Genomic DNA, 57,671 nt, shown 5'->3' on the forward strand with positions numbered 1-57,671 from the left:
GTGTTGGTGGCAGGTTATCCGGGTCGTACAAGCCGCTATAAACTAGCAGACGAAGTAAATTATTCAGCGAGTTGGTATTACCCGACACTGCTTAATACTTACAACATGACCCTTGATGTGATTGCCAAGCAGAGTGAAGGCGATGAGCAAGCACAGGTAAAATATGCCTCTCGTGTAAAAAGCACCAACAACCGTTTAAAGAAACTCGAAGGTTTACAAGACGGTTTTAAAGTAACGGATATTCCGGGAATTAAAGCTGCGCAAGAGCAAGAATACCTAGCTTGGTTTGCACAAAGTGCTGAACGTAAAGCCTATGCAGATTCATATCACGCATTAAAGTCATTATTAGTTGAAGCACATGCTCAGCAACAAAGTCACTTTTACTTTGATTATGCAAAACGAGCAGACTTACTAAGCACTGCAATTCGTTTATACCGCTTAGCAAAAGAGAGCGAAAAACCTAATGCAGAGCGCGAAATGGGTTACCAAGAGCGCGATCTTCCTATGCTTAAAGCCCGTTTAGAGCGCTTGCAAAAGCAATTTACACCTGAGGTCGATAAAGCTTTATGGTTAAGCTACTTAGGTAACTATTTAGCACAAGACAAAGCTGCGCAAGTAGCGGCATTAAACAATGGCTTAGGTATCACAGACACTACAACACAAGCCGAACTTGATGCGATTGTAGCTTCTTTTTACGCTAAAACAGAACTTACAGATACAGCAACGCGTGTTAGCTGGATAGGTAAATCAGTAGCCGAATTTGAAGCATCAAATGACCCATTCATTAAATTAGCTGTTGCGCTATACGATACCAATATGGCACAAGAGGCTGACGAAAAAGAAATGGCCGGTCGTTTAGCTGAAATTCGTCCGCAATATATGCAAGCAGTCATCGCCTTTAATAATGCTAAAGGTAAGCCAGTTTACCCAGATGCAAATGGCACTTTACGCGTAAGCTATGCACAAGTTGATGGTTACCCAGCAGCAGATGCTGTGTATAAAACACCTTTTACATCACTACGTGGTTTAGTAGCTAAACACACAGGTGAAAAACCATTTGTTGTTACAGATAAAGTACTTGAAGCATATAAAAAGCAAGCGTTTGGTGCGTACTACCGCGGTGACTTAGGTTTACCAGGTGTCAGCTGTAGTTTATTCAGCTTTGGTTGTGAGCCACAAGCGGCTAAACCACTTGAAGTAAACTCAGTTCCTGTAAACTTTTTAAGTAGCGCTGATACCACTGGAGGTAACTCAGGTTCGCCAGTAATGAATGGTAAAGGTGAATTAGTAGGCCTTAATTTTGACTCGACTTATGAATCAATCACCAAAGATTGGTACTTTAATGCGAAGATCACCCGTGCGATCCACGTTGATATTCGATACATGCTTTGGTTAATGGAAGAAGTTGATAACGCAGGTTACCTACTTGATGAAATGACCCTAGTTAAATAGCCCCGCTATTTTGAAAATAACCGCAGCAATCGCTGCGGTTTTTTTATGTCTTTAATTTATGCCAATCTAACGTTTTTAATTTGTTTATTTTCAATACTTTTGTAATGTACAAAATAGATACTTTTATTTGGGAAACATAATGAGCGCCAAACAAATAATAAAAGCCATTTCAGTGAGTGTTGTGGCAATAACGGCAAGCTTTAATGCCAGTGCAACGAATACTGAAGCAATGTGGCCGGGCACAGCTTACGAAAAGCAAATACCGACATTTAAACAAGTACTAGGGTACGACGTAGGTGAGCGCATCACTAATTACAGCGATATGCGCCGTTATCTTAGCGCCCTTGAACAGGCTGCGCCTGATCGTATTAAAGTGTTTAAGTACGCAAACAGCTGGGAAGGTCGTGAGCTGGTTTATGCGGTGGTTGGAACCGCTGAGCATATTCGTTCATTAGAAACCCTTGCGAATGACACACAAGCTTTGGCTGATCCGCGTATTACCTCTGAAAAAGAAGCGAAGTCGCTAATAAAAAATTTACCGACTTCAGTTTGGCTTCAATATGCAGTGCACGGTAATGAAATTAGCTCAACCGATGCTGCATTATTTACTGCGTATCACTTATTAGCAGCTCCGAATGATGCCGTTAACAGCAAAATTTTAGACAACACCGTGGTCTTTATCGACCCATTACAAAACCCAGATGGTCGTGAGCGCTTTGTTACACGTTACTATGCAAGCGTCGGTCTTGAGCACAGTGCTGATAGGTTAAGTGCAGAACATAATGAGCCGTGGCCAAGAGGCCGAACAAATCATTATTTGTTTGATATGAATCGTGATTGGTTAGCGCTTACTCAGCCTGAAAGTAAGGGAAGAGTGGCAGCAATCAATAAATATAAACCACAAGTGGTGGTGGATATTCATGAAATGGGCGGCGATCAATCTTACTACTTTGCACCAGCTGCTCAACCATTTAACCCGCATATGACGAAAACTCAAATCGCCAACATGGATGCAATTGGTCAAAATCATGCGAAGTATTTTGATGAGTTTGGCTTTGATTATTTTACCCGAGAAATTTTTGACGCCTTTTATCCTGGCTACGGCGATAGCTGGCCAGTTTTTTATGGTGCGTCTGCATCAACCTACGAAGTCGGCTCAGCCAGAGGTCATGTATTTGAGAAAAACACTGGTGAGCTGCTCACTTATTTTAATACTGTAAAACGTCAATTTGTGGCCTCAATCTCGACCGCCGAAGGTGCAGCCAATCAACGCGAAAAATTACTGGGTGACTTTTATCAATATCAAGTTGATGCAATTGATTCCGGTAAAGATAGCAAAGAGCGTGTTTATATTTTACCTAAACAAAGTAACCGTGAAGGAGCTCATAGGTTAGCAACCTTAATGGCTGAACATGGTGTTGAAGTTAAACAAGCAACCGAAGATTTCAAAGCCTGTGGCGTTAAGTATAAAGCGGGTAGCTACTTTATTGATACCGCCCAGCCACGTGGGGTATTTGTACGCACCACATTTACAGACCAAGTAGATATGGCTGAGGCATTTGTAAAAGAACAAGAAAGACGCCGTGCTCGTAACCTAGGTGATGAAATTTACGATGTCACAGGTTGGTCACTGCCGATGATGTTTAATGTTGATAGCGATAGCTGTAATCGAGCTGTTAGCGCAGACAGTAAAGCAGTTAAGGCCGATGACACATTGCTTGGCAAAGTGAATAACCCAGATGCCTCAGTGGCTTATATTGTTGCCTGGGGCGATACGGCCGCAGCACGCTTTTTAACAGCGGCACTACAAGCTGGCATTAAACTGAAAAGTGCTGACCAAGCATTTGTATTAGGTGATAAAACTAACTACCCAGCGGGCAGCTTAGTAATCGAAAAGCGCCTAAACGATAAAGACCTACTAACTAAAATTAGCCAAATTGCTGAGCAAACTGGTGCAATTGTTGATGGTGTGGATTCAAGCTGGGTGATTGAAGGCCCAAGCTTTGGTAGTAACAAAACAGTGCCTATGGTGGCACCAAAAGTGGCGATTGCATGGGATGCCGCTACTCGTGAGCTAAGCGCCGGTAACACTCGTTTTGTTATCGAAAGACAGCTTGGCTACCCAGTAACCGCGATTCGTACGCCAATGCTTGCATGGGCTGATTTAAGTGATTACCAGGTGCTTATTTTACCAGAAGGTAATTACGAGCAAGCATTAGGTAAATCTGGCGCAGCTAATTTAAAAAGCTGGGTTGAAGCGGGCGGCGTGTTGATTGCCCTAGGTAATGCAAACCGTTTTACCACCAATGTTGATTACGGCTTATTAGATGTGAAGCGAGAGCAAGCTTACCGAGAAGATAAAGCCGATAGCAGCGATAATAAAAGCAGCAAAGTGGCAGGACAGTTATTCACTTCTCGTGATGATTTAAAAGCGGCAAGCATCGAGCCACACACATCGCCAGACTATGTAGCCGGTGTACTTGCTAATGTTGAAGTAGATCAAGAGCATTGGTTAACGGCTGGGGTTGATAAAGACCTCGTTGCGGTGGCTTATGGTAATGATATTTACACGCCAATAAAACTTAACTCAGGTAAAAACTTAGCGTGGTTTACAGGTAAAGACGATGTGCTGGCAAGTGGTTACCTTTGGCAGCAAAATAAAGCGCAGCTTGCATATAAACCATTGCTTGTGCATCAACCTCAAGGCAAAGGCATGGTGATTGGCTTTACACAATCACCAACCTATCGTGCCTACCTTGAAGGCATGAATGTACTTTTAACTAACACGATTTTCCGTGCTGCAGCACATGCTCAGTAAGGTCATAGTCTAATCAAAAAGCCCGCCGATGTTGCGGGCTTTTTTGTAGGTAAAATTTTGCTAAAACAACTATAAAGGTAATGATAAAGAAAATAAAAAAGCCCGCAGGGCAAAGGGCGGGCTTTTTAGTATTCCAAGGAGAGAAAGTGTTAAGACACAATCCCCAGCGGCTTGCCTGTTTGCCAAGCGCCACGGGTAAAGTCTGGAATTGTTTTGCTGTTACTTCTATCAGCAACCGATGCCATACTTTGCGGAAAGATTGATGACCATGCTGCAGCATCGTATACATCTTGATCAAGTGGCTCATTATTGCGCAAGCAGTAGATCATGCGCCAAAGCATAATGAAGTCCATACCGCCGTGACCACCGTTACGAACCGCTTCTTCACCCATGCGTTTCCAAAGTGGATGATCAAACTCGGCACGCCATTTTTCCATATCTTGATCCCAGCTATGGAAATTTTGCATATGTGGCTTACGACCTTGCGAGCCGGCTTTTTCCCACGCAGCGAGCTCTGCTTCATATTGCTGTTGATAAATTTTCGCGATAGCTGGTGGCACATCTTCAAGGGCAATACGATTAGGGAAACCTGCAAATGTACCATTAGTACCTTGAATTAGGTTATGGCGGCTATACGGACGAGGGCTAGTGGTATCGTGCTGAACCATAATGCTACGACCTTTCACTGTTTTAATAATGCTGGTGTTCATGTCGCCAGCAGTAAATTTAAGTGAACGACGTTCGTGGCCTGCAGGGAATTCACGTTCTGCGTACGCTGCGCGGCCAAGAGCAGGAGAGCTGACTGATGTAACAAAGTCAAAGCGGTCACCACGGTTGATGTTCATATACTGGGAAACCGGGCCTAAACCATGAGTTGGGTATAAGTTACCGTTTACTTTCGTATGCCAGTAAGTGCGCCAAGAGCCGGTGCTACGGTCGATTTCTTTCATCTGCCAACGCAGGTCATGAATATAAGCGGCTTCACCATGTAGTAACTCGCCAAATACGCCTTTTCGAACCATGTTTAATACCATTAATTCGTCGCGACCGTAGTTAACGTTTTCCATCATCATACAGTTCTTTTGTGTGCGTTCAGCAGTGTTCACTAGTTGCCAGCATTCTTCCATTGTGGTGGCTGCTGGTACTTCAACAAAGGCATGTTTACCACTTTCCATGGTCTCAACACTCATTGGTGTGTGCCATTTCCAAGGTGTTGAAATGATCACAATGTCTATGTCATCGCGAGCAAGCATGTCTAAATAGGCTTTATCAGAACCCGTATAAGCAGTTGGTTTAGGTAAGCCTTTTTCAACAACATAGTTAACAGACTTATCAAGCATTAGCTGATCTGTATCGCAAATAGCTTTAATTTCAACACCTTCAATATGGCAAAGGTGTTTTACATGGCCGCTACCACGTTGACCAACTCCGATAAAACCAACACGTACCACATCCATTGCTGGCACAGCTAAGCCCATTACGCTTTTACCTTGTGCAGCAAGTGGGGTGCTTTGATTATCACCTTGTTGGCTTTTCGCACAGCCAGTCACGACTGTCGCGGCGGTAATGGCTGCGGCAGATTTTAAAAAACTACGTCTATCTATTGTCATAACGATACCTAAATCACTGAGATTATTTTAATAGTGGGTTTCAGTTATTTCTGTTATATCGCAACTCAAAGTTAATTACAATCAAATGCTTTCAAAATCTTTCGTAATTGCAGGGTTTATCATTTAAAGTCTTATTAAACCCTATATTAAGTGTGCTATTAACTTATCCTTGATCTTTCATTGTCTTTCATTTTATTGCGAAGTGTTTCGCGCTGTGCTACTGTAATTTCAAATCACGTATCTAACCAATAGCGTAAGCTGCTTGGAGAAAACCATGAATGCATTAAAAACGATTATAAATAACAATCGAGTAGGGCAAGCGCAGGGAATTTACTCTGTGTGCTGTGCACACCCGCTCGTTATCGAAGCAGCGATGTTGCAAGCTCTCAATGATGACACTGAAGTTTTAATTGAAGCTACGGCGAATCAAGTTAATCAGTTTGGTGGTTACACAGGTATGAAGCCCCATGACTTTGTTGAATTTGTCCATGCAATAGCCGAAAAGGTAGGGTTAGGTACCCAGCGCATTATTTTAGGTGGGGATCATTTAGGCCCAGTGTGTTGGGTGAATGAGCCTGCAGAGGTTGCGATGGAAAAAGCTGTTGAACTAGTAAAAGCCTATGCAAGCGCTGGTTTTAAGAAAATTCATTTAGATGCCAGTATGCCATGTGATGACGATGGAGAACGTTTGGCTGATGCTGTGATTGCCGAGCGTGCAGCATTGATGTGTCAAGCTGCAGAGTCGGTCTCAGAAGATAACGATATTCTCTATGTAGTGGGTACTGAGGTTCCTCCTCCGGGTGGCGCTACAGAGGAGCATGATACGATTGAAGTGTCGCATGTTGAAGGTGTACAGCAAACAATAGAATTACATCAGGCTGCGTTTGCTAAATTTAATATTAGTGATGTGTGGTCGCGTGTTATTGCTGTTGTTGTGCAGCCAGGGGTTGAGTTTGATAATCATCAAGTATTTAACTATCAACGTAATGAGGCGCAAAAACTGAAAGAATTTATAACCCATGTCGACAACCTAGTTTATGAGGCTCACTCAACGGATTATCAGCCTGATCACTGCTACCATGAGCTAGTGCAAGATCACTTTGCAATATTGAAGGTAGGCCCACAGCTTACTTATGCACTTCGTGAAGGCCTATTTGCTTTATCTTATATTGAAGACCAGTTAGTTGATCCTGCCAAGCGTTCTAATTTACGTGATGTATGTGAGCGGATCATGCTTGAAAAACCGCATTACTGGAATAAATTTTACCCAACACAAGGCGCTCAAGCGAAGTTATTTAGAGCTTACAGTTATAGCGACCGTATTCGTTACTACTGGCCTGAAGATGAAATAAAGCAAACGGTAGAAACCTTGTTTGATAATTTAGAAGAGCAAATCATTCCACAAACCTTGCTTAGTCAGTTTATGCCAATGCAATACAAAGCATTAATCAATGGCCAAATTAACTCATCACCGCGTGAGTTAGTACTTAATAAAATAATGGAAGTAACGAATACCTATTCGCTTGCTTGTAATCAATAGGTGGTGTTGAGAGAATTTATTATGACGCAGTATTTATTATTAAATGAAACAGAACTTAAGCAAAAGAACGCTTATTGGACAGCAAGAGAAATCTCTCAGCAGCCAGAATCATGGTGTAATACCGCCGCTATTATCGAAACACATCGAGCAGAAATAAACGCATTTTTAGCCCCGCTTCTGCCATTAAAGGAATTACAAATAGTATTAACTGGCGCTGGCACATCAGCTTATGTTGGCGAAGTATTAGCACCACACTTAACTGCCAAAACAGATTTAAATGTGCGCGCAGTCAGCACTACAGATATTGTGTCTAACCCACATGGTTTTTTACAAAAGGGTACGCCAACCTTACTTATTTCTTATGCGCGTTCAGGTAATAGCCCTGAAAGTGTCGCTGCGGTCGATATCGCTGAGCAAGTCGTTGAAAAATGCTATCACTTAGTCATTACTTGTAATGAAAGCGGTGAGTTAGCTAAAAGAGCTGCGATTAAAAGCAATAGCTTTAGTGTACTTATGCCGAAAGAAACCCTTGATGAAAGCTTTGCAATGACCAGTAGTTTTACTTCGATGTTGCTTTCAACGTTATGTATTTTTACCCCTGATGTTAATCAGCTTACACAAGTGACAAGGCAAACAGAGCAGCTGCTCGAAACTCAACTCGATGAGATTAGGAACTTTGCGCAAACTGATATTGAGCGCTTGGTGTTTTTAGGGGCTGGTTCCTTAATTGGTTACGCAAAAGAAGCGGCCTTAAAGTGTTTAGAATTAACGAATGGTGACTTAATTAGTTATTTTGAAACGCCACTCGGTTTTCGCCATGGCCCTAAAACTATTATTAACGATAAAACAGCAGTGTTGTTGATGGCCTCGAGTGATTTTTATAGTAGTTTGTATGATGCTGATTTATATAATGAACTATTAAATGACCAACAATGTTCTGCGGTCAAAAAGCTGGCTTTAAATAGTGAACTGGTCGAGCTAGATGATGTTTGGCAAGGGCTGTATTATATTGTCTATTGTCAGATTTTTGCATTTTATAAATCAATGTCACTCGGTTTAACACCTGATAATCCTTGCCCTACGGGCGAAGTTAACCGTGTTGTAAAAGGGGTAACTATTTACCCATTAACTTCTCGCTAAGTAGTATTGGGTAAAGCATGGCTGTTTACGGACTTGATATTGGCGGTACAAAAATCGAAACCGCCATTTTTAATGATAATTTAGAGCAACAGCAAAGTTGGCGTATTACCACGCCAACCGATGACTATCAGCAATTTTTGCAAGCAATTTATCAGCAAGTGCTCAAAGCCGATAAGCTGACAGGTTGCCAAGGTGCTGTGGGCATAGGGATGCCTGGTATTGTTAATGATGCAGGTAAAGTGTTGTCGGCTAATGTGCCATGTGCCACAGGTAAAGTGATTGCCACAGATCTTCAAGCAATATTAAAACGCCCTGTTGCGATATTAAATGACACCCGTTGTTTTGCTTTATCAGAAGCAAATGGCGGAGCCGGTGAAGGTTATAGTCGGGTATTCGGTGCAATTGTTGGCACTGGTGCGGCAGGTGGTATGTGCATTGATGGTACTTTGTTTAACCAAGGCTTAGGTATGTCGGGGGAGTATGGTCATTTACCGCTGTCTGCGTATCTGCAACAAAAATATCAATTGCCAGTTTTGAAGTGTGGCTGTGGTTTAAATGGCTGTGTCGAAAGTTATATTGCAGGGCCAGGTGTACAAACCTTGTATCAGCATATTACTCAATCCCCTAAATCAGCGATTGAATGGGCGAACGATATCAAGCGCTCTGATGAGCAAGCTTTAAAGGTGCTCGCTTGTTACTTAGACATTCTTGGTGAAACCTTTGCTGCCATTAGTAAAAGTTTGCACCCAGAAGTTATCGTGCTTGGGGGTGGGTTGTCGCTCATTGATGCAATAGTAGAAAAACTACCTGACGCTATTCAAACTCATTTATTTTCAGGTTTTGCCGTGCCCGAAGTGAAGCGTGCAAAATTTGGTGATTCTAGCGGCGTGCGGGGCGCTGCAATAATAGGAAGTGTTCATGCTAATTCCAAAGCATCTTAATCGCTATTACTTAAAAGCCGCAAAAGTTGTTACTGATGATGCCGTTTTACTCGATCATGCCGTATTGGTCGAGCAAGGCAAAATTAGTGCTATTACCACGCAAATAGAGCCCGAGATCGAGGTAATAGAGTTAGGCGAACATAGCTTATTTCCGGGCTTTATCGATTTGCATATTCATGGCCGTGAAGGCTGCGATATTATGGACGGTACCCCTGAATCGCTTGAGACTATTTCTCGTTCTTTAGCAAAGCACGGCGTTACGGGTTTTGTTGGCACAACGGTGACCGCAGACTGGGACGTATCAATTCAAGCTTATAAAAATATGGCGACTGCTTATAAAAAAGGCTTGGCTGGTGCACAGTTACTGGGAGCTTATAACGAAGGTCTATTCTTTGCAGAAGCGCATAAAGGGGCGCATAACGAGTCATTTTTTTTAGAGCTCACTAAACAGCGATTTGATGAAATTTATGCAGCATGTGAAGGTTGTTTAAGCTCATTTGCGTTAGCGCCAGAACTACTTAAATCACCCGACATGATCCGCTATATCACTGATAAAGGTGTGCGTGTCATGCTGGGTCATACAGATGCTAATTTTGAGCAAGCATCACAAGCACTTGCTCATGGTGCTTGTGGTGGTGTGCATATTTTTAATGGTATGCGCGGTATTCATCATCGTGACCCCGGTTGTACCGGCGCACTATTAATGGACAACGATGCCATGGTTGAGCTTATTCCTGATGGTATTCATTTGCACCCGAGCATAATGAACATGGTATATCGTTTAAAAGGAGCAGATAAAATTGCTCTAATTACAGACTGTGTGAGCGCTGGAGGTTTACAAGATGGTCGCTACCGTTTAGGTGAGCTTCCTATTGTGGTTGAGCAAGGTGTTGCGCGAACTGAAAGCGGCTCTTTAGCTGGCAGCACATTAACCATGGAAGTGGGCGTTGAACGATTCTATAGCCTAACCGACGCGAGCCTAGTTGAAGCAACTAAAATGGCGAGTTTAGTACCCGCTGAGTTTTTAAATAAAGCGGAGCAAATAGGGAGTATTGCGGTAGGTAAACAAGCTAATTTTGCGCTGCTCGATAAAGACTTTTCTGTTCAAGCAACGATATGTGCGGGCAAGCAAATCTTTTAAAAGTTAAGTGAGAATGCAGGCAAAAGTATTCGATGCCATTGTTATTGGCAGTGGCATTACTGGCGGCTGGGCTGCTAAAGAACTGACCGAAAAAGGGCTCAATGTACTGCTACTGGAACGTGGTAGGCAGGTTGTGCACGGTACTGACTATATCACTGCCTTTAAAGATGATTGGCAACTGCCATTTCGCGACAGGCCCAGCTTACTAGAAAAACAGAATCAAGCTAAACAAGCACGCACTGGCTATGCCACCAAGCAGTCAATAAAGCACTGGTTTGTAAATGACTTACAGCACCCTTATCAAGAATCACAGCGTTTTGATTGGATCAGAGGTTACCACCTTGGCGGGCGTTCATTAACTTGGGGACGGCAATGCTTACGCCTCAGTGATATAGATTTTGCAGCCAACAAACAAGATGGTCACGGTGTTGATTGGCCTGTGCGTTATCAAGATATTGCGCCTTGGTACGATAAAGTCGAAGCCTACATTGGGGTTATTGGCGAAGCGCTGAACTTACCTCAGCTACCTGACGGACCTTACTTGCCTCCCTTCGCACTTAATGCAGTAGAACAGCAACTTAAACAAAGTTTATTAACCCACTACACTAATCGGCACCTAACAATCGGGCGAGTGGCGCATTTAACCAAGGCAAAACCTGAACAAGGTCGTGCCGTATGCAGCAAGCGCAACCGCTGTATGCGTGGTTGCCCAACCGGTAGTTACTTTAGTAGTTTAGCCTCGACCTTACCTGCAGCGATGCGTACTGGGCGACTCACTATTCAGACTCACTCCATTGCCAAAGAGATTATTTACAATCCAGAAACTAGGCAAGCCACGGGTGTGACAGTGATAGATGCTGAATCTAAAAAAGAGCGTATCGAGCGAGCGAACATCATTTTTTGCTGTGCATCAACGGTAGCCACAACAGCCTTGTTATTAAATTCAACCTCTGCACGTTTTCCTAATGGCTTAGGGAACGATAGTGGAGAGCTTGGTCATAACCTTATGGATCACCATTTTAGGGTTGGCGCAACTGGTGAACCAAAAGGTTTTGCTGATGACTTTAATGATGGCGACAGACCCGTTGGTTTTCATATCCCGCGTTTTCGAAACCTTGATGATAAAGAGCAACATAGCTTTATTCGTGGCTATGGCTATCAAGGATACGCAACACGTAAAGATTGGCGACGCGGTTTTAAAGAGCTTAGCTTTGGTAAAGCTTTTCGAGAAGAGCTTGCCAAACCAGGGCCTTGGCAAGTTGCATTGATAGGTTTTGGTGAATGCCTGCCTTTTCATCACAATAAAATGAGCTTAGATCCGGTATTAAAAGATCAATGGGGATTACCTTTAGTTAATTTCGATTGCCAGTTTGGTGAAAACGAACAGCGAATGCGCGAGGATATGAAAGCGCAAGCTGTCGAGATGCTAACCAAAGCAGGTTACCAAAATGTGCAAGCTTACGATAAAGGCTCAGCACCGGGGCAAGCTATTCACGAGATGGGAACCGCGCGAATGGGGCATGATGCTAAAAGCTCAGTGCTTAACCGTTATAACCAAATTCATAGTGTGCGTAACGTCTATGTCACTGATGGCTCGTTTATGTGCTCGTCGGCTTATCAGAATCCTTCGTTAACCTATATGGCATTTACTGCAAGAGCCGCTGATCATGCTGTACGGCATTATCAAAATGGAGTGTTTAATGGCTGATCTACAAAGGCGAAATGCGATTAAATGTTTAGCAGCATTATTAGGTGTCGCTATTACGCCAGTGGCTGCGACTCAATTATTTGATAAAACGGATGATAGCCATTTTGAGGTACTTAAAGCTGCGGCGCATCGGGATGTGGTCACGCAAATGCAGGCGGTTATTTTAGAGCTAAAGCCAAATGAGCAGCTGTACTTTGATTTAGTCGCATTTACAGATTTAATGCTAGCAAATACGCTAAATGCGGCTGAACGCACTTCATGTTTAAAAGGCGCAGAGCTGATTGCTGCAGGTGATCTTTCATTGCCGCAATTAGCATGTAAGCTCAAAGGTTTATTTTCTATATCGTTGCAACAGCAACAGCAAATAATGGCGCAGCAAGCCCTATCTATTTCAGAAGTAAGCCCTGACAAGCGTGACGAGTATTTAATTTATAAGTGTATTTTTACCGTGCGTGAATTTTTGTTATTGGGATATTTCACATCAGAAAAATTGCAGGCTAGTTAAATATCTAAATAACTGAGCCTGCGAAGACGTTACTAACGCCAACTTGTAAGCTTGTGACCAATCAGCGCGTAATAAAGAATAAACGCATAGCAGGGGATCAACAAATAGTAAGCTTGTTGTGCATTGCCTGTGTACTGTGCAAATACACCGTATACCAAAGGTAACAAAGCACCACCAGAAATACCCATAATGAGTAATGCCGCGCCAGTTTGGGTTTTATCGCCAAGGTTTGCAAGGGCCATAGGCCAAATGGTTGGCCAAACGAGCGCATTCGATAAGCCAAGTAATGCAACAAATAACACGGTATCTGGAAAACTGTTATCAGCAAGCCAAAAGAGCACTACGTTTGCAATCGCTGTTTGTTGCGGTTCAATCAAAATGATACCAAGTGAAAACACACAACCACTTAACGCAGAAAATATCAGCGCCTGTTGCTGACTAAAAAAGCGAGGAATTAACACAATACCTAAAACATAACCTAGCACCATAAAGCCCATGGTGTAAGAGGTGAGCTCAGCGAACTGCAATACCCCTTGCTCTTTGCCGTAAAGGCCAATGGTGTCGCCAGCAATGACTTCGGCACCTATGTAAAAGAATAGGGCTATCACGCCTAAAACTAAGTGTGGAAATTGCAGAACTGATTTACTCTCGCTGTTGTTACTTGATTGTGGTTGCTCGATATCAGGTAAGGGGGCTAGCATGATTAAAGCTGCTAAAATGGCTAACGCAATTGCCATTACAAAATAAGGTGTGATTAAACGATTTGCCAGTTCTTGTAACTGTAATTGCTTTTGAATGCTGTTCAATTGAGCAAGGGCTTCTGGACTAAAGCTAGCAATATCGCTAAACACAATCGCAGAGAAGAGCAGTGGAGCAACCACACCTGCGCTTTTATTAAGAATACCCATAATACTAATGCGCACGGCTGCAGTGTCTTTAGATCCAATTAGCACGATGTAAGGATTCGCAGCGGTTTGTAGTAAGGTGAGGCCACTACCTAGGGTAAATAAAGCAACTAAAAATAACCAATACGCTTGAGTTTGTGCCGCAGGAATAAACAGCAGTGCGCCTAATGCCATGGTGCCTAAACCAAACGACATACCATGCTTATAACTGAAGATTTGTAATATCTTAGCGCTTGGCAGTGCCATCACGGTATAGGCAATATAAAACACCAGAGTCACCATGTAGGCTTCTATATGGTTGAGATCGCAGACCATTTGTAAAAATGGGATCAAGGAGCCATTAAGCCAAGTTATAAAGCCAAATAAGAAAAACAAGCCACCAATGATCAACATCGGCAGTAACTGCGTGCGGTTGGTGTGTTCTGTTTGCTCTAACAGTGAGCTTTGTGTTGTCATTTTTGTCACCAAATAAGTTTATTGTGAAACAATCATAAAACAAATTTCGTAAGTTTTGAAAGTTTTATTTCATTTCGAAACTAAGTTTGGCTTTAAAACTGTAAATTGTGTAATATTGAACTACAAATTTGAAAGCAGCTATTAAAACAACAGGCCAGCTATGCTAACCACAATAGAAAGAAGACAAAAAATCGTCCTGATGACCGAGGAACATGGCAAAGTAAACGTTAAAGAACTTGCTAAAACCTTTGATATTTCGGAGGTTAGCATTCGCCACGATCTTAACGAGCTAGGTAAACGTGGCTTAGTTGTTCGTTCGCGTGGCGGAGCAATTGCTTGCGATAAACTCGCTAAAGAGCTTTCGGTGAAAGATAAGCATAATGAAAACTACGCTGTGAAAGTGCTACTAGCTAAAGCTGTAGCAAACTTAGTTGATGATGGCGACTCATTAATTATTGATTCTGGCACCACCACAGAAGAAGTTGCCAAAGCATTAACCAATAAGCAGGGCCTTACGGTGATGACAAACGGCCTTAATATAGCCCATGTGCTGGCTGATATTGATGATGCAAATGTGTTTATGCTGGGTGGACAATTACGAAAGAAATCAATGTCTTTCTATTCAAATGAAGTTGAACAAGCACTCAGTAAGTATAACTTTAAAAAGGTTATTTTAGGGGTTGATGGTATCGACTCGGAAGCGGGGATCACCACCCATTATGAGCCTGAGGCAATGTTGAATCGAACTATGTGTACCCGTGCAGATAAAGTTATTGCTGTGACCGACTCAAGTAAATTTGGTAAGCGTGCCTTGTATAATGTACTACCTCTAAAATCAATCGATGTGCTGGTTACAGACAAAAATATGCCAGCGGAGTTCATTGAATCATTAACGAGCTTAGGTATCGAGGTGATTACAGTTTAATTTTCCAGTTAAAAATAATTGCAAAAAGGTGGCTTTAGCTGCCTTTTTTATTATCTAAAAAGACCAAACTAGCCCACCTCACAGAAAATCTTCGAAAAAAAATATTATCGAAACTTTCGAAATTAAAACCTTATCTTTAAAGGCGTTCAGCGCCTTTTTTATTATTTTGAAATACCTTTTCGTAACTATCGAAAGTTTCGCTAGGTAATTAATTGTTGATAGATTGTTTCGTTTTGTTATAAATTAAATGTAAGGCCTTACTCATTACCATTTTTATGGTGAAGAAATCTGAACATTTAAAAACAGGAAATCATCATGGCAACAACAACTAGAAAAAAATATTTGAGTGTGCTGATAAGCTCAATTCTGGCTTCATCAGTCAGTTTCGCCACAACTGCTCAACAACAAGAAAACGATAGTAAGGCCGAAGAAGATGTTGAGGTTATTGAGGTCACAGGGATCCGTAGCAGTATTAAAGAATCAAACTTTCGAAAGAAGGAAGCAACGACAGTAGTAGATGTTGTTGTTGCAGATGACATCGGTAAGTTCCCTGATGAAAATTTAGCCGAGGCATTACAGCGTATTCCAGGAATTACGATTACTCGTAATGGGGGGGAAGGGCAAAATATCCTCGTGCGTGGCTTAGGTGGTGGCTACAACATTACCACTTTGAATGGTCGTAAACTGGCTTCTGAAAACTCAGGACGTGACTTTAACTTTGACACAATTGCTTCAGAGTTAGTGGGAGCGCTTCAGGTTTATAAGTCGCCAGAAGCACGTTTAATTGAAGGGGGCATTGGTGCGGTTGTTGATATCGAAACTCGTAAACCATTAGATCAAGATGGCTTTACTTTGAGTGCTTCTGCAAAAGGGATTTATGAATCGCGAACCGGCGATGTACACCCGCATGCTTCGTTCATCATAGGTGACAATTTTAATGACGATACCTTTGGTGTGCTTTTCTCTGGTGCTTATTCAAAGAAAACCTTACGTGCAGATACTTACTCAGCAAGCGGCTTTTTTGATGAAGAAGAAGGTTGGGGGGCAGACAGCGCGGGTGTGCCAGTCGACATGAATGGCAACGGAGAAATTGATGGGCAAAGTGAAATATTTGCCTCAAAAATCCCGAGTTACATGTATTTTGCCAACGCGCAGGATGTGCGTGAACGCTTCGGTGCGACGTTAGCAATGCAGTGGCGCCCAACTGATACCCTCGATATTAACTTCGATGCCCTTTATTCACGTTACAACACCGATGGTCATCGCTATCAAATCGGTTTTGTTAACTACGATGAAAGCTGGACGCCAGGCACGCCAGTCTTTACCGATGCAGAATTTGATGACACAGGTCGAGTTGTTTCCATGACGCAAACCGGTAACACTATGGTGGAGTTACTCAACTTAACGAATCCACGTAAAACTGATACTTATCAGCTTGCCCTTAATGCAAAATGGTATCCAATGGATGGCCTAACACTGGCTATGGATGTTGCTCATTCAAAAGCGAAAAACGAAAACGGTGGTGATAACCGCTTTATTGTAGCGCGTGGTTTTATTGACTCTATAGGTATTGATTACAACACTGGCAACATGCTGCCAGATGTTACCTTATCGCCAGGCTTGACTGCGGATCAATCTTACGGAGCTCACTATAGCCGTAACACAGGTACAGGTGTTGAAGACACGGTTAATGACTTTAAGTTCACAGGTACGTTTGTGCCTGAAAGTGATTTGGTGACCCGTATCGACTTTGGTTTAACTTATCTTGAGCAAACTAAGAGCCAACTTGAATATGCATCAAAAAATGCCAGCCAATTTAGTAATGGTGGTCAATATTTAGAACGCGATGGTTATGAATTTGATGACAGCACTGTTGTGAATGTAGGTGACTTTAACCTATTTGAAATTCCAAGCGATGTGTTTGTTGAGGCCAATTTCGATAACTTCTTAGAAGGCGAAAGTAGTATTACACCTGAGCCTTGGCCAAGTTTTGATTACGATAAGTTACTTGCTTACTATCGTTCAATTAATGCTGAAGCAACTGATAAAAGTATCGTTGCATCGCTTAATTCATCGGGTACTTATGAGGTAACCGAAGAAGTCTTGACTGCATATGCGCAAGTGACGCTCGAAAGTACCCTTGCAAAAATGCCGTACATGTTAAATGTCGGTATTCGCGGCTCGCAAACTGAAGTAAGCTCAAAAGGGTCTGTTTACGATTTATCATTAATTGACTTACAAGATGATGGTAAACCACTTGAAAATGGTTGGCGTGAAACCGTTGAGCAATCATTTAAAGGGGATTACAGCAACATTTTACCCAGCATGAACTTTAAGCTTAGTATTACTGATGATTTGATTTACCGTTTCTCTGCGGCACAAGTTATTAGCCGTCCATCGTTAGGTTATTTACGCCCATGGCTTGCGCCAAACTTTGATACTTACCGTGAAGGTTTACCTCAACTTTCTATGGGCGATTCATCGTTAACGCCTGAAGAAGCCAATCAAGCCGATATGACACTAGAGTGGTACTTTGAAGACAGTAGCTCGTTAAGTGGTGGGGTGTTTGTAAAAGACCTAAAATCATTTATCGATTACGTTGAAAGTCCTGTTGAAATCGAAGGTGTGCGCTACTTTGCATCTTACCCGGGTAAGAGTAAATATGGTGCGACTATCAAAGGTGCTGAGTTTGCTTATCAGCAATCACTAGAAAACTTACTGCCTGAACCCTTCAATGGTTTAGGGTTTCAACTTAACTACACCTATGTTGATAGCAGCTACGATGAGCCAGAACTGAAAGAGTCAGGCTTACCATTTAGAGGTATGTCGAAAAACTCTTATAATGCTGTGGTTTACTATGAACAATATGGTTTCCAAGCGCGTTTAGCTTATAACTGGCGTAGTAAATTCTTGTCGGATCCAGATGCGTGGGGTGGCCCTTATTGGATCTCTGATTATGGTCAGTTAGATGCCAGCATGAGCTATAACATCAGTGATCAATTCACTGTGTTTGCTGAAGCTACTAACTTAACGAATGAGCGTTATTGGGGTTACACCAAACGCACTGACCAAGTGAGTTATCTTGAGCGCTTTGGTACTCAAGTCGCCTTGGGTGTTCGAGCTAGTTTCTAATCTTTGAATTCCCAGTTGTTAGTGTTGTTCAAGCGCCTGCAAAGGCGCTTTTATTTTAAAATGAGGTTGTTATGGCAGGAATTAGTGTTTGGCAATTAGCCATTATTGCTGCAATTGTGGTGCTGTTATTTGGCACAAAAAAGTTATCCCGAATAGGTGGAGATTTAGGGACGTCAGTCAAAGGGTTTAAACGCGCTATGCAAGATAAACCCAATGATGAAGTTTAGTTCGCGATGACGATTAAATTATATTACTGCCTTGTTCAGGATCGCGAGATTGATCGGCTTGTTCGCGAATATCATCGGCGTCACTGCTAACGTCATCAAGGCTATGATCGTCGAGTGATTTTGGTGTTTGTTGCTCAGCGGTTGCATTGATACTTGGTTGCTCTGTATCGTTCTCGCTATTTAAAATAATACGTTCACGGGCGTCATCTGGCATACTAATTTGCTCTTCTAAGTAGGTATTTACTAGCTCTCGCATCAACTGTGAGGCTACCTTGATATGACTATGTTCTGCACTATTTACCCAAAAATAAATAGTTAAATTCAGTGTCGCTGAACCTAGTGAGTCAATCAGAACTTGGCTGGGTGGATCATTAATAACTGCGGGATGTTGATTGACCACTTTCATTGCTAATTGCTGGGCATAGCGAATGTCATTATCATAACCAATACCTACTGCAAAGTGGCCGCGCATTTTAGGGTTAGCAGTTAGATTTTTAATAACGTTTTTATATACAGTCGCATTGGGAATTTGAATATGATTACCATCAAAGTCAACTAAGGTGGTAGCGCGGGCTGTAACCTTTTTAACTACCCCTAAACGACCATCGACTTCAATAACATCATCAATACGAAAGGGGCGTTGCACACTGAGCAGCATGCTTGAGATAAAGTTTTCGGCGATATCGCGAAAAGCAAAACCTAAAATAAGCCCGACTAATCCAGTACCACTCATAATCGCCACAGCAAAACTGGTGAGCCCAGCTAGACGCAAAAATAAGTACACACCAAACAAAATTATAATGATACTAAAAAAGCGCCTCGTGACGACATGTAAGAGTTTGCTTTCACTTACAAAACCAAGTGGTTTTATCAATAGATAGGATAACGGACGGGCCAATAAATAGCAGATAATGATGGCTACAATACCTAATGTCAGGGCGGGTAACATTTGCCATGTAGTATGTAAAAAATGCGTAACCTGAGAATTTAAGTCTTGCCAAGATAAGCTTTCTAAGACTGGTTGCGATGCTACGGAAAGTGTTGGTGTAACTAAGTTATGTATTTGATTTTTTAATATTAAATAATAATTCATCGCACCACTCCATGGGTTTATTTGCAGTTTTTATAAGCTTAGCTTAATGCAAATCAGACGCCATTATTACTGGCAAGTTGTTTGCTACTTTATATCCATTAAGGCAAATTTTTAGGTCACTTATGACTAAGAATAATCGTGGTTTCAAAGCTCGTTCACCCATGGAGATCCCAATTCGAGGCTGGTGGGACATTAGCAAGCGGGTTTATCACAACCTATCACAAGACAACTTATCTTTCGTGGCGGCGGGTGTGGCATTTTATGCTCTGCTTGCGATCTTTCCTGCATTAGCCGCTACAGTCTCTGTTTACGCTTATTTTGCGTCCCCGACCGATATCCATGAGCAGCTTGATAAAGTCACAGCTATTTTACCAACAAGTAGTCGAGACATTATTTTGCTACAGGTTGCAGAGGTGACTCAGCAATCGCAAAAGGTGTTAAGTGTTAGTGCCATAGGGACTTTATTGTTAACGATTTGGAGTAGCAGTAAGGGCTGTCAGGCGCTAATAACAGCCTGTAATATCACTTATCATCAGCATAACAAACGACAATTTTTTATGGCGTTACTGGTACGCTTTTTATTTTCGCTAGGTGCCATTGTTGTTGCGCTGGTGGCCTTATTGATCATCGGTATTTTACCGATTGTGCTTAACCTAGTTGGTTTAACAGAGCTTATTGATTTGTTGATCAAGCTCATTACGTGGCCATTGTTAGCCATCACTTTTAATTGCGCTTTGGCATTTTTATATCGTTATGCGCCTCATCGAACTCCGGCAAAATGGCGCTGGATCACACCAGGCTCAATACTGGCTACTTTGCTGTGGATCATCGCATCAATTGGTTTTTCATATTATGTTTCCCAATTTGCAAGCTATAACGAGACGTATGGCTCATTAGGTGGAGTAGTGATTATGTTGATGTGGCTCTATATCAGCGCATACATCATTATTTTTGGTGCAGCAATCAATGCCAGTGCTGAGCAGCAAACTGTGGTTGATAGCACTATAGGGCCTGAGAAAGAGGTGGGTCAACGCGGAGCGACTGTGGCGGATGAATTAACCAAGCAGCAAAATAAACATTCTCTTAAATAGAATGGTTGGCGCGAATTTTACTCATGGTTGTTAACTAAATTAGCTCCTACAATTATTTCATACAATTTACGGGAGTAAAGTTATGAATGTGATTCAACAGTTAAATAGCCATGCCACACAAGATGGTGATGGCGTAAACATTAGCCGTATTCCGGGCTTTGATGGTAAGTATTTAGATCCTTTTTTAATGATCGATGAGCTTAAGTCAGATGATCACAGTGATTTTATGGGTGGTTTTCCTGCACATCCTCACCGTGGTATTGAAACATTTACGTATATTATTAAAGGCGGCTTCGAGCACCAAGACCAAATGGGTAACAAAAAAGCCATCCGTGCTGGCGATGTGCAGTGGATGAGTACTGGTTTTGGTGTAATCCACAGTGAAATGCCTTTGGCGGATGCCAAAGAGGGCATGCATGGCTTTCAGATTTGGTTAAATATGCCAAGTGCTGAGAAGCTTAGAAAACCGCGTTACCAAGATACCACTGAAGCGCCGGCGCCAACGACTCGAAATGAGCAGGGCGTTGAGCTAAAAGCGTTAGCTGGAAGCTGGGAGTTTGCAGATGAAAATCAGGTTTCTAGCCTACAAGATCTCGCCGCTAACGGCATGCTTGCCGATGTGACTTTACCGGCTGGAACACAGTTTTACCATGCACCGCTTACACAAACTAAGGTGATGCTTTATATCCACACAGGTGAAATTCATACTGAGCAGGGTGGGCCAGTTAAAGCAGGCAGCTTACTTATTTTGGAGCCTGGTAGTGATATTGAATTTAACTCTCAAACTGGTGCGGGCGTGCTGTTGCTTGCTGGTGAGCCGCTTAAGCAACCAATCGCGCATATGGGTCCGTTTGTAATGACAACACAAGCTGAGTTACAGCAAGCAGTACGTGACTATCAGTTAGGTAAATTTGGCACTCTATAGGAGGTTATTGTGGGATTACTCGTAAATGGCCAATGGCAAGATAAATGGTACGACACCGATAACAATCAAGGTGAATTCAAGCGTGAGGCGGCCCAGTTACGTAATTGGGTCACCGCAGATGGTAGTGCGGGAGAAAGCGGTGATGCAGGCTTTAAAGCAGAAAAAGATCGCTATCATCTTTATGTATCTTTGGCCTGTCCTTGGGCACACCGCACCTTGATATTTCGTCATTTAAAAGGCCTTGAAGACTATATTAGTGTATCTGTAGTAAGCCCTGACATGCTTGAACATGGTTGGACATTTGACAAAGATAATCACAGTACGGGGGATGCATTATTCAATACTGATTATTTGCACCAAATTTATACTCGTAATAAACCTGACTACTCTGGTCGCGTAACAGTTCCTGTGCTTTGGGATAAAAAGTCTCAGCGTATCGTGAGTAATGAGTCTGCAGAGATTATTCGCATGTTTAACAGTGCATTTAATGATCTAACAGGCAATGAGCGCGACTTTTACCCTGCGTCGTTGCGTACTGAAATTGATGAAATTAATGATCTTGTTTATAACAATATCAATAACGGTGTTTATCGTGCTGGCTTTGCGACAACGCAAGAAGCCTATGAAGATGCATATGACGACTTATTTGCTGCCCTTGATAAAATTGAGCTGCGTTTGACAGATAATCGTTATCTAGTGGGTGATACATTGACTGAAGCCGACTGGCGACTGTTTACCACTTTAATTCGCTTCGACAGTGTTTACGTGGGTCACTTTAAATGTAATTTGCGTACCATCGAAAGTTACCCTGCGATCAGCAATTATTTGCGTGAGTTATATCAAACTGAAGGAGTGAGTAAGACGGTTGATTTTTACCATATTAAACGCCATTACTACTTCAGCCACACGATGATTAACCCAACGCAGATCGTGCCTAAAGGGCCGGCAATAGACTACTCGCGCCCACACAATCGAGGATAAAAAGTGATTAAAACTAACAGTTTAATTTAGCAATTAAGCTGTTAGTTATAACTATCCATGACCTTGCTAATTGTGTCGATGCCAAACATCACTTTTTGAATAAATGACTCTGAACTTTTCACTAAATTAAAATTAGGGTGCTGTGACCAAATTGCTTGTAGTTTGTCATCAAGCAAGATAGCTTGCTGATCAGATTCGTTTCTTACTGGATTGTTAGAGTGAATGCTTTGCCCAGATTTAGCAGCAGTTTCAAAAAAGATCACCGCATCGTATTGGTTGAGTTCTATTTGTAGGCTGGTATTTAAGCATTGAAAAAACTCATCTTGTTCACCAGGCCAATAGGCAAGCCCATCTAAACTGCCACGATCGCAAAGCATCAAACGATTTGGATGCATGGTTCGCTGAATATGTTCTAGGTGTTTTTGTAAGCTGAAAATGGCTTGCTGGTGTGCTTTGATAAGATGAGGTGAGTCACTACGTTCTATTCCGCCACCAAAAAGCATGGTTGCAGACTCTGGTACCACGACAATTTGTTTAGAAAATTCTCGTCTTAGCAAGTCGATGGCTGTTGTTTTTCCACCACCTGGACCACCTGTTAATACAATCCTTTTTTTCACCTTAAGTTTCCACACATAGCTAGTTTGTGTTTAAGGTAATGAAAATAGCTTGTAAAGAGAAGTAAAAAACAAACTTTACATGATAAAGATCACAACAAGCGTAATAACCAGCTAAAGCGACTGACTTGTTTAAGTTTACCGTCTTTGTTATCTGAGTTATTGAGAGCTTCGTAGCCCATACCTGCAGTGAACGCACTGGCAATACCGACTTTACTTACAGAAAATCGCTTTAATCTGTACTTAAATGCCTGATGATGCTGACGTTTAATCTCATCTTGCAGATCCATTTGTTGACTAAGCTCAGTTACTTTATGCTGTGGCTTATTGATAAAATAATCAATTAACATCACTCATCCTTATTTAATATTCAATAATTGACGAACACTTTTAAGAGTGTGATCAAAACCAATCTTACTACTTACATAACCAATGTTTTTCCAAAGCCAAGCAAGGCAAAGTAGTTGTAATGCAATCAGTGAGATAGCTGATAGCCACAATGATTGGCTAAAACTGAATATGGCGATACCCACGGTAGCAAGTAAACCAGCCCAAAGCAGTACTAACCCTCCAGCAAAACAAACAAGTAAGATAATAGTTAAGGCGAGAGAGCGTGTTGATAGGCGCCACTCAGCAGCTGCAATCTTTTTGCAAGTACCAGTTTGTTTACGGTAGTCAATGTATAGCTGTTTGGCGTAATCAGATAATTTAGCAAGATGATCTTGCCACTGATCAGCGTTTGGCGGCTGATCAGTGGCACCTTGCGTTTTCTCATCTGTAGATTGAGAAGGCTGCATAACAATTACTTACGACGAATAAGCGCAGATACTAACATGCCTGCAGCAAAGGCAATACCCGCTGTTGCAAGTGGGTTTTCTGATGCAAGCTGACGAGTTTTACCACTGTATTCGTTAATTTTAGCACGTGCTACAGCTTGTTTTTCAGAAAGCGTTTGGGCAGAGCTAGACGCACCTTGACGTACACTTTGCTCGGCACTTGCAGCACGCGTTGATAATGCATCTACAGCGTGATGTGCTGCTTCAGTTGCTTTTTCTGTAAATGGCGCCTCTACTTGAGCCGCTTTCGAGTTTGCACTGCTGTCCGTTGCTGTACTTGTGTTCGATTTTGAAGTTGCGGTAGTCATAATCATTCCTTAAAAAATAGCCATTGAATTGGTAGCTAGTCTGTCGCAACCTTTATACCAAATTGTAAAAGGTATATTTTTCAATGTGTTAATATTGTAGTTGAGTTCTAGGATGGATATTTCCCGTAACTCTTGCAGGGTGATTAAGTAAAAATTACAGCATAAGATAATTTTGTAATTATTCATTGGTTATTCATTAACCATTTTTCCCTAATCCATTACCAAGAAAATTGAAAAAAAATTTTTTTTCGATGTTTTCCACTTTTTCCCACGTAATTCATAGGCTTTGCCTGAGCCCTTATTTTTTCTGGCTTCACAAGGCGCTTATGATGATCTGCTTACTTGACAAAATGGCTTGTCAAGCCCTAAACTGGAGCACTGTGGTAAAAAGTGGTTTTTAGTGGATCAAACTGGATCGGAAATAATCATTAACGATTAATAACCTATTTTTAAGGCAATTTATGTTTCGGGGTGCGAGCTCTCTGAGTTTGGATGATAAAGGACGCTTTGCGGTACCAACTAAGTACCGAGATGCGATCTTGTCTGAAGATCAGGGAACGGTTATTTGCACTGTGGCCTTAAACGAACCTTGTTTGTGGTTATACCCGTTAGCAGAATGGCTCGAAATCGAAGAACGATTATTAAAGATTTCGAACATGAATCCACGTGCTCGCCGCATGCAACGTATGTTGCTTGGTAACGCTACAGAGTATCAACTAGATAAAAATGGCCGAATTCTGCTGGCGCCGTCTTTACGAGCACACGCAGAACTTGGAAAAAAAATCATGTTGGTTGGCTTGATGAACAAGTTTGAAATTTGGGATGAAGATCGTTGGCATGAACAAATGCGCCAAGATACTGAAATTGAACGCCAAGGCGATTTTGAGGCGAATCCTGAGTTCGATAACTTCTCACTCTAACCACAATAATAAAAAGGCAAAAACTAGCTAATGACAGCGCAATTTGAACATGTCTCTGTACTGATGGACGAAACCATAGATGCTTTGGATATTAAACCCGAAGGCATTTATATGGATGGCACATTTGGTCGCGGCGGACACTCAGGGCAAATTCTTGCGCGTTTAAGTGAACAAGGTCGCTTGCAAGCGATTGATCAAGATCCACAAGCTATTAAAGCTGCTGAAAAATTTGCTGATGATGCACGTTTTTCGATTGCCCACACGCGTTTTTCAAATCTTAAAGCCGTTGCTGAAGATAACGATTTAATCGGTAAAGTTGACGGCATTTTGTTAGATATCGGTGTTTCTTCACCACAGCTTGATGATGCTGAACGCGGTTTTAGCTTTATGAAAGATGGCCCGCTCGATATGCGCATGGACCCAACCAGTGGTCGCAGTGCTGCACAATGGTTAGCTGAAGCTGAACTTGAAGATATTACCCATGTGATTAAAACCTACGGTGAGGAAAAGTTTGGTCGTCGTATTGCCCATAAAATCATTGAGACTCGTGAGCACACACCTATTACTAGCACTAAGCAGCTTGCTGATTTAGTCGATGAAGCTGTGCCGGTTAAAGACAAGTATAAGCATCCTGCAACACGTACATTCCAAGCGATCCGTATTTATATCAACAGTGAACTTGAAGAAATTCAAACTGCACTGCAAGCCGCTGTTGACGTTTTAAAGCCAGGTGGACGTTTAGTCGTTATTTCGTTTCACTCGTTAGAAGATCGCATTGTTAAGCAGTTTATAAAAAAACAGAGTAAGGGAGAGGCGATACCCAGAGGTCTGCCTTTGACTGACGCACAAATAAATAAAAACCTGACGTTAAAGGCAGTGGGTAAAGCCATTAAGCCAAGTAAGGCGGAAATTGAAGCTAATCCGCGTTCACGTAGTTCGGTATTAAGGATTGCACAGAGGCTGTAATGAAAGCTAAAGCGGTGAATCGACAACCCAACTTATTTGTGGAAATTTTTAAAGGCCTAGGAGCTAATAAGCTGACCTTGGCCTTATTGGTTGTGATTCTTGCTTCTAGTTTGAGTGTGGTTCAGGTGACGCACTTAGCGCGTCAACAATTGATAGAGCAAGATAAATTATTGCAAGAGCGCGATGAACTCGATCTTGAGTGGCGTTACTTGCTAGTAGAAGAAGAGTTTTATTCGCAGCATGCGCGCATTGAAGAAGTGGCAACCATGCAATTAGAAATGAAGCGGCCAACAAGCAAAGATGAACAGGTGGTAATACTGCAATGAGAAGCAGAGGGAAAAAGCCAACAAATACTTTGATCACATGGCGTTTTTCGCTGGTGTGTTCAGTCGTATTTTTAGTATTCATGTCGCTGGTCGCACGTGCCGCATTTTTACAAGTAATTGAGCCTGATAAAGCGCGCTCAGAAAGTGATAAACGCACGGTACGTGTTGAAAAACAACATGTGCAACGTGGCATGATCTTCGATCGCAATGGTAAAGAACTAGCTGTAAGTGTGCCTGTTGTGAGTGTTTATGCCGACCCTAAAGCGTTAAACAAGTCATTGATCAGTAAGGTACTGCGGCAAGCACGCAAAAACGGTGAAGACCAACAAGCGCTTGCTGAAAACACGGCAGAATTAAACAAACGTATTGCTGCTTATTACAATAATGATATTCGTTGGCGTGAGCTTGCGGATGTACTACGTATTGAACCTAGCAAAATTAACTCTCGTCTTCGTGATAATCCAAAGCGACGCTTTGTCTATTTAAAACGTCAAGTCACTCCTGCGGTTGCTAACTATATTGGCGATCTTCGTTTACCGGGTATCCATTTGCTGGATGAATCAAAACGTTATTATCCAGCCGGTGAAGTGACGGCTCATGTTATTGGTTTCACTAACATTGATGGCCATGGTATTGAAGGGATTGAAAAGCTTTATGAAAAGGCGTTAACGGGCGTTGAAGGTCAGCGCACTATTCGTAAAGATGCCCAAGGTCGTGAAGTAGAGGTGCTTGATGAACGTGAGCGCGTAGAGCCAGAGAGCATTCACTTAAGTATCGACCAACGTATTCAAGCAATTGCTTATAAAGCAGTAAAATCAGCGGTGTTATCTTACAAAGCGACCTCAGGTTCAGCCATGGTTGTGGATGTTAAAACAGGTGAAGTGTTAGCGATGGTAAATAGCCCATCGTTTAACCCAAATAATCTTAATGATGCCGCACCGCATAAGCGCCGTAATCGAGCGATTACCGATTTATTTGAACCTGGCTCCACTGTTAAGCCACTAGCCATTTTAGCTGGTTTAGACTACGGCACAATTCAACCGGATTCAATCGTTGATACATACCCCGGCTGGATGCGAGTAGGCGGTAGTCTAGTACAGGATACCCGTAATCATGGTGAGATGACTTTAAGAGAAATCTTAAAATATTCAAGCAACATGGGGGTGACTAAGGTTAGCCAAGAACTTCCAAAAGATTACTTTGTTGGCCTATATCAAAAAGTTGGCTTTGGTAGCGATAGTGGTACTGGCATGGTTGGTGAGAGTAGTGGTTTATTTTACCCAAATCGCCGTTGGTCTGATCATGAAATTGCTGCACTATCATTTGGTTATAATCTAGCAGTAAGCACCGCACAAATGGCGCGTTTTTATGCCATGTTAGGTTCAGGTGGTGTCATGCGCCCATTGACTGTACTTAAACAAGATTCGGTACCTGAAGGCGAACGTATTTTTCAACAAAAAGACGTTGAAGCTGTTGTCCACATGATGGAAAGCGTATTCGAAAAAGGCGGTACTGCACAAAAAGTTCATGTTGATGGTTATCGTGCCGCAGGTAAGACAGGTACTTCTAAGAAAGCGGCTGTCGGTGGTTATGGTGACGAATACGTTGGTTACTTTGCTGGTATTGCACCTGCGAGTAACCCGCGTTTAGCAGTAGTAGTATTGATTAACGAACCGGGTGGAGATGTTTATTACGGCGGTGCGACGGCAGGCCCTGCATTTGCAGAGATTGTCTCCAATGCCTTAAGAATTCTAAACGTCGCACCGGACAAAGATGCGGTTGCGTACGTAGAAGGCAAAGATAACGATGCGTGAATTAAAACCGATTCTTAATCATATTGATATTGAGGCCAATAGTTTATTGGTCAATCAACTACGTCTTGATAGTCGAGATGTGAAAGCTGGCGATGTGTTTGTTGCCATTAAAGGTCATCAACTTGATGGCGGACAGTTTATAGAAAAAGCCATTGAAAATGGTGCGGTGGCAATAATTGCTGACCGTTTATGTGAGTTCGATTGTGAATTTGAACCACTTTATTTAGTAACAGATTTAGCAAAAAAGTTGCCAGCACTCGCCGCTGCTTTTTATCAACAGCCATCAAAGCAACTTGATTTAGTGGGTGTAACAGGCACCAATGGCAAGTCAACGACAACAGCGATGATCGCGCATTTAGCAGCGTACTGTCAAAAACGCACAGCGGTGATTGGTACACTTGGCTATGGGCACCCTGATAATCTCACTGAGCTTGCTAACACCACACCATCAAGTGTTGATTTGCAGCGTATTTTATCTGAACTCGTAGAGCAACAGAGTGATGTTGTGGCTATGGAAGTTTCGTCACATGGCTTAGTACAGCACCGTGTTGATCATTGTCAGTTTAAAGCTGCGGTGTTTACTAACCTTTCACGTGATCACTTAGATTATCATGGCACTATGGATGCCTATGGCGATGCTAAGTTGATGTTAATGCGTAATCATATGCCAGAGCTTGTGGTGCTTAACCAAGATGATGCTCAAGTTGAGGCATGGTTGGAAAAGTACGACTTTAATAACCTGATTTGTTATGGTCATAAAAATTTAACGCCTGAAAATGCACGCTTTGTGTATTTCAGTGATGTGACTTACGATAATGCAGGTATTTCGGCGAAGTTTGATACCAGCTGGGGGCAGGCTGAGGTTAATTGCACACTATTCGGTGAATTTAACTTATATAATTTAGCCGCTGCAATGGCCACTTTATTAGGTATGGGCTACCCACTCACTTTGTTAGTTGAAGCCTGTAAAACACTGCAACCAGTCGCTGGGCGCATGCAAGCATTTAGTGAGCCAGGTCAACCAACCTGCATTGTTGATTATGCTCATACTCCAGATGCACTTGCTCTTGCATTACAAGCACTACAAAAACATGTACCGGGTGGAGTGAGCTGTGTGTTTGGTTGCGGTGGTGATCGTGATAAAGGTAAACGCCCGATGATGGCCAAAGCCGCAGAAGGCAATGCAGACCGTATTATTGTTACTAGTGATAACCCGCGTAGTGAAGATCCAAACGCCATTATCGCAGATGTGGTTGCAGGGCTTGAACAGCCAGAACTTGCACATTGTGAAGCAGACCGAGCGCTAGCAATTAGTTATGCTATATCACAAGCCGGTGCTGATGATGTGATTTTGATTGCAGGTAAAGGCCACGAAGATTATCAAATTATTGGCGATCAACGAATCGACTTCTGCGATCGTCAATATGTACAACAACAACTAAAAGAAAAATCGCAAGGGGCGCAGTTATGATCCCTATGGATTTTGATTGGCTAGCAAATGTTCTAGCAACAGATTACCAAGGTGGTAATCAAAAGGTAAAAAACATCAACACAGACACTCGTACTTTGTGCGATGGTGAAGTGTTTTTAGCGCTACAAGGCCCCAACTTTGACGGCCACAAATTTGTTGCGCAAGCAAAAGAAAAAGGGGCGATAGCTGCTATTGTTGCGCGTCCCGTTAATGTCGATATTGTACAGTTTGTGGTTAGCGACACGCGCATTGCGTTAGGCCAAATTGGTACTGCTGTCATGGCTCAGGTCGCACCAAAAACGATTGCTATCACAGGGAGCGTAGGTAAAACGACCGTTAAAGAAATGTGTGCGGCGATTTTATCTGATCACGGTGAAGTCCTAGCAACAAAAGGCAACTTTAATAATGACATTGGTGTACCACTGACGTTATTACGCCTTGAGCCACAGCATCAATATGCGGTAATTGAATTAGGTGCCAATCATATTGGTGAAATAGCTTACACTGTTGCAATGACGAAACCTGATGTTGCTGTGGTATGTAATGTTGCAGCTTCTCACTTAGAGGGGTTTGGGTCATTACAAGGTGTAGCAACGGCAAAGGGTGAAATCTATGACGGCTTAAAGCCTGATGGTGTCGCTGTGGTTAACTGCGACAGTGATTTTGCCGATTTTTGGCTCGAAAAATTAAATGATCGCAACGTAAAACGCTTTTCTACTAGCCAACAACTAGATTATTGGGCAGAAGATGTGGTGCTTGATGAACAAGCCCGTGCTTCTTTTGTGCTTTGTAATAAAGATAAAAAAGTGCCTGTCACCCTCGCATTACCTGGAAAACATAATATTGCCAATGCTTTAATTGCCACAGCCTTAACTACTGAGTTGGGTGTAAGCCTTGAAAATGTTGCATCAGCATTAGCAACCATGGGTGAAGTGAAAGGCCGTGTTAACGTCCTTAAAGTATCAGACACTTTGACTGTTATTGATGATACCTACAACGCAAATGTGCAATCGGTTAAAGCGGCAATTGATTTATTAAGTGATATGCCGGGCCGTCGTATTTTTGCGTTAGGAGATATGGGGGAGCTTGGCGAAGAAGCTCGTTTTTATCATCAACAAGTCGGTGAATACGCGCAGCAAAAAGGCATTGATGAGCTGTACAGCCTAGGGGTATTAAGCAAATCAGCCAGTGATGTATTTGAAAAGCCAAACCGCCACTTCTCAAGCCGTGAACAATTATTACAACAATTACAAAGTGAGCTTGCTCAATCGATGCAAAAAACCACGATCGTTGTAAAAGGTTCGCGTAGTTCTCGTATGGAACTTGTGGTCACAGATTTAGTAAATGGCCAGCAAAATGGCAACAATGGAGTATCGTCATGTTAGTTTGGCTGGCAGAGTATTTAACACAGTATTACAGTGGTTTTAATGTTTTTTCTTACCTTACGCTACGTGCGATTTTAGGTATTTTAACGGCGCTGCTTATCTCTCTTTATTTTGGCCCTAAGCTGATTCGTGCATTGCAAAAAATGCAAATTGGTCAGGTTGTTCGTCACGATGGTCCTGAGTCTCATTTATCTAAAAAAGGCACGCCAACCATGGGCGGCATTTTGATTCTAGGGGCAATTTTTACCAGCACATTACTGTGGGCTGACCTTTCAAATAAATATGTATGGGCAACCCTATTTGTAGTGGGCTCGTTAGGTGTGGTTGGCTTTATTGATGACTACCGTAAAGTGATCCGTAAAGATCCTAAAGGCCTAATTGCGAAGTGGAAATACTTTTGGCAATCAGTGATTGCGTTAGTGGTTGCAAGTGCACTTTATTTTACGTCGCAGCAAGGCAGCGAAACCTCGTTAGTTGTGCCGTTTTTCAAAGACGTGTTACCTCAGCTTGGGCTGTTTTATATCGTTATGACTTACTTTGTAATTGTAGGTACGTCGAACGCGGTAAACCTGACAGATGGCCTTGATGGTCTAGCGATTGTACCTACGATTTTAGTGGCGGCGGCACTTGCCATTATTGCTTACTTGACCGGTAACGTTAATTTCTCAAGCTATCTACATATTCCACACTTACCATTAGCTAGTGAGCTTGTGGTTGTGTGTACTGCGATTGTAGGTGCAGGACTAGGCTTCTTATGGTTTAACACTTACCCAGCACAAGTGTTTATGGGTGATGTAGGCTCATTAGCACTTGGTGGTGCACTGGGTATTATTGCTGTGCTTGTTCGTCAAGAACTGATACTTGTCATCATGGGTGGTGTGTTTGTAATGGAAGCATTGTCGGTGATTTTACAAGTAGGCTCTTACAAATTACGTGGCCAACGTATTTTTAGAATGGCGCCTATTCACCACCATTATGAATTAAAAGGTTGGCCTGAACCGCGCGTTATTGTGCGCTTTTGGATTATTTCAATCGTGCTAGTACTTGCTGGCCTTGCGACATTAAAGATCAGGTAAATGACAGTCATTAACGAGATTAAAAACAAACAAATTTCAGTGCTTGGACTCGGTGTAACCGGTCTGGGCATTGTGCGTTTTTTATTATCTCAGAATATTAAGCCAATCGTTGTTGATAGCCGCTCGGCTCCTCCTGGAGCTGATTGGCTAAATGAGCATGCCAGTGAGTTGACGACTCACTTTGGTGATTTAGAACAGGCTGACTTAGCTAGTAATGACATTATTATCATCAGTCCAGGTCTAAGCCTAGCTACACCTGCTGTAGCAAAAGCGATTGCTGCTGGTGTTGAAGTAATTGGCGATGTTGAATTATTTGCCCGCTTAACCGATAAACCTATCGTTGCTGTGACCGGCTCAAATGGTAAGTCGACTGTAGTTACATTGGCGTTTGAAGTACTTAAAGCGGCCGGTTATAAAGTTGGCCTTGGTGGCAATATTGGCACGGCAGTGCTTGATTTACTGTCTCAAGACTATGATGTATATGTACTTGAACTATCTAGTTTTCAACTTGATACCACTTACAGCTTAAAAGCGAAAAGTGCCTGTGTATTGAATGTCAGCGAAGATCACCTCGATCGTTATCCAAGTTATCAAGCATACATAGATTCTAAGCAAAGTATTTATAACGGCTCAGAGCTTGCTGTAGTTAATGCGATTGATGTGGCTACGCACACTGCAAAGCAACCACAAGTGAGTTTTGCGCTTGCGAATGCAGATTTTGCTTTGGTTGAACATCAAGGTGAACAATACTTTGCAGCACAAGGCAATCCTGTATTACCTGTAAGCTGCTTGAAAGTAGTAGGCTCACATAATCAACAAAATGCGTTAGCGGTCATGGCGTTACTGAGCCCGTTTGCTATCGCGAAAGAGCATTATCAGCAAGCATTCAGTGCCTTTACAGGGCTTGCACATCGTTGTCAGTTTGTCGCTGAAATAAATGAAGTAAAATATTTTAATGATTCAAAGGCGACTAATGTAGGCGCAACCATCGCAGCTATTGATAGCTTGGCGGGCCAAGCAAAGCAATTGATTGTGATTGCTGGTGGTGATGCGAAAGGGGCTGATTTAGATGCCTTAAAGCCATACTTAAACGACAAAGTGAAAGCGCTTGTTTGTTTTGGTAAAGATGCTAAAGCGTTAGTGGCACTAACTGATAAAGGCCACCTAACCACCAATATGCATGAAGCTGTGCTGTTGGCAAAAAAGTTAAGCACGAGCGGCGATATCGTATTATTAGCACCGGCTTGTGCCAGCATTGATATGTATAACAACTATATGCAACGTGGTGATGACTTTGCACAGTGTGTATTGGCGGAGGCAGTATGATTGCATTTGCTGACATCCGTGAAGCATTAACACCAAAACAATCGCCACAGCTTTATGATGTGCCTTTGTTGTATTGCATGTTGATGTTGATTGGCGTTGGCTTTGTGATGGTAACAAGTGCCTCTATGCCAACAGCAGAACGATTATTTGATAATCCATATCACATTATTATTCGCCACGGCATGTTCTTAATTATGGGCTTTTTCTTGTTTTGGATTGCCACTAACGTGCCTATGGATTGGTGGAAGCGCAGTAACGCCTACTTATTATTACTAGGTTTAGGTTTGCTCGTTTTGGTGCTTATTGTTGGCCGTGAAGTAAATGGTGCAAAGCGTTGGATACCAATTGGTCCTGTTGGCTTTCAGGTTGCTGAGGCCGCCAAGTTGTATTTCTTTAGTTACATTGCAGGTTATTTAGTGCGTAAACGTGAAGAAGTACAAGAGAACTTGAAAGGCTTCTTTAAGCCATTAGCTGTATTTGGTGTTTATGCATTTTTGATTTTGATGCAACCAGATTTAGGAACAGTTGTTGTATTGTTTGTGACGACAGTTGGTTTGTTGTTTTTAGCAGGTGCTAAGCTATGGCAATTTTTTGGTCTTATCTTAACTGGTATTGCAGCAGTTGTGGTGTTGATCATCGCTGAACCATATCGCATGGCTCGAGTAACAGGCTTTTTGGAGCCATGGGAAGATCCATTCGGTAAAGGATATCAGTTAGTACAATCGCTAATGGCATACAGCCAAGGTGGCTGGTTTGGTCAAGGGTTAGGTAATAGCGTGCAAAAACTGCAATACCTACCTGAAGCACATAATGATTTTATCTTTGCTGTGATTGGTGAAGAGCTTGGCTTCTTTGGCGTATTAAGTATTTTGATAGTGCTCGGTGTGTTTGTATTTAGAGCCCTGTTAATTGGCCAAAAAGCGCTGAAATGTGGCAAAGAATACGAAGGCTATTTTGCCTTTGCTATTGGTATCTGGTTTGCGTTTCAAACCATGGTCAATGTTGGCGCTAGCGCGGGTATTTTGCCAACGAAAGGCTTAACATTACCGTTTATTTCATACGGTGGTTCTAGTTTATTAATTATGACCATAGCAACAGGTGTACTTTTGCGAATAGATTTTGAAACCAAAATGGCGACTAAGCAGGCAACCTCACGTGGAGGTAAGCGATGAGTAAAAAGTTACTTGTTGTTGCTGGCGGTACCGGTGGGCATATTTTCCCAGGTATTGCGGTTGCTGACTTTTTAAAGCAACAAGGCTGGCAGGTTAGCTGGATTGGTACCCCTGACAGAATGGAGGCAACTGTCGTTCCTAAGCACAACATTGAGATTGAATTTATCAATGTGAAAGGTGTGCGCGGCAACGGGGTTAAGCGCTTGATTAAAGCACCATTTATGGTGATGAATGCCATTTTTCAAGCACGTAAAATTTTAAAAAAGCAAAAGCCTGATGTTGTTTTAGCTATGGGTGGTTATGTAACTGGACCCACTGGACTTGCAGCGAAAAGCTTAGGTATTCCTTTGGTTATTCATGAGCAAAATGCAGTTGCAGGTATGAGTAACCGTTGGTTAGCAAAGTTTGCTAATAAAGTGCTGGCAGCTTTTCCGTCGGCTTTTGCAAAAGAACAATGTGAAGTGGTTGGCAATCCGGTGCGAGTAAGTGTTGCTAATGTCACTGCTAAAAAAACGACTTCGCCAATCAATGTGCTTGTGGTAGGTGGGTCACTGGGCGCTCAGGTACTCAATGAAACTTTACCTGCTGTATTCAGTGAACTTTCAGCGCTAACAGCGCTTAATATATGGCATCAAACGGGTAAAAATAATGAACCTAATGTGACTGCTAGCTATCAACAGTTAGGGTTAGCTGAAAATAGCAAAGTTGCTGAATTCATTGATGATATGGATAGTGCATATCAATGGGCCGATTTGGTAATTTGCCGCGCTGGTGCGTTAACGGTTAGTGAGATTGCTGCTGCGGGTCGAATGGCGTTATTTGTGCCCTTCCCACATGCTGTAGATGACCATCAAACTGCTAATGCAAAGTATTTAGTCGCTGAGCAAGCTGCATTGATTATGCAGCAAAGTGAGTTTAATCAAGCGGCGGTTGTGGAGTTATTAACACCGTATGTCAGCGCACCAGAAAAAATTTCAACAATGGCAAGCAAAGCAAAACAGCTTGCTATTTTAGATGCCACAGCCAATGTTGCAAAGCGCTGTGAGCAACTAGCAGATAGAAGAGATTAGTAGTGAAAGAAAGCACGATGAAAGAAAACAACACTCGCCCTGCGATGCGTCGTATCGACACCATCCACTTTGTTGGTATTGGTGGCGCAGGTATGGGTGGTATTGCCGAAGTACTTGCTTTTGAAGGCTACCGCATCACAGGTTCAGACATTGCGCACAGTGCGATGACTGAGCGCTTAATTCAACTGGGTGCAGAAGTATTTATTGGTCATGACGAAAATAATGTAAAAGATGCCAGTGTTGTGGTGGTATCAAGTGCGATTAATGAGCAAAACCCTGAGATTAAAGCAGCCAAAGCGGCGCGTATTCCAATTGTTCGCCGTGCAGAAATGCTGGCTGAATTAATGCGTTTTCGCCACGGTATCGCAGTGGCAGGCACCCATGGTAAAACCACAACAACCAGTTTAATTGCCAGCATTTATGCACAAGCAGGCCTTGATCCAACCTTTATTATTGGTGGCTTGTTAAATAGTGCAGGGAGTAATGCCAAGGTAGGTAAAAGCGATTTTTTAATAGCTGAAGCTGATGAGAGTGATGCGTCATTCTTACATTTACAACCTATGGTATCGGTGATCACCAATGTAGAAGAAGATCATATGGACACCTATGGCGGTAGCTTAGAAAAAATGAAAGATACTTACGTCGATTTCATTCATAACTTACCGTTTTATGGTTTAGCTGTAGTGTGTATTGATTCTGAAGTTGCGGCAGAACTTATTCCTCGTTTTGGACGCCCTGTTATCACCTATGGTGAATCAGCAGAAGCTGATTATCGAATGGCTGATTTTAGCCAAACAGCGAATACTTGCTCATTCAATGTGGTGAATAAACAAGGTGAAAGCCTAGCAGTAACGCTTAATATGCCGGGCAAGCACAACGCGCTTAATGCAACGGCTGCAATTGCAGTTGCTAAAGATCAAAACATTGCTAACCATGCAATTTTAGAAGCGCTAACAAAATTTGAAGGGGTAGGCCGTCGTTTTCAGCATTACGGAACGTTTGAAAATGAACGTGGCAATGTCATGTTAGTTGATGATTATGGTCACCACCCATCAGAAGTGGCAGCGACAATTGCGGCGGTTCGTGAGGGATGGCCGGATAAACGTTTAGTGATGGTTTACCAGCCGCACCGTTATAGTCGTACTCGTGACTTGTACGAGGATTTTGTCAAAGTACTGGCTGACGTTGATCAGTTGTTATTGCTTGATGTGTATTCAGCAGGTGAAGAGCCAATTGTCGGTGCTGACAGCAAGAGTTTATGCCGTAGCTTACGACAGCGAGGTAAAGAGCCATTACATGTTGCTAGTAGCTCTGAGCTTGCCGGTGTACTTGCGAATACACTGCAAGATAATGATTTAGTTTTAACACAGGGCGCTGGTAACATAGGCCAGTTAGTGAAAAAGTTAGCAGCAACTAAGTTGTCTATTGAACAACTAAAGCAGGTAAATGTATGAGCCAGTTAAGCGACAAATTTGGCAAAGTAGCGGTACTTTTTGGTGGCACATCTGCCGAACGAGAAGTTTCTCTAAAATCAGGCCAAGCCGTATTGAGCGCTTTGCAAAGTGTGGGTGTTAATGCCATTGCTTTTGATCCTAAAGATCAGCCGTTATGGCAATTAAAAGAGTTAAACATTGAACGTGTATTTATTGCTCTTCATGGCCGTGGTGGTGAAGATGGTACCATTCAAGGTGCACTCGAGTTTATGGGGATTCCATATACAGGCAGTGATGTTTTAGGTTCTGCGCTTGCGATGGATAAAGTACGTTGTAAGCATTTATTTAAAGCAATGGGGCTGAGCACAGCACCTTATGCTGTAGTTGATAGCCGCAATGAATTTGATAGCCAAGCGATTATCAATGAATTTGGCAAAGTGATGGTAAAACCGTCACATGAAGGTTCAAGTATTGGTATGGCAGAAGCAAATAACGCAGAGCAACTAGATACTGCACTTAATGCCGCATTTAAGTTTGATAGCCAAGTACTGGTGGAACAGTGGATCACTGGCCGTGAATTTACTGTTGCTGTACTAGGGCAAGATGTTCAACCTGTCATTGAGATGACGACGCCAAATGGTTTTTATGACTATCAAGCTAAGTATCAATCAAATACAACTCAGTACCATTGCCCTGCAGATTTATCTGTGCAAGAAACTGAATTATTGCAAGATATGGCATTAAAAGCGTTTGATTTAGTCGGTGCAAGTGGTTGGGGCCGTGTTGATGCAATGCGCGATCAGCAAGGTAACTTTTACTTATTAGAAGTAAATACGGTACCTGGCATGACAGAAAAGTCTTTAGTACCAATGGCGGCAAAAGCGAATGGTTCAAGCTTTGAGCAATTAGTTGTTCGCATTTTGGAGCAAACACTTTAATATGCATTCTTTTTTAGAAAAAGTGCAACAATTAAAACAGCAGTTAAACTGGTCGCTGATTTTTGGTGTGAGCTTTTTTCTATTGGTGATTTTTGCATTAGTAAAAATCACCACAGGCGTCTCAGATTGGTTGGTAGAGAACAAAGACGCGCAAATAAAGCATTTATCAGTTTTAGGGCAGCCCCAATACACTGATGAAAAAGCAATTATTGGTGCAATAAGAAAAGCCGACTTATCGAGTTTTTTTGAATTAGACGTAAAACATGTGCAACGCTTAGTACAAAGCTTGCCTTGGGTTGCTACGGCATCGGTCAGAAAACAATGGCCTGATACCTTGCAGGTATATGTAGTAGAGCACCAAGCTGTAGCGCACTGGAATAGTGATTTACTGTTAAATCAAGCTGGTGAAGTGTTTCAAGCAAGTAGTGACAAATTACCCACTAGCTTGCCTCAACTATATGGCCCAGAAGGCAGTGAAATCGAAGCGTGGACAGCATTTCGTCAATTTCAAGAAATGCTAAAATTGAATAACTTAGAGCTGACCAGTTTAGCGCTTTCTGAGCGCTTTTCGTGGCAGTTATGGCTTGATAACGGCATTCGCCTGAACTTAGGCCGCAAAGAAAAAGCAAAGCGTGTACAGCGTTTTATTGACGTGTATCCGCGCATGGAACAACGTGCAGATGCACAAATCGATGTTGTTGATTTACGGTATGATACCGGCCTTGCAGTGAGCTGGAAGCCATTGCAAGAAGAACAATTAGAAAATAAGAGTAAGGCATGACCAAGTCAGCAGAAAGAAACCTAGTGATTGGATTAGACGTTGGCACATCGAAAGTTGTGGCCACCGTTGGTGAAATCACCGCAGATAATAAACTAAGCATTGTGGGTGTTGGCAGCCAAGTATCGCATGGTATGGATAAAGGTGGCGTTAACGACCTTAACCTTGTTTCTGAGTCGATTCGTCGCGCTATAGACGAAGCTGAGTTGATGGCTGATTGTCGTATCAGCTCTGTTTATTTGGGTATTTCTGGAAAACATATCCAGTGCCAAAACGAAAGCGGTGTCGTTGCGATTAACAACACTGAAGTGACTGACGAAGATATTGAAAATGTGATCCACATTGCTCGTTCGGTCCCTATTTCGGCAGAACGAAAAATGCTGCATGCACTGCCACAAGAGTACAGCATCGATATGCAAGAAGGGATTAAAAACCCATTAGGTATGAGCGGTGTACGTATGGAAGCTCGGGCGCATATCATTACTTGCTCAAACGATATGGCTAAGAATATCGAAAAATGTGTTGAGCGTTGTGGGCTTGAAGTTGATCAGTTGATCTTCACGGCATTGGCATCATGTTATTCAGTATTAACCGACGATGAAAAAGAGCTCGGTGTAGCTGTTCTAGATATTGGTGGTGGTACGATGGATATCACTATTTATATTAATGGTGCGCTTCGCCACTCAGCCGTTATTCCGGTAGCTGGTAACCAAGTGACTGGTGATATTGCAAAAATATTTAGAACTCCTATATCACATGCTGAGTCACTCAAAGTACAATATGCGTGTGCAAGTAGCCAAATGGCAAGCAACGAAGATACGATTGAAGTACCGAGTGTAGGTGGCAGACCTGCGCGTATTATGTCGCGCCATACCTTATCTGAGGTTGTTGAGCCACGTTTTAGAGAGTTATTTGAGCTGGCTATGGAAGAAATACGTCGCTCAGGTTTTGAAGACCAAATTGCTGCAGGTCTCGTCATTACTGGCGGAACAGCAAAAATGGCTGGGGCAATGGAAGTGGCAGAAGACATTTTCCAAATGCCAGTCAGAATTGGCAAGCCGATCGGGATGGTTGGTTTGACAGATTATGTAGATGATCCTTCGTACGCGACCGCGGTTGGTTTGTTACAATACGGCCGTACTATGCAATCGATGAATGCACAAAAATCGAAAGCTGAAGGTGATAATAATTGGTGGAACCGTATTACTAAATGGTTCCAAGGTGAGTTTTAAAACTCAAGTCGGAGAGTAAACATGTTTGATATGATGGAACAGCACAGCGAAGAAGCTGTCATTAAAGTAATTGGCGTGGGCGGTGGCGGCGGTAACGCTGTTGAGCACATGGTAAAACAACAAATTGAAGGCGTACGTTTCATTGCCGCGAATACGGATGCACAAGCATTACGTAATTCATCAGCTGATGTAACTGTACAGCTAGGTACACAAATCACCTCTGGTCTAGGTGCGGGCGCTAACCCAGAAGTGGGCCGTAATTCAGCTGAAGAAGACGCTGAAACTATCCGTGCCAGTCTTGAAGGTGCTGACATGGTGTTCATCGCAGCTGGTATGGGTGGTGGTACCGGTACAGGTGCTGCGCCAGTGGTTGCTAAAATTGCTAAAGAGTTAGGCATTTTAACGGTTGCAGTTGTAACGCGCCCGTTTGACTTTGAAGGTAAAAAGCGTGCTGCAGCTGCTGAACAAGGCATTAATGAATTGTCAGAAACTGTAGATTCACTTATTACAATTCCTAACAACAAATTGCTTAAAGTTTTAGGCAAAGGCACTACACTATTAGATGCCTTCGCAAAAGCGAATGATGTGTTATTTGGTGCGGTACAAGGTATTGCAGAGCTAATCACCCGTTCTGGTCTAATCAACGTGGATTTCGCCGACGTACGTACTGTTATGTCAGCGATGGGTACTGCGATGATGGGTACAGCATCTGCGTCTGGTCCTGACCGTGCTCAAGAAGCGGCAGAAGCTGCTATCTCAAGCCCATTACTTGAAGATGTCGATTTAACAGGTGCTAAAGGTATCCTAGTTAATATCACCGCAGGTATGGATATTGCGATTGAAGAATTTGAAATCGTTGGTAACCACGTTAAAGCACTTGCGTCAGAAAACGCAACAGTGGTTGTAGGTGCGGTAATTGACCCTGAAATGAGCGACGAGTTACGTGTAACGGTTGTTGCAACAGGTTTAGGCGGCGATCGTCGTCCACAGTTTGGTATTGTTGATAATGGCTTTAAGAAAGCATCAGGTTCTGATGTACAAAGCTCAATGAACCAAACAACTAGCAGCATGTATGTACCAAGCTTTGCAAGTCAAGGTAGCAGCGATGATGTAAGCATGTCATCAGCGTCTGAAAAGCAAGAGCCAGTACAACAAAGTACATCGAGCAGCTCAGTATCTAGCAGCACTGAGAGCAGCAAAAAATCTGATAAGTCAGAAGGGGGAGATTATTTCGATATCCCTGCTTTTCTTAGAAAGCAAGCTGACTAAATAGACTTTTACTGGTTATTTTGTTCGATAAATAAACAAATTGGCAGCTGGATGTATTTATGATACAATTCGCCGTCTAACTGTAACTATAAGTGAGCGAACCTATGATTAAACAGCGTACGATTGCAGAAGTAGTCAAAGCCATAGGAATTGGACTTCATAAAGGTGAGAAGGTCACTATTACTCTCCGACCTGCGAGCGCAAATACTGGGATAGTATTTCGTCGCGTAGACCTTGATCCGGTTGTTGATTTTGAAACAACACCAGAAGCCGTTGGTGATACGCAACTGTGTACCTGTTTAACAAACAAAGATGGCGTTCGTTTATCTACGACTGAGCACCTTATTGCGGCGGTAGCGGCAATGGGTATTGATAATCTAATTGTTGAATTAGACAGCTCAGAAGTACCAATCATGGATGGTAGTGCATTACCATTCATCTATTTGTTACAAAAAGGCGGCATTAAAGAAGTAAATGCAGCTAAGCGCTTTATTCGTATTAAAGAAAAAGTACGTATTGAAGAAGGCGATAAATGGGCTGAGATCGAACCATACGATGGTTTCCACATCGATTTTGAAATTGCGTTTGATCACCCAGCAATCAATGAAAGCCGCCAACGTATCGGTTTAGATATCACGGCACAAAGCTTCACTGAAGAAATCAGCCGCGCACGTACTTTCGGCTTTATGAAAGATATCGAGTATATGCACGCTAACAACCTAGCATTAGGTGGTAGCATGGATAACGCAGTTGTATTGGATGAGTTTAAAGTACTAAATCCAAACGGCTTACGTTATAGCGATGAGTTTGTGAAACATAAGATCTTAGACTGTGTGGGCGATATGTTTATGACTGGCCACAACATTCTAGGTAAAATCACGGCTTATAAATCAGGCCATGATTTAAACAATAAACTACTTCGTAAAATTATGGCGACTGAGTCAGCATGGGAATGGGCAACATTCGATACCCCAGTAACGATGCCAGCACCAGGCCTAGAAGTAGCGACAGCCTAATCGCAAGCATATTACAGTTATAAAAAATGACGCTTTAAGCGTCATTTTTTTTGCCAATCATTTATCTAGAACTATAAGCCAAGAATCGCTTCAAGCTCGACCAACTGATTGATTTGATAGGTTGGTTTAATATCTTCTGGTAACTCAACCCCAGGATGTTGCAACCAGCAAGTGTCGATACCGACATTGTGGCCGCCTAAAATATCGCTGGCAGCGGTATCACCAACCATTAAAATCTGCTCTTTTGGCGGATTACCCATGAGTTGAAATGTATGTTGAAAAATTTCTGGGGCAGGCTTTGCTTTACCGACTAATTCTGAAATAACAAGCCAATCGAACATATCCTGTAGACCAGTGTGCTCTAGGCGTTTTTGTTGTAACTTAGCAAATCCATTGGTAATGATGCCTAGCTTGGCGTGTGGTTTTAATTTTGTTAGTAATTCAACGGCACCGGGTAGTGGCACACAAATAGAAGCCATAGCATCTAAGAAGCCATCGTTAAGTGCTTTTGCTGGCACATCGAGTTTATTCGCCCATTCTGTAAAGCGAGTTATCTGCAGCTCACTAGCAGTAATTTCGTGCTTTTGATAAGCAACCCAAAGCGGCTTATTGGCTGCTTGGTAATGATGATAATCTGAATCAGTAAATTCTACGCCGTAATTAGCGAACATCACTTTTAAACCTTCAAATGCATTAAAGCTAAATAGCGTTTCATCGGCATCGAATAATACGTGGCTATACTTCATGGTTATCCTAATTACTGATTGAATAGAGTAGGGTGTAAAAATGGCGCCATTGCCAGTGTCAGCGCTTGTACATAGGTGCTTTCACGCGTAGCAAGGTGATTGGTTAGTAAGCCAATAGCGCCACCTTGTTGTTTAATATTAACGGTATTGAATGCATCATCCATGACATCACCTAGTTCTTTACCAGCTAGCAAGGCATCGTAAAAAGGTTGCGGTAACGGCAGGTTACTACTGCGACCAACGCTAAATTGTTGCGTGTTTGCAATCACCACAAAGGCAAAGGTTGCTGCGCCATAACTAAATTGTTCTGCGCCACCTTCCATTGCTGCATAAAAGTCGGCATCAAAGTGGTTTTGGCAATATTTAACACGGTTTTCAGCGCCAATACGGGTTTCGTCTTCGCCTAGCGGTTGATCTGGAACACCAGAAGGCGCATGTTCGCCTAGGCATTCAATCGTATGGTTTGGAAAGTAAAGACTAAAGACATGTTTAGCTGCGTTAATTTTAACAGGGTTCTTTGAACCGACAATAACACGTAATGTTTGTTTCAAGCCGACGACTCCATTATTTTCGACAGAGTCAGCAGTGTACCCGAGTGAGTTAAATCGGCAAGTCAACCGGGGCTAAATTTTCAAGTGCGCGCTTTTTCAAAATAATATCTTTAATTAACGGCGTTAAAACGAGCTCCATTGCTAAGCCCATTTTGCCTCCAGGCACCACAAGCGTATTAATACGAGACATAAAACTGCCTTCAATCATGCTCAAGTAGTAGGGAAAATCCACGTCATCTATGCCGCGAAAGCGGATAACAACAAAGCTTTCATCTAAAGAAGGAATATCTTTTGCGCTGAATGGGTTTGAGGTATCAACGGTAGGCACTCGCTGGAAGTTAATATGAGTACGCGAAAACTGCGGAGTAATATGGTTTATGTAGTCGTCCATTGAACGCACAATAGAGCCCATTACCGCTTCACGAGAGTGGCCTCGTTCAGAGGTGTCGCGAATGAGCTTTTGGATCCACTCAAGGTTAATAATAGGCACCATGCCAATCAATAAATCAACATGCTTAGCAACATCATGATTTTCATCGACAGCACCACCATGTAGACCTTCATAGAATAAGATATCTGTATTTGATTCTAAATCTTGCCAAGGGGTAAAGGTGCCCGGTAGTTGGTTATAAGGAACCGCTTCGTCGAAAGTATGTAAGTAGCGTCTGATTTTACCTTGTCCGGTTTCGCCATATTGGTAAAAAAGCTCCTCAAGGGCGCCAAAATCGTTAGCTTCTCGGCCAAAGTAGCTAATATGCTTGCCTTCTTGCTGTGCTTCACGGACTTTTTTATCCATTTCTGGACGTGTATAACGATGAAAGCTATCGCCTTCGATGAAGGCTGCATCAATGCTTAAGCTTCTAAAAATGTGCTTAATCGCATTGGTGGTTGTGGTAGTCCCCGCCCCAGATGAACCGGTAATAGCGATGATAGGGTGTTTAGCTGACATAATTATTCTCGTTATTGTTGATACCAGTCGGCTTAAATTGTTAACCATTCTAGCGTGTTAAATGGTCAGTTACTTAGCTCGATTGGTATTATCGTGCATAAAATCAATCAGTAGAAACTGATAAAAAACGAACACGTCCTAGTTATAAAGGTCGAGCATGGTAAGGTCAAGTGACTGGCGGATTAATTAACGCTATCATGGGCTGATAAAAATTAAAACGAGAGAACAACATGAAATTGATTTCGTCTTTACTTTTCGTCGCAGCAGGGACATTTTTTACCAGTCACTTACATGCAGCGATGCCTAAAAGCGAAATATTACTTGCCGAGTTAGACACCCCATATGGTATGCAGGTGTCGCGAGTAACAGATGATAAAGCTTATAATAATCAACCATTTTTAGTTGATACAGGGCTTTACTATACCCATGAGGTTGTTGACGAAAATGGCCAGTCACAAACCGATATTGCGTTTTATAACTTTACATCTAAGAGCAGCGTGAATATCACCAACACGCCTGTCAGTGAATACTCGCCTACGCTGATGCCAAATCAGCAAGCCTTGTCGGCAATCGTGGTCGAAGCAGATGGCAAGCAAAAGTTATGGCAGTATCCATTAGCAGAAGAATCTGTTGCTAGCCGAGTTTTTGAATGGATTGAGCCGGTTGGCTACCACGCTTGGGGCGCTGATGAAGATCTGATTATGTTCATCTTAGGTGAGCCGCATACGTTGCAATACACTCGTGTTGCAGCTGCTAAACCGCGTGTCATTGCCGGTGATATTGGCCGTACTTTAATTTTTGATGAACACACAAACAGTTATTTGTTTAGTTATAACAAAGATAGCCAAAACTGGGTTGCACGCTTTACGCCGCAAACTGAGGAAGTTAATGATTTATTTAGATTACCGGAGTCGGTGCAAGACTTTGCTTTAATTGACAAAGACACTGTAGCCTATGCGGTTAATAACCGAGTTCATAAGCGCAGTTTGACAGAGCCTGAAGTAGTATCACAGTGGCTCGATTTAAGACGCTTTTGTGAAGGTTCAATCTCGCGTTTAAATTACAAACAGAGCAAGCTGGCATTTGTATGTAATAAATGAGTAACGGTTTCAGCCTGATTGCTGTACTGTGGCTAAACTATCCACGTTATATGTAAGGAACGCCTTTGTCTTTTTCTGCCGAGCAAGTGAGTGTACAGCTGGTAAAAGCGGGCTGCCGCAGTAATTTTAAGATTAAGAATATTAACGAATTTATGCCAGCTAGCTCAAAAGAGGCATTTTATGTTCATGAGCAAAGTGGCCAAGCAAAAATCGTTATTAGACCTATTTTTGAAGTATTCAGTGCTGATTTCGAGTCAATAGAGGGCATTACGCGTATCAAAGACTACTTTCACAGTAGTGAAATGACCCGTTTTCCAACGCGCATTTATAAAAGTGCACAGCCCATTCATTATGGTATTGCATTTAAAGTCACCTCACCTGAAGCGGCTGAGCAATTTATAACTAAGTTAACTGCTATTTTAGCGCAATAAAAAAGGGCCACATTGTGGCCCTTTTCGTATTTGCTTTAATTAGCGTTTAAGGAAGCTATTCACCGAGTTTAGCTCACGGTTTTTCAGTGCAATACAATCATTGACGCTTTCTTCTAGCTTACTAAGAGAGCGAGCATAACCTGGTACTTCAGTGATTTTATCGTTGAAGAAGGTTTTGGTTTTCTCTAGGCTTTTCGCATCGCAGCTTGCCGTCGTGAAGAACGGCAAGTTTGGTACGAAGAACGGAGGTAAGTTCTTAGTGATCGCATCGTAATTGTTGTAAATCCATTCAATAAACAGTGCTTCACGCTCTTTACCATAACCCAAACCACCTAAAAGTGTGCGCATATCAGACGCAGTTATTTCATCAGTTAAGCTGTATTCAAGAACCGCTTTTTGTAACTCAGGTTTACCAAAATAACCCATCGCTGCCAGCATTTTAGTACGAACTTGAGGATCTTTGGTGGTTTTAAAGGTTTGCTTGTACTTTTCAAGTAACTTGGCATCACCATGGTAAGCCGCAAGGTTTAAGTAAGTTGATGCTAAATATGGGTCAACATTTTCAGGGTTGCTTAAGTACAACGCCGCTTGCGCTTTTGCTGTATCAATCACTTTTTGATCTTGACCATCAAAACCTAAACGGGCAATAACTTGCGCACGTAATTGCGATACCGCAGCGTCTTCACCTACTTTTGCTGTTAAGCCATACTGCTTCGCCGCAGGTGCAATGCTGTTACGGATAAACTTAGGCCATAGGTCACGGTTGCTGTCGTCTTCGAATACGCGTTTTTGAGCAGCAAGGTAACCTAATGCTGTGTTTGCCACTAATGGGTGAGCATCACTCACAAAAGCTTCTAAAGTTTGCATTAAGTGAGCCGCAGAGATAACACCTGCATCAAGTAATGAATCAACTGCAGAAAGTAGCGCTAAGCGCTCACGCACCGTTAGCTTGTCAGCAGCATTCTCTAATAGAGCATTAAACTGTGCGTCATTTAACACCCAACGGTAATAACCCATAGCCCCTTGATCTGGGTAAATCCACTCAGGTTCAAAGTCGAGAGTCAGTTGCTGTGTTTCTTTATTCAGCAGTACACTTGCGGTTTTAACTTTGTCGCCCGCACCATACTTAATAGAAACCGGAACATTCCAAAGCTGTGCAGGTGCATCAACGCCAGCATTTACAAAGCGGCTTTGGCTGATATTAATTTTCTTACCATCTTGCGTTACTTTAATAAGAGGGAAAGATGATTGTTCGATAAACGATTTCAGAACACTTGCTACATCTTTATTAGAGGCTTCGCCTAATGCTTGCCAAAGATCGGCTGCTTCTGCATTTTTATAAGAGAATTTCTTCAAATAAGCACGAATACCCTGTTGGAATGCCTCTTCGCCTATCCAGTTTTCAACCATAGATAACACCGCGCTGCCTTTACTGTAAGCAAGGCCTAAGCCATCCATGATATCTGCTTCGGTTTTGATGGGCTTACGAATAGGCTTAGTACTTAAACGCGCGTCTAATGCCATTACATAATTTTGTGGTAAGTCTAAGTGTGATTCAAACTCTGGGTTGATTTGCGCAGTGATCTTCGCTGCCATCCAGCTTGCGAACGCTTCGTTTAACCATAAGTCATTCCACCATTTCATGGTAACTAGGTTACCGTACCATTGGTGCGCTAATTCATGGGCAATGATTGATACATTACGCTCTTTTTTACTGCGCGTTGCTGTTGCTAGATCTACCAGTAAAATGTCTTCACGGTAAGTAACTAGACCAGCATTTTCCATCGCGCCAAATGGGAATTCTGGCACTGCCACTGAGTCTAGTTTTTTGTAAACGTAAGGAATGCCAAAATAATCTTCCAGTGCTTTTAACACTCGAGGCATATTTTCTTTTGCGTAGTCAGCAAGATGAATTTTACCTTGTGGAGTCAGAACGCGGCCAGGAATTGGCATGCCTTTAATTTCGAGCTCTTCAAATGGGCCGACAGCCATTGCTACTAAGTAAGAAGGAATCGGTGGTGTTTTGTCGAAAAAGTGCGTTGTCATATCGCCATCAACTTTGGTTTTTAATACCGGTGTATTGGCATACACTTTTTGTGATGTTGGCGCAGTGATTGTTAGTTGAAATGGAATTTTATAACTTGGCTCATCAAAAACAGGGAATGCGCGACGAGCATCACTCATTTCAAATTGTGTGAAAAGATAAGGCGTACCTTGATCTAGAGTTTTATATAAACCAACACTTTGACGGTTGTAAGGTGCTGTAAAATCAACTTTTAATGTGTATTTCCCAGGTTGAATTTTTTCATCACAAGAAAATTTAACTTTACCTGTTTTTAGCATTTCAGCGCTTAGGTCACAGTTTTCTGCACCTAAAATTTTTGCCATGCTAACGGCATAATCAATACCGTTTAATTCGATATAATTTGTCGCTTTTAGAACTTCTAGGGCAATTTCGGTATGACCAGAAAAATTGTCCTTTGCAGGATCAAGCGTAAGTGCTACTTGTTGTGAACTAGGCTTGGCAAGCTTTTCGATAACATATTCATTGGCATGGGCAGAGCTAACAGCAAGTGCAACACTCACCGTTAATAGGCTTTTTAAGAACATAAGTATCCCTGATTTTTTGTTGTTAGAAAGGCACCTGCTATGAGGGGCGAATCACCATGCTATCAGGTTTTAATTTGAACAGTAATAAATAGTTAGTAACAAAGTTTGTCAGCTAATTATGGCGGTCGATGAAACGTTGCCAATGCAGTTGTGGGTTTATTTGTCGCACATTTTGTAGCACGGTATTTAATAACTGCATATCAATAAAGCGTTGCTCATTGTAATCTTTAAAACCAAGTAAGTAGTTAAAGGCGTCTTTACAGTTGGCTTGCAGTGCGTGAATGCGAACTTGTTGTTCAAAGTTAAGTCGTAAGCTACTAATCGCAGTTTTCATACCTTGTTGATCAACACTGGGAATAGCGCATTTTTGTAAATAACCAGCGCGTTCACCTTCACCAGAAAACCAAATACGCACTTTTTCGCTATAGCGACCTGATTTAGCAGGTAAATCAAACATCAGCCGTTGCTGGTTTTGTTCGCTTAAATAGCTTAAGTATTGGTTAAGTCCTGCATCGAGTAATGCATTGTGGATAGGCACATAGCGGGGCTTTATCTTGCCATGAGTATGAAAATCAAAGCAGCGGACACCATCTAGGGTGACAATATTATCAAGGGTTAAATGGCCAATTTCATCACTGTATGCACCGGTGTAGTAGGCAAATAAAGGAAGCCAAAAGTGCCAGTGCTTAGCTTGTTCACGCACCAAACGCTGATCACCGTAAATGTAACCATTATATAGGGTATGTAATTCCATAGCCGAAAAGGGCCTACGGCCAAGATGGGACTTCAACCTAATACCTTGATAATAAAGATGTGTCGAAGAGTATACCTGATAAGTATCAAGTTTCCAGCTTAACGACACTGCTATAAAAGTAGCCGTGTCGTTGTAAGCCTAAGGATTGCTATTAATCACAAAGCGCTTTAGCTAGACCAACCGGTTCGATTTCAACGCAAACTTGATCATCGTTCCAGTTTAAACCCACAAGTGCATCATCTTCGTTAAGGTCTTCAACCCACTCATCAAGAAATTCGTCTAGGCCAATTTCAACGGGCGTATAGTCTTGCCACTCATCTTTACATTGTGCTTTTGCAGCGTCTTCAGTGCCCCAAAGTAATAGCACATCTGTGTCGCTAAATTGGTTTGATTCACAGACAACAAAACCACCATCTTCGGCACCCAGTGCCCACATAGATTCGTTCAAACGAACTTTTTCTACAAAGCTAACTAATTCTGATTCAATTTCGATATCGCTCATTTGCGTAACCCTTATCTTTATATTCGTGGATCTGTTTGTTGTACCGCCGCTTTATCGGCGAATTTATGATAAAAATCAACTAAGTTTTTTAGTTGGCTAAAATCAGTTAATTCACGGAAGCGGATCCAATCTAGCAAGCAGTATAAACTGATGTTGAGGTATTCACAGCTTTTAAATACTGGCTCTGATAAATGACTATTTAAATAGGCTAATGTTTCAACAATTCGTTCATTCTGTAAATTAAAAAATAGTTTGTCGCTGTTGGTATCAAACCCTGAACGCTGACAAAGTAAAATTTCTACCAGTGAATCATTGCAGGCATTGATAATGGTTAAATAGTTCTCTTGCTGCCAGCTAAGTAACGGCTGATCAGCTTTCTCGAGCAAGTAGCGAATAATTGAGTTGGAATCACATAAGGTAAAATCATGGTCGATTAATACAGGAATTTTTCTGGCAGGGTTGTGGGCAATCATGGTTTGTCTGTCTTGCTCAGAGAAAATATCCAAATTAATAAAATCAATAGGTAGGTTATTAAGTGCCGCCCAAATTCGAATACGGCGCACAAAAGGTGATGTGGTCGAGCCTAGTAATTGCATGATGGTATCCTTTGCAAAAAAAAGCCGCTGTGAAGCGGCTTTTTGAAATCAATTTGTAAATTAGTCAGTACGGCTTGTTACTTCGAGAAGGTGATAACCAAACTGGGTTTGCACTGGACCTTGTACTTGGTTAATTGGTGCAGAGAATACGACTTTGTCGAATTCAGGAACCATCATGCCAGGGCCAAACTCACCTAATGCACCGCCATCTTGACCTGATGGGCAATTAGAATGAGCACGAGCAAGTTCTGCAAAGTCAGCTCCTTGCTCAATTTGCTGTTTTAAATCTAAACAGTGAGCTTCACTGTCTACGAGAATGTGTCTTGCACTGGCTACTGCCATAACATCTCCTAATGTGTGTTTTAGTATTAAATTACTAGTTTAGTTCAATATTTACCGAACGAAAAATTAAATTTATTTTGCAGTCAGCTCAGCTTCAATTGCATCGCGTAAAGTCTGCGATTGTGGCTTGGTTTTACTGTTAAAGCGCTGCACTGTCTTACGATCTGCAGACACTAAGTATTTGTAAAAGTTCCAGTTAGGTGAGCTTGTAACTTCGTTTAAATGTTTGAATATGGGGTTTGCATCACTTCCGCGAACGGCACTGGTAGCCAACATATTAAAAGTCACCCCATAATTGATGAAACATACTTTTGCAGTGTCTTTTTCATCGTCTTCTTCTTGGAAAAAGTCATCAGATGGAAAACCCAATACAACTAAGCCCTGGTCTTTGTATTCCTTATGGAGAGCTTCTAAGCCTTCAAATTGACCTGTAAAGCCACAATTACTTGCGGTATTGACGATTAAAAGTGGTTTGTTTTTGAATTCGCAAAAATTAATAGACTCTTTCGAACGCAATTTCCTCATCGTAACATTGGTGAAATCGTCACATTGGCTGCTTGCTTTAGGCGCTTCTGCGGCTTCAGTGGTTTGTGCTGCAAGGTTTGTTGTTATTAGGCCTGCTGCAAGTAACAAGGCATATTTATACATAGTTATTTCCCGCTAGTTATTTGTGTTGAATATACGCTAATATGCGGCAAAGTGATCATTTAATTTCAGCTATTTATGACGATTCGAAAAGCAACACAAAACGATTTAACTGGCATAGTCGCTATTTATAACGAGACCATTCCTGGGCGTATGGTAACCGCAGATACAGAAGAGGTATCGGTTGCAGACAAACAAGCTTGGTTTGAAAGTCACACAGAAAAAAGACCGATCTTTGTTTTTGAGCAACAAGGTAAAGTGCTCGCTTGGTTAAGCTATAAGTCTTTTTATGGCCGCCCAGCCTATGATGGTACTGTTGAAATTAGCATTTATATCACACAACAAGCTCAAGGGCAGGGGCTTGGAAAACAATTGCTTACATTTTCAGAACACCATGCAAAAACGCTCGGCATTAAGGTTTTGTTGGCCTTTATTTTTAGTCATAATCTACCAAGCATAAATCTGTTTAATCGTTTTAATTACAAGGTCTGGGGAGAACTTCCTGAGATTGCGATTATGGATAATAAAGCATACAGTCTGACAATTTTAGGTAAGCGTTTAGACAGTTAATTCGTTAAAAGCTAATAAAAAATGCGGTACAAATTGTGACCCATTGCGATTTTAGGCTACGCTAAAATAGGTATTTATTATTAAGCGAGTCTAGTCTACTGTGCGAAGAATTTTAATTGTTGATAGCAATAGTGTTTTAGCAATGCGGGTCAAGGTTCTACTTGAGCTCATTGGTTGTAGGGTTGAGCTATTACATTTTGCAATGGTCGATGATGCTGTTTTAGAGCAAGACTTTGATCTTGTGGCTGCGTCTCATGGTGTGCCAACCACAGTTATTAAAACGCTAATGGGGGTATTCTCACAAGAGCACTTCTTGCTGTTAGCGCCTAAAGCGCAGCGTAGTGATTTACTTGAACATTTTAGTGAAGTAAATCGCTTGTTACCTAATGCTGTGGTGATTTACCCCTTTTTTGCAAATAAAGAAATTAGCTCTTTATTAGAGGGGGTGCTTGAGTTAGAAAGTAACAATATTCTTCAACTTCCTACAGTACTTCTTGTTGACCATAGCGCAGAACGTTTGGCTCAAGTTGCCCTAAATCTCAAAGGGGCACATATTAAAACTTACACCGCAGATAACACAGCATCAGCTCTGGATGTTTTTAAAGAGCACAATATTGATTTACTCATCAGCGATTTTACTTTTCCTAATGGTACAGGCCTTGAGCTCTTTAATAAGCTCAAAACACATCAGCCAAATAGTCGTTGCTTGCTTTATACCTCAAAGCCTGACCAAGTCTCAATGGTAGCGGCTATTCGCCAAGGGGTGGAAGATGTTCTTATTAAGCCGGTTGATGATAATAGTTTATTGCAATCAGTACATAAACTTTGGCAAACCGAATTATTAAGACGCCACAACACTGAATTAGTTGAGCGTTTGCAAAATACCGTTGATGCACTCATTGAAAAAGGCAGTTTACTCCGGGTCATTTTTAAACATACCCCAGATGCCATTATTTTATTTGAACGCGGTGGTAAGGTTATAGAAACTAACGACGCCTGTGAGCAGCTTTTTGAAAAACCGTTAAAAGAGTTTGAGAATTGCTCGGTATTTGAGTTTTTTGATGTTGCTTCAACTGAGCGAATTAAAGATAAGATCGCGACTTTAAATAAGAACCGTCAGTTTAGTTGTGACTTGCGACTACTCAAGAAAAACGGAAGCGAGGTGCCTTTAGTTGGCTCGTTTAACGAAATTGATCATCATGGTGAAATAGCATTAGCGGTGATCTTTAAAAATGTAACGCACCTTAAAGAGAAAGAAGATTTACTCGTTGAAGCTAAAGACTTACTTGAAGAAGAGGTTAAAGCACGTACCGCACAGCTAGAGCATGCTAAAAATGTTGCTGAAGCAGCAAGCCATAGTAAATCTGAGTTTTTGGCTAATATGTCTCATGAGCTAAGAACCCCCATGCATTCAATTCTTAGCTTTGCTCGGTTTGGGCTTGATAAGGTTGCCAACGACGATTTAAGTAAAGACAAGTTAAACAAATACCTATCGAGAATTGAGCAGAGTGGTGAACGATTATTGTCGCTTCTAAATAACTTGCTCGATCTATCGAAACTTGATGTCGGGAAATTCCCGTTCAATCCTCAAAAGCATAACTTAAGCAATATTATAAAAACTAGTATTGATGATGTGTCAGGCACAGCCCTTGAAAGAAATATAGCAATTCGGCCGATAGGTTTTGAACAAGGTATTGTGCTTGATTGCGACGAAGAACAAGTGAACCAAATTATGCGTAACTTGATAGGTAATGCACTGAAATTTAGTGAACCGAATAGTGAAATTGATATTAGTTTAGCGGTCAATGAGCAGATGGCCGAAATCGCTGTTATTGACCGAGGAATAGGTATTCCTGAACAAGAGCTCGAAAAGATTTTTGCTAAGTTTGAGCAAAGCAGTAAAACCAACAGTGGTGCGGGAGGCACCGGGCTTGGATTAGCTATTTGTCGTGAATTTGTAGCCTTACATCAAGGCACTATTTCGACAAGTAACAATGAGTACGGGGGCGCCACTATTTTGGTGCGGTTACCCTTAGAAATAGACTTGCCGCAACACTTGGCAAACGAGCAGCAATCTATATCGATCAATTAATAAAAGGGAAGAGATAATTATGGCCTTGAAACGTATTTTAGCGGTAGATGATGAACCATTTAATTTAGAGATAATTGAAGAGATCTTAGAGGATCTTGAATTTGAGTTGAAAATGGTTAATAGCGGCCCTGAATGTTTAGAAGTCGTAGAGAAGTTCGACCCACAAGTGATTTTACTTGATGTGAGTATGCCACAAATGAGTGGTTATGACGTATGCCGTAAGCTGAAAGAAAACCCTAATACGCAAAAAATTATTGTGATGTTTGTCTCAGCCAGAGGCACTGTTGAGGAGCGCATGGAAGGCTACTCCGTCGGAGCAGAAGACTACATTGTGAAGCCATTTAGCCATAATGAGCTCAAGCTTAAGCTACAGCATTTAAATCAAGTGCTGATTGAAAAAGAATCGCTAGAACAGCAAGTTGAAGATGCGACTTCAACTGCATTTAATGCTATGGCAAATAGCAGCGAAATGGGTCAAATTGTTAACTATATAGAGCATATAGGCTCGATTGATAATGAACAAGAACTCGGTAGAGCCTTTTTAAATTGCCTAAGCGCATTTGAGTTGCAAAGTAACGTTGAGTTTCGGTTACATAATGAAATATTACATTTTTCGGTGTCGGGTGTGTGTTCGCCAATTGTGATCGAGCTGTTTGAAATGCTGAAAAGTAAAGGGCGTTTGCATGAGTTCTCAAATCGGATTTTAGTTAACTATGAAATGATTAGTTTGCTTATCTTGAACATGCCGGAGCAAGATCCAGATAAACACGGTCGAATTCGAGATCATATTTGCTTTTTAGTGAGTGTTACTGAGCAGCAGCTTAAAGCGATTATTACAAAAAAAGAGCTCCTTGAGCAGCAACAACAATTGAATGATGCCGTGAGTAAGGTGCATAGTAAATTTACTGGCTTGATTGAGCTTTTAAACGAAAACCGTATCAATAATGAAGCGATTTTTAAGCAGCTTCAAGAAGATTTAGAGCAACGTATACCGACCATGGGCTTAGATGAAGATCAAGAGGTGTTTATCTACCAAAAGGTCGACGAAACCATTCAAAACTCAGTGGCCCGTGAAGAGTCGGTTAAAGGCGTAAAAGTGGCTTTTAAAGAGATTGAGAATGACCTATCGCAATTATTAAAACGATAGAGTAAAGCTAGCTATCAAGCATCTCTTGGCAGACCTTTTTCAACAATACGAATTAAGCGCGCAGTTTTACGAAGCTTTAACTGGCGCTTATTTTTTTGTTGAGCAAGTGCCCACTCGATATGCTCTGCGACTAAAGGCGTGGCTGTGGTTAATCTTTGCTCTAAAGCCTTGATTATTTGCTCGTGGTAATCAGCGTTACCCAGTCCTACTGCCAGGTTTCTTAACCAACGCTCGTGGCCAATACGGCGAATAGGGCTGCCTTCGGTATTTTTAAGAAAGGTTGCTTCATCCCATGCAAATAAAGTCAGTAAGTCTTGATCTTTAAGCTGCTTTCTTGGGTGAAAGTCAGCTTCATCGGTGAGCTGACCATAGCGATTCCATGGGCACACTAACTGGCAGTCATCACAGCCATAGACGCGATTACCTAATAGTGGGCGATACTCTTCTGGAATAGCGCCTTGCAACTCAATAGTAAGGTAAGAAATACATTTACGGGCATCAACTACATAAGGCTCGACAATTGCACCAGTTGGGCACAGTGTCATACAGGCAACACATTTACCGCAACCTTCAAAACTATTTTCTTCATCAATAGGCAGCGGTATATCAACAAACAGCTCACCTAAGAAAAACCAAGAGCCAGCTTCTTTATTGATTAATAAACTATGTTTTCCACGCCAACCTAAGCCTGCTTTTTCGGCCAGTTGCCTTTCAAGTACAGGGGCTGAGTCAACAAAAGGACGAAAACCGAGCTGGCCAACTTGCTGCTCTATTTGCTGGCCTAACTTTTTCAAACGGTTACGAATTAACTTGTGATAATCACGACCTAATGCATAGCGACTGATGTACGCTTTGTCGGTTTGTTTAAGGTTTTTAGCAAAACTCGCATCAGGCGGCAGGTAGTTCATTTTTACTGAGATGACTCGCTGCGTGCCAGGGACCAGCTCTGCAGGGCGCGCTCGCTTCATACCATGGGCTGCCATGTATTCCATCTCACCGTGATAGCCTAAATCTAACCAGCGTTGTAGCTGAGCTTCGTGCTTAGTTAGGTCAATATCAGTGATCCCGACTTCTGCAAAGCCAAGGTCTTTACCCCATTGCTTTATTTGCAGTGCGAGTTGTTCATAATCAATAGCGGGTGTTGTCACGGTCAATAAAAAAGTAGCCAAGAAGCGGCTACTTTAACATAGTTTGACTCAGAGCAGCAGTTAAAAGCCGATTACACAAAGCGTTTTAATTGCTCTTGGGTTTGTTGGCTTAGTTTGTGCGACTGTTGGCAATCCGCGAGTGATTCATCAATTTGTTGTTTCGCTTGCTCGCCTAAAGCAACTATTTGCTCAACCGTTTGATGAGTGTGGGTTTGGGTTTGCTCTAATAAGTGCACTGCGCTAACAATTTGCTGCAGTTGCTGTTGATTTTGCTCAAATTCACCAAGCATATTAGTAAAACCTGTAGAGGTATTACTAATCGCGGTTTCAGCTTCACTCGAATGGCTAATTAATTGCTCAGATTCTTTATTTGTTTCGCTTACCAGACTATTCATTTGATTAATAAAGTCACTGATCTGGCGGGTTGCGTCGTTCACTTTGACAGATAGCGATCTGACTTCATCGGCAACCACAGCAAAACCACGGCCGGCTTCACCAGCTCGTGCTGCTTCAATTGCAGCATTGAGAGCAAGCAAATTGGTTTGATCCGAAAACTCTTCGACCATTTTTAAAATAGTGCGAATATTTTCACTGTTTTCTTTGAGGCCAGATACTGTCGCTGAGAAGTTCCCCAAAATTTGGCTTATCATCGCGACTTTTTTAACCAGCGCCGATAGCTCAGTGGCCGAGTGCTTAACAAAGTTTAAGTGTTCATTATTAACGTGATGAACGCTGTCAGTATTGGCAGAGATATTCTCAAGGCTCGATGTTATTTGATTACTTGAGTCGGTAATTGTTTGGCTGAATTCTATTTGCTTGAGGCTCATCTGGGCGGTTTGCTGCATCGAGTGAGTCATCTTAGAGCTACTATCGGCACTGGCTTGTGCACTTTGATAAGTGGTGGCTAATAGTTTTGCTAAATGAGTCGTAAATGTATTGTACTGCTCA

The 57,671-nt window shown here is 42.0% G+C and carries 53 protein-coding genes (2 of these 53 only partly in view); 35 read left to right on the forward strand and 18 right to left on the reverse strand.

Features of this window, described 5'->3' with window-relative positions; genetic code table 11:
* On the forward strand, positions 1-1,452 hold the 3' portion of the coding sequence (locus tag EVU92_RS06535) for a S46 family peptidase (protein ID WP_130050522.1). It extends 795 nt beyond the left edge of the window; only the last 1,452 of its 2,247 coding nucleotides appear in the window; the start codon falls outside the window, past its left edge; the stop codon is at positions 1,450-1,452.
* A gap of 139 nt (positions 1,453-1,591) precedes the next feature.
* Positions 1,592-4,270 carry a M14 family metallopeptidase gene (locus EVU92_RS06540; protein ID WP_130050523.1) on the forward strand — a complete coding sequence of 893 codons (2,679 nt, stop codon included), beginning with the start codon at positions 1,592-1,594 and terminating at the stop codon, positions 4,268-4,270.
* A gap of 149 nt (positions 4,271-4,419) precedes the next feature.
* On the opposite strand, the gene EVU92_RS06545 is transcribed toward EVU92_RS06540, so the two are convergent.
* Positions 4,420-5,880 (reverse strand): Gfo/Idh/MocA family oxidoreductase, encoded by a 1,461-nt coding sequence (locus EVU92_RS06545; protein ID WP_055199196.1) that lies wholly within the window; start codon positions 5,878-5,880, stop codon positions 4,420-4,422.
* Positions 5,881-6,154: 274 nt separating this feature from the next.
* Here EVU92_RS06545 and EVU92_RS06550 point away from each other — a divergent pair, with 274 nt between their 5' ends.
* Genes EVU92_RS06550 through EVU92_RS06575 form a run of 6 tightly spaced genes read left to right on the forward strand, consistent with a single transcriptional unit; the run spans position 6,155 to position 12,855 of the window.
* Positions 6,155-7,420 (forward strand): D-tagatose-bisphosphate aldolase, class II, non-catalytic subunit, encoded by a 1,266-nt coding sequence (locus tag EVU92_RS06550; RefSeq protein WP_130050524.1) that lies wholly within the window; start codon positions 6,155-6,157, stop codon positions 7,418-7,420.
* A gap of 21 nt (positions 7,421-7,441) precedes the next feature.
* On the forward strand, positions 7,442-8,560 hold the full coding sequence (locus tag EVU92_RS06555) for an SIS domain-containing protein (RefSeq protein ID WP_130050525.1): 1,119 nt from the start codon (positions 7,442-7,444) through the stop codon (positions 8,558-8,560).
* A gap of 17 nt (positions 8,561-8,577) precedes the next feature.
* A complete protein-coding gene (locus EVU92_RS06560) occupies positions 8,578-9,501 on the forward strand; it encodes an ROK family protein (protein WP_130050526.1) in 924 nt (307 codons plus the stop codon).
* Positions 9,479-10,642, forward strand: coding sequence for an N-acetylglucosamine-6-phosphate deacetylase (gene nagA / locus EVU92_RS06565; protein WP_130050527.1), 1,164 nt, complete (start codon positions 9,479-9,481; stop codon positions 10,640-10,642). Before EVU92_RS06560 ends, nagA begins: the two co-directional genes overlap by 23 nt.
* A 13-nt stretch (positions 10,643-10,655) precedes the next feature.
* Entirely contained in the window at positions 10,656-12,350 is a 1,695-nt protein-coding gene (locus EVU92_RS06570) for a GMC family oxidoreductase (RefSeq protein ID WP_130050528.1), read from the forward strand.
* Entirely contained in the window at positions 12,343-12,855 is a 513-nt protein-coding gene (locus tag EVU92_RS06575; protein WP_130050529.1) for a hypothetical protein, read from the forward strand. The genes EVU92_RS06570 and EVU92_RS06575 overlap by 8 nt, the downstream gene beginning before the upstream one ends.
* Before the next feature lie 32 nt (positions 12,856-12,887).
* On the opposite strand, the gene EVU92_RS06580 is transcribed toward EVU92_RS06575, so the two are convergent.
* Positions 12,888-14,216, reverse strand: coding sequence for a sugar MFS transporter (locus EVU92_RS06580; RefSeq protein WP_205987922.1), 1,329 nt, complete (start codon positions 14,214-14,216; stop codon positions 12,888-12,890).
* Positions 14,217-14,376: 160 nt separating this feature from the next.
* Between EVU92_RS06580 and agaR the strand changes: the two genes are divergently transcribed.
* The 3 genes from agaR (at position 14,377) to tatA (ending at position 18,500) form a co-directional block, all read left to right on the forward strand.
* A complete protein-coding gene (gene agaR, locus EVU92_RS06585) occupies positions 14,377-15,141 on the forward strand; it encodes a transcriptional repressor AgaR (protein ID WP_130050530.1) in 765 nt (254 codons plus the stop codon).
* A 315-nt stretch (positions 15,142-15,456) separates the two neighbouring features.
* Complete coding sequence (locus tag EVU92_RS06590; RefSeq protein ID WP_130050531.1) at positions 15,457-18,273, forward strand: TonB-dependent receptor; 2,817 nt, start codon at positions 15,457-15,459, stop codon at positions 18,271-18,273.
* Between the two features lie 71 nt (positions 18,274-18,344).
* Positions 18,345-18,500, forward strand: coding sequence for a twin-arginine translocase TatA/TatE family subunit (gene tatA, locus EVU92_RS06595; RefSeq protein ID WP_130050532.1), 156 nt, complete (start codon positions 18,345-18,347; stop codon positions 18,498-18,500).
* Between the two features lie 13 nt (positions 18,501-18,513).
* Here tatA and EVU92_RS06600 read toward each other — a convergent pair whose 3' ends face one another.
* On the reverse strand, positions 18,514-19,593 hold the full coding sequence (locus tag EVU92_RS06600; protein ID WP_130050533.1) for a mechanosensitive ion channel domain-containing protein: 1,080 nt from the start codon (positions 19,591-19,593) through the stop codon (positions 18,514-18,516).
* A gap of 122 nt (positions 19,594-19,715) precedes the next feature.
* Here EVU92_RS06600 and EVU92_RS06605 point away from each other — a divergent pair, with 122 nt between their 5' ends.
* The 3 genes from EVU92_RS06605 (at position 19,716) to EVU92_RS06615 (ending at position 22,590) form a co-directional block, all read left to right on the forward strand.
* A complete protein-coding gene (locus EVU92_RS06605; protein ID WP_130050534.1) occupies positions 19,716-20,684 on the forward strand; it encodes a YihY/virulence factor BrkB family protein in 969 nt (322 codons plus the stop codon).
* A gap of 82 nt (positions 20,685-20,766) precedes the next feature.
* Complete coding sequence (locus tag EVU92_RS06610; protein ID WP_130050535.1) at positions 20,767-21,609, forward strand: pirin family protein; 843 nt, start codon at positions 20,767-20,769, stop codon at positions 21,607-21,609.
* Between the two features lie 9 nt (positions 21,610-21,618).
* On the forward strand, positions 21,619-22,590 hold the full coding sequence (locus EVU92_RS06615; RefSeq protein ID WP_130050536.1) for a glutathione S-transferase family protein: 972 nt from the start codon (positions 21,619-21,621) through the stop codon (positions 22,588-22,590).
* A gap of 41 nt (positions 22,591-22,631) precedes the next feature.
* Here the strand turns inward: EVU92_RS06615 and EVU92_RS06620 are convergent, their stop codons facing one another.
* The 4 genes from EVU92_RS06620 to EVU92_RS06635 all read right to left on the reverse strand — a co-directional run bounded on the left by EVU92_RS06620 (position 22,632) and on the right by EVU92_RS06635 (position 24,348).
* Complete coding sequence (locus EVU92_RS06620; RefSeq protein WP_233786762.1) at positions 22,632-23,207, reverse strand: AAA family ATPase; 576 nt, start codon at positions 23,205-23,207, stop codon at positions 22,632-22,634.
* Between the two features lie 89 nt (positions 23,208-23,296).
* Positions 23,297-23,554 carry a hypothetical protein gene (locus EVU92_RS06625; RefSeq protein WP_130050538.1) on the reverse strand — a complete coding sequence of 86 codons (258 nt, stop codon included), beginning with the start codon at positions 23,552-23,554 and terminating at the stop codon, positions 23,297-23,299.
* Between the two features lie 9 nt (positions 23,555-23,563).
* Positions 23,564-24,001: a hypothetical protein gene (locus EVU92_RS06630; RefSeq protein ID WP_130050539.1), complete on the reverse strand. Its 438-nt coding sequence runs from the start codon at positions 23,999-24,001 to the stop codon at positions 23,564-23,566.
* Positions 24,002-24,006: 5 nt separating this feature from the next.
* A complete protein-coding gene (locus EVU92_RS06635; protein WP_130050540.1) occupies positions 24,007-24,348 on the reverse strand; it encodes a DUF883 domain-containing protein in 342 nt (113 codons plus the stop codon).
* A gap of 461 nt (positions 24,349-24,809) precedes the next feature.
* Here EVU92_RS06635 and mraZ point away from each other — a divergent pair, with 461 nt between their 5' ends.
* The 16 genes from mraZ (at position 24,810) to lpxC (ending at position 42,540) form a co-directional block, all read left to right on the forward strand.
* Positions 24,810-25,268 (forward strand): division/cell wall cluster transcriptional repressor MraZ, encoded by a 459-nt coding sequence (mraZ, locus tag EVU92_RS06640; RefSeq protein WP_130050541.1) that lies wholly within the window; start codon positions 24,810-24,812, stop codon positions 25,266-25,268.
* A gap of 30 nt (positions 25,269-25,298) precedes the next feature.
* Positions 25,299-26,234: a 16S rRNA (cytosine(1402)-N(4))-methyltransferase RsmH gene (gene rsmH, locus EVU92_RS06645; protein ID WP_130050542.1), complete on the forward strand. Its 936-nt coding sequence runs from the start codon at positions 25,299-25,301 to the stop codon at positions 26,232-26,234.
* On the forward strand, positions 26,234-26,560 hold the full coding sequence (gene ftsL, locus EVU92_RS06650; RefSeq protein WP_130050543.1) for a cell division protein FtsL: 327 nt from the start codon (positions 26,234-26,236) through the stop codon (positions 26,558-26,560). The genes rsmH and ftsL overlap by 1 nt, the downstream gene beginning before the upstream one ends.
* Entirely contained in the window at positions 26,557-28,374 is a 1,818-nt protein-coding gene (locus tag EVU92_RS06655; RefSeq protein WP_130050544.1) for a penicillin-binding transpeptidase domain-containing protein, read from the forward strand. The genes ftsL and EVU92_RS06655 overlap by 4 nt, the downstream gene beginning before the upstream one ends.
* A complete protein-coding gene (gene murE, locus EVU92_RS06660) occupies positions 28,367-29,845 on the forward strand; it encodes a UDP-N-acetylmuramoyl-L-alanyl-D-glutamate--2,6-diaminopimelate ligase (RefSeq protein ID WP_130050545.1) in 1,479 nt (492 codons plus the stop codon). The genes EVU92_RS06655 and murE overlap by 8 nt, the downstream gene beginning before the upstream one ends.
* Positions 29,842-31,230, forward strand: coding sequence for a UDP-N-acetylmuramoyl-tripeptide--D-alanyl-D-alanine ligase (gene murF, locus EVU92_RS06665; protein ID WP_130050546.1), 1,389 nt, complete (start codon positions 29,842-29,844; stop codon positions 31,228-31,230). The genes murE and murF overlap by 4 nt, the downstream gene beginning before the upstream one ends.
* Entirely contained in the window at positions 31,224-32,306 is a 1,083-nt protein-coding gene (mraY, locus tag EVU92_RS06670) for a phospho-N-acetylmuramoyl-pentapeptide-transferase (protein ID WP_130050547.1), read from the forward strand. Before murF ends, mraY begins: the two co-directional genes overlap by 7 nt.
* Positions 32,307-33,632: a UDP-N-acetylmuramoyl-L-alanine--D-glutamate ligase gene (gene murD, locus EVU92_RS06675; protein ID WP_130050548.1), complete on the forward strand. Its 1,326-nt coding sequence runs from the start codon at positions 32,307-32,309 to the stop codon at positions 33,630-33,632. It begins immediately after the preceding gene.
* Entirely contained in the window at positions 33,629-34,804 is a 1,176-nt protein-coding gene (gene ftsW / locus EVU92_RS06680) for a cell division protein FtsW (protein WP_130050549.1), read from the forward strand. The genes murD and ftsW overlap by 4 nt, the downstream gene beginning before the upstream one ends.
* On the forward strand, positions 34,801-35,874 hold the full coding sequence (gene murG, locus EVU92_RS06685; protein ID WP_130050550.1) for an undecaprenyldiphospho-muramoylpentapeptide beta-N-acetylglucosaminyltransferase: 1,074 nt from the start codon (positions 34,801-34,803) through the stop codon (positions 35,872-35,874). The genes ftsW and murG overlap by 4 nt, the downstream gene beginning before the upstream one ends.
* Before the next feature lie 2 nt (positions 35,875-35,876).
* The gene (murC, locus tag EVU92_RS06690; RefSeq protein ID WP_130050551.1) at positions 35,877-37,328 is read left to right on the forward strand and encodes a UDP-N-acetylmuramate--L-alanine ligase; all 1,452 of its coding nucleotides are present in this window, start codon (positions 35,877-35,879) and stop codon (positions 37,326-37,328) included.
* Positions 37,325-38,245, forward strand: a complete 921-nt coding sequence (locus EVU92_RS06695) for a D-alanine--D-alanine ligase (protein WP_130050552.1) — start codon at positions 37,325-37,327, stop codon at positions 38,243-38,245. The genes murC and EVU92_RS06695 overlap by 4 nt, the downstream gene beginning before the upstream one ends.
* Position 38,246: 1 nt before the next feature.
* Entirely contained in the window at positions 38,247-39,026 is a 780-nt protein-coding gene (locus tag EVU92_RS06700) for a cell division protein FtsQ/DivIB (RefSeq protein ID WP_130050553.1), read from the forward strand.
* The gene (gene ftsA, locus EVU92_RS06705; RefSeq protein WP_130050554.1) at positions 39,023-40,255 is read left to right on the forward strand and encodes a cell division protein FtsA; all 1,233 of its coding nucleotides are present in this window, start codon (positions 39,023-39,025) and stop codon (positions 40,253-40,255) included. The genes EVU92_RS06700 and ftsA overlap by 4 nt, the downstream gene beginning before the upstream one ends.
* Before the next feature lie 21 nt (positions 40,256-40,276).
* Positions 40,277-41,524: a cell division protein FtsZ gene (gene ftsZ / locus EVU92_RS06710; protein WP_130050555.1), complete on the forward strand. Its 1,248-nt coding sequence runs from the start codon at positions 40,277-40,279 to the stop codon at positions 41,522-41,524.
* Between the two features lie 104 nt (positions 41,525-41,628).
* On the forward strand, positions 41,629-42,540 hold the full coding sequence (gene lpxC, locus EVU92_RS06715) for a UDP-3-O-acyl-N-acetylglucosamine deacetylase (protein WP_036971181.1): 912 nt from the start codon (positions 41,629-41,631) through the stop codon (positions 42,538-42,540).
* 71 nt (positions 42,541-42,611) lie between these two features.
* On the opposite strand, the gene yjjG is transcribed toward lpxC, so the two are convergent.
* From yjjG to EVU92_RS06730, 3 genes are read right to left on the reverse strand one after another with little or no spacing between them, the layout of a single operon-like run.
* Positions 42,612-43,286, reverse strand: coding sequence for a pyrimidine 5'-nucleotidase (gene yjjG, locus EVU92_RS06720; RefSeq protein ID WP_130050556.1), 675 nt, complete (start codon positions 43,284-43,286; stop codon positions 42,612-42,614).
* 11 nt (positions 43,287-43,297) lie between these two features.
* Positions 43,298-43,837, reverse strand: coding sequence for an inosine/xanthosine triphosphatase (gene yjjX / locus EVU92_RS06725; RefSeq protein ID WP_130050557.1), 540 nt, complete (start codon positions 43,835-43,837; stop codon positions 43,298-43,300).
* Positions 43,838-43,886: 49 nt separating this feature from the next.
* Positions 43,887-44,786, reverse strand: coding sequence for a phosphoribulokinase (locus tag EVU92_RS06730; protein ID WP_054561042.1), 900 nt, complete (start codon positions 44,784-44,786; stop codon positions 43,887-43,889).
* Positions 44,787-45,016: 230 nt separating this feature from the next.
* Here EVU92_RS06730 and EVU92_RS06735 point away from each other — a divergent pair, with 230 nt between their 5' ends.
* Positions 45,017-45,886 (forward strand): hypothetical protein, encoded by an 870-nt coding sequence (locus tag EVU92_RS06735; RefSeq protein WP_130050558.1) that lies wholly within the window; start codon positions 45,017-45,019, stop codon positions 45,884-45,886.
* A 65-nt stretch (positions 45,887-45,951) separates the two neighbouring features.
* On the forward strand, positions 45,952-46,317 hold the full coding sequence (locus tag EVU92_RS06740) for a hypothetical protein (protein WP_130050559.1): 366 nt from the start codon (positions 45,952-45,954) through the stop codon (positions 46,315-46,317).
* 39 nt (positions 46,318-46,356) lie between these two features.
* Here EVU92_RS06740 and EVU92_RS06745 read toward each other — a convergent pair whose 3' ends face one another.
* The 6 genes from EVU92_RS06745 to EVU92_RS06770 all read right to left on the reverse strand — a co-directional run bounded on the left by EVU92_RS06745 (position 46,357) and on the right by EVU92_RS06770 (position 51,769).
* Positions 46,357-48,927, reverse strand: a complete 2,571-nt coding sequence (locus EVU92_RS06745; protein ID WP_130050560.1) for a M1 family metallopeptidase — start codon at positions 48,925-48,927, stop codon at positions 46,357-46,359.
* Positions 48,928-49,039: 112 nt separating this feature from the next.
* Complete coding sequence (locus tag EVU92_RS06750) at positions 49,040-49,717, reverse strand: hypothetical protein (RefSeq protein WP_130050561.1); 678 nt, start codon at positions 49,715-49,717, stop codon at positions 49,040-49,042.
* A 115-nt stretch (positions 49,718-49,832) separates the two neighbouring features.
* The gene (locus EVU92_RS06755; RefSeq protein WP_054552718.1) at positions 49,833-50,183 is read right to left on the reverse strand and encodes a DUF2750 domain-containing protein; all 351 of its coding nucleotides are present in this window, start codon (positions 50,181-50,183) and stop codon (positions 49,833-49,835) included.
* 17 nt (positions 50,184-50,200) lie between these two features.
* Complete coding sequence (locus EVU92_RS06760; protein ID WP_130050562.1) at positions 50,201-50,779, reverse strand: glutathione S-transferase family protein; 579 nt, start codon at positions 50,777-50,779, stop codon at positions 50,201-50,203.
* Positions 50,780-50,839: 60 nt separating this feature from the next.
* Positions 50,840-51,121 carry a peptidylprolyl isomerase gene (locus EVU92_RS06765; RefSeq protein WP_054552716.1) on the reverse strand — a complete coding sequence of 94 codons (282 nt, stop codon included), beginning with the start codon at positions 51,119-51,121 and terminating at the stop codon, positions 50,840-50,842.
* Positions 51,122-51,193: 72 nt separating this feature from the next.
* On the reverse strand, positions 51,194-51,769 hold the full coding sequence (locus tag EVU92_RS06770) for a glutathione peroxidase (protein WP_130050563.1): 576 nt from the start codon (positions 51,767-51,769) through the stop codon (positions 51,194-51,196).
* A gap of 75 nt (positions 51,770-51,844) precedes the next feature.
* Between EVU92_RS06770 and EVU92_RS06775 the strand changes: the two genes are divergently transcribed.
* From EVU92_RS06775 to EVU92_RS06785, 3 genes are all read left to right on the forward strand, one after another.
* A complete protein-coding gene (locus EVU92_RS06775) occupies positions 51,845-52,336 on the forward strand; it encodes a GNAT family N-acetyltransferase (protein ID WP_130050564.1) in 492 nt (163 codons plus the stop codon).
* Positions 52,337-52,478: 142 nt separating this feature from the next.
* A complete protein-coding gene (locus EVU92_RS06780; RefSeq protein WP_130052239.1) occupies positions 52,479-54,428 on the forward strand; it encodes an ATP-binding protein in 1,950 nt (649 codons plus the stop codon).
* A 19-nt stretch (positions 54,429-54,447) separates the two neighbouring features.
* Positions 54,448-55,575, forward strand: a complete 1,128-nt coding sequence (locus tag EVU92_RS06785) for a response regulator (RefSeq protein WP_130050565.1) — start codon at positions 54,448-54,450, stop codon at positions 55,573-55,575.
* Between the two features lie 14 nt (positions 55,576-55,589).
* On the opposite strand, the gene queG is transcribed toward EVU92_RS06785, so the two are convergent.
* On the reverse strand, positions 55,590-56,723 hold the full coding sequence (gene queG / locus EVU92_RS06790) for a tRNA epoxyqueuosine(34) reductase QueG (RefSeq protein ID WP_130052240.1): 1,134 nt from the start codon (positions 56,721-56,723) through the stop codon (positions 55,590-55,592).
* A gap of 71 nt (positions 56,724-56,794) precedes the next feature.
* Positions 56,795-57,671: the 3' portion of a methyl-accepting chemotaxis protein gene (locus tag EVU92_RS06795; protein WP_130052241.1), read on the reverse strand. Its footprint extends 341 nt past the window's final position; the window shows 877 of its 1,218 coding nt (coding positions 342-1,218); its start codon lies beyond the right edge, outside the window; it ends in the stop codon at positions 56,795-56,797.

Source organism: Pseudoalteromonas sp. MEBiC 03485, assembly GCF_004195145.1.
Taxonomy (GTDB): Bacteria; Pseudomonadota; Gammaproteobacteria; order Enterobacterales; family Alteromonadaceae; genus Pseudoalteromonas; species Pseudoalteromonas apostichopi.

Coding starts and splice junctions, on each gene's coding strand:
- EVU92_RS06540 (WP_130050523.1), top strand. CDS start 1,592: ATGAGCGCCAAACAAATAATAAAAGCCATTTCAGTGAGTGTTGTGGCA.
- EVU92_RS06545 (WP_055199196.1), bottom strand. CDS start 5,880: ATGACAATAGATAGACGTAGTTTTTTAAAATCTGCCGCAGCCATTACC.
- EVU92_RS06550 (WP_130050524.1), top strand. CDS start 6,155: ATGAATGCATTAAAAACGATTATAAATAACAATCGAGTAGGGCAAGCG.
- EVU92_RS06555 (WP_130050525.1), top strand. CDS start 7,442: ATGACGCAGTATTTATTATTAAATGAAACAGAACTTAAGCAAAAGAAC.
- EVU92_RS06560 (WP_130050526.1), top strand. CDS start 8,578: ATGGCTGTTTACGGACTTGATATTGGCGGTACAAAAATCGAAACCGCC.
- nagA (WP_130050527.1), top strand. CDS start 9,479: ATGCTAATTCCAAAGCATCTTAATCGCTATTACTTAAAAGCCGCAAAA.
- EVU92_RS06570 (WP_130050528.1), top strand. CDS start 10,656: ATGCAGGCAAAAGTATTCGATGCCATTGTTATTGGCAGTGGCATTACT.
- EVU92_RS06575 (WP_130050529.1), top strand. CDS start 12,343: ATGGCTGATCTACAAAGGCGAAATGCGATTAAATGTTTAGCAGCATTA.
- EVU92_RS06580 (WP_205987922.1), bottom strand. CDS start 14,216: ATGACAACACAAAGCTCACTGTTAGAGCAAACAGAACACACCAACCGC.
- agaR (WP_130050530.1), top strand. CDS start 14,377: ATGCTAACCACAATAGAAAGAAGACAAAAAATCGTCCTGATGACCGAG.
- EVU92_RS06590 (WP_130050531.1), top strand. CDS start 15,457: ATGGCAACAACAACTAGAAAAAAATATTTGAGTGTGCTGATAAGCTCA.
- tatA (WP_130050532.1), top strand. CDS start 18,345: ATGGCAGGAATTAGTGTTTGGCAATTAGCCATTATTGCTGCAATTGTG.
- EVU92_RS06600 (WP_130050533.1), bottom strand. CDS start 19,593: ATGAATTATTATTTAATATTAAAAAATCAAATACATAACTTAGTTACA.
- EVU92_RS06605 (WP_130050534.1), top strand. CDS start 19,716: ATGACTAAGAATAATCGTGGTTTCAAAGCTCGTTCACCCATGGAGATC.
- EVU92_RS06610 (WP_130050535.1), top strand. CDS start 20,767: ATGAATGTGATTCAACAGTTAAATAGCCATGCCACACAAGATGGTGAT.
- EVU92_RS06625 (WP_130050538.1), bottom strand. CDS start 23,554: ATGTTAATTGATTATTTTATCAATAAGCCACAGCATAAAGTAACTGAG.
- EVU92_RS06630 (WP_130050539.1), bottom strand. CDS start 24,001: ATGCAGCCTTCTCAATCTACAGATGAGAAAACGCAAGGTGCCACTGAT.
- EVU92_RS06635 (WP_130050540.1), bottom strand. CDS start 24,348: ATGACTACCGCAACTTCAAAATCGAACACAAGTACAGCAACGGACAGC.
- mraZ (WP_130050541.1), top strand. CDS start 24,810: ATGTTTCGGGGTGCGAGCTCTCTGAGTTTGGATGATAAAGGACGCTTT.
- rsmH (WP_130050542.1), top strand. CDS start 25,299: ATGACAGCGCAATTTGAACATGTCTCTGTACTGATGGACGAAACCATA.
- ftsL (WP_130050543.1), top strand. CDS start 26,234: ATGAAAGCTAAAGCGGTGAATCGACAACCCAACTTATTTGTGGAAATT.
- EVU92_RS06655 (WP_130050544.1), top strand. CDS start 26,557: ATGAGAAGCAGAGGGAAAAAGCCAACAAATACTTTGATCACATGGCGT.
- murE (WP_130050545.1), top strand. CDS start 28,367: ATGCGTGAATTAAAACCGATTCTTAATCATATTGATATTGAGGCCAAT.
- murF (WP_130050546.1), top strand. CDS start 29,842: ATGATCCCTATGGATTTTGATTGGCTAGCAAATGTTCTAGCAACAGAT.
- mraY (WP_130050547.1), top strand. CDS start 31,224: ATGTTAGTTTGGCTGGCAGAGTATTTAACACAGTATTACAGTGGTTTT.
- murD (WP_130050548.1), top strand. CDS start 32,307: ATGACAGTCATTAACGAGATTAAAAACAAACAAATTTCAGTGCTTGGA.
- ftsW (WP_130050549.1), top strand. CDS start 33,629: ATGATTGCATTTGCTGACATCCGTGAAGCATTAACACCAAAACAATCG.
- murG (WP_130050550.1), top strand. CDS start 34,801: ATGAGTAAAAAGTTACTTGTTGTTGCTGGCGGTACCGGTGGGCATATT.
- EVU92_RS06695 (WP_130050552.1), top strand. CDS start 37,325: ATGAGCCAGTTAAGCGACAAATTTGGCAAAGTAGCGGTACTTTTTGGT.
- EVU92_RS06700 (WP_130050553.1), top strand. CDS start 38,247: ATGCATTCTTTTTTAGAAAAAGTGCAACAATTAAAACAGCAGTTAAAC.
- ftsA (WP_130050554.1), top strand. CDS start 39,023: ATGACCAAGTCAGCAGAAAGAAACCTAGTGATTGGATTAGACGTTGGC.
- ftsZ (WP_130050555.1), top strand. CDS start 40,277: ATGTTTGATATGATGGAACAGCACAGCGAAGAAGCTGTCATTAAAGTA.
- lpxC (WP_036971181.1), top strand. CDS start 41,629: ATGATTAAACAGCGTACGATTGCAGAAGTAGTCAAAGCCATAGGAATT.
- yjjG (WP_130050556.1), bottom strand. CDS start 43,286: ATGAAGTATAGCCACGTATTATTCGATGCCGATGAAACGCTATTTAGC.
- EVU92_RS06730 (WP_054561042.1), bottom strand. CDS start 44,786: ATGTCAGCTAAACACCCTATCATCGCTATTACCGGTTCATCTGGGGCG.
- EVU92_RS06735 (WP_130050558.1), top strand. CDS start 45,017: ATGAAATTGATTTCGTCTTTACTTTTCGTCGCAGCAGGGACATTTTTT.
- EVU92_RS06745 (WP_130050560.1), bottom strand. CDS start 48,927: ATGTTCTTAAAAAGCCTATTAACGGTGAGTGTTGCACTTGCTGTTAGC.
- EVU92_RS06755 (WP_054552718.1), bottom strand. CDS start 50,183: ATGAGCGATATCGAAATTGAATCAGAATTAGTTAGCTTTGTAGAAAAA.
- EVU92_RS06760 (WP_130050562.1), bottom strand. CDS start 50,779: ATGCAATTACTAGGCTCGACCACATCACCTTTTGTGCGCCGTATTCGA.
- EVU92_RS06765 (WP_054552716.1), bottom strand. CDS start 51,121: ATGGCAGTAGCCAGTGCAAGACACATTCTCGTAGACAGTGAAGCTCAC.
- EVU92_RS06770 (WP_130050563.1), bottom strand. CDS start 51,769: ATGTATAAATATGCCTTGTTACTTGCAGCAGGCCTAATAACAACAAAC.
- EVU92_RS06775 (WP_130050564.1), top strand. CDS start 51,845: ATGACGATTCGAAAAGCAACACAAAACGATTTAACTGGCATAGTCGCT.
- EVU92_RS06780 (WP_130052239.1), top strand. CDS start 52,479: ATGCGGGTCAAGGTTCTACTTGAGCTCATTGGTTGTAGGGTTGAGCTA.
- EVU92_RS06785 (WP_130050565.1), top strand. CDS start 54,448: ATGGCCTTGAAACGTATTTTAGCGGTAGATGATGAACCATTTAATTTA.